56 protein-coding genes and 2 pseudogenes (1 of these 58 running past the window's edge) are annotated in these 55,471 nt (G+C 64.5%); 21 read left to right on the top strand and 37 right to left on the bottom strand.

Going from position 1 to position 55,471, the window contains the following annotated elements; all coding sequences use genetic code 11:
* The 4 genes from gshB to QCE49_RS00825 form a co-directional block, all read right to left on the bottom strand.
* Window positions 1–796 carry the 5' portion of a glutathione synthase gene (gene gshB / locus QCE49_RS00840; RefSeq protein ID WP_008351790.1) on the bottom strand. Its footprint begins 161 nt before the window's first position, so only the first 796 of its 957 coding nucleotides appear in the window; the start codon lies at window positions 794–796; the stop codon falls past the left edge of the window.
* A 52-nt stretch (window positions 797–848) separates the two neighbouring features.
* Window positions 849–2,138, bottom strand: coding sequence for a glutamate--cysteine ligase (gene gshA, locus QCE49_RS00835; RefSeq protein WP_033536547.1), 1,290 nt, complete (start codon window positions 2,136–2,138; stop codon window positions 849–851).
* Window positions 2,139–2,413: 275 nt separating this feature from the next.
* On the bottom strand, window positions 2,414–3,874 hold the full coding sequence (locus QCE49_RS00830; RefSeq protein ID WP_034470490.1) for an ammonium transporter: 1,461 nt from the start codon (window positions 3,872–3,874) through the stop codon (window positions 2,414–2,416).
* A gap of 31 nt (window positions 3,875–3,905) precedes the next feature.
* Entirely contained in the window at window positions 3,906–4,244 is a 339-nt protein-coding gene (locus QCE49_RS00825; protein WP_008351794.1) for a P-II family nitrogen regulator, read from the bottom strand.
* A 392-nt stretch (window positions 4,245–4,636) separates the two neighbouring features.
* On the opposite strand from QCE49_RS00825, the gene QCE49_RS00820 reads away from it, so the two are divergent.
* Both QCE49_RS00820 and QCE49_RS00815 read left to right on the top strand, forming a co-directional pair.
* Window positions 4,637–4,900 (top strand): accessory factor UbiK family protein, encoded by a 264-nt coding sequence (locus QCE49_RS00820; RefSeq protein WP_008351796.1) that lies wholly within the window; start codon window positions 4,637–4,639, stop codon window positions 4,898–4,900.
* Between the two features lie 94 nt (window positions 4,901–4,994).
* Window positions 4,995–6,539: a YifB family Mg chelatase-like AAA ATPase gene (locus tag QCE49_RS00815; protein ID WP_008351797.1), complete on the top strand. Its 1,545-nt coding sequence runs from the start codon at window positions 4,995–4,997 to the stop codon at window positions 6,537–6,539.
* A gap of 380 nt (window positions 6,540–6,919) precedes the next feature.
* On the opposite strand, the gene QCE49_RS00810 is transcribed toward QCE49_RS00815, so the two are convergent.
* Window positions 6,920–7,522: a hypothetical protein gene (locus QCE49_RS00810; protein ID WP_250456624.1), complete on the bottom strand. Its 603-nt coding sequence runs from the start codon at window positions 7,520–7,522 to the stop codon at window positions 6,920–6,922.
* 138 nt (window positions 7,523–7,660) lie between these two features.
* Here QCE49_RS00810 and QCE49_RS00805 point away from each other — a divergent pair, with 138 nt between their 5' ends.
* Window positions 7,661–8,197, top strand: a complete 537-nt coding sequence (locus QCE49_RS00805; protein WP_008351800.1) for a peroxiredoxin — start codon at window positions 7,661–7,663, stop codon at window positions 8,195–8,197.
* Between the two features lie 50 nt (window positions 8,198–8,247).
* Here the strand turns inward: QCE49_RS00805 and QCE49_RS00800 are convergent, their stop codons facing one another.
* The 6 genes from QCE49_RS00800 to QCE49_RS00775 all read right to left on the bottom strand — a co-directional run bounded on the left by QCE49_RS00800 (window position 8,248) and on the right by QCE49_RS00775 (window position 15,503).
* Window positions 8,248–9,591 (bottom strand): sigma-54 dependent transcriptional regulator, encoded by a 1,344-nt coding sequence (locus QCE49_RS00800; protein ID WP_008351801.1) that lies wholly within the window; start codon window positions 9,589–9,591, stop codon window positions 8,248–8,250.
* A 20-nt stretch (window positions 9,592–9,611) separates the two neighbouring features.
* Window positions 9,612–11,606, bottom strand: coding sequence for an ATP-binding protein (locus QCE49_RS00795; RefSeq protein ID WP_175979752.1), 1,995 nt, complete (start codon window positions 11,604–11,606; stop codon window positions 9,612–9,614).
* Window positions 11,607–11,631: 25 nt separating this feature from the next.
* Complete coding sequence (locus QCE49_RS00790; RefSeq protein WP_008351804.1) at window positions 11,632–12,921, bottom strand: dicarboxylate/amino acid:cation symporter; 1,290 nt, start codon at window positions 12,919–12,921, stop codon at window positions 11,632–11,634.
* 408 nt (window positions 12,922–13,329) lie between these two features.
* On the bottom strand, window positions 13,330–14,331 hold the full coding sequence (gene lipA / locus QCE49_RS00785; protein WP_008351805.1) for a lipoyl synthase: 1,002 nt from the start codon (window positions 14,329–14,331) through the stop codon (window positions 13,330–13,332).
* Window positions 14,328–15,092, bottom strand: a complete 765-nt coding sequence (gene lipB / locus QCE49_RS00780; RefSeq protein ID WP_175979751.1) for a lipoyl(octanoyl) transferase LipB — start codon at window positions 15,090–15,092, stop codon at window positions 14,328–14,330. The genes lipA and lipB overlap by 4 nt, the downstream gene beginning before the upstream one ends.
* A gap of 84 nt (window positions 15,093–15,176) precedes the next feature.
* Window positions 15,177–15,503 carry a DUF2917 domain-containing protein gene (locus tag QCE49_RS00775; RefSeq protein ID WP_033536549.1) on the bottom strand — a complete coding sequence of 109 codons (327 nt, stop codon included), beginning with the start codon at window positions 15,501–15,503 and terminating at the stop codon, window positions 15,177–15,179.
* 123 nt (window positions 15,504–15,626) lie between these two features.
* On the opposite strand from QCE49_RS00775, the gene QCE49_RS00770 reads away from it, so the two are divergent.
* A complete protein-coding gene (locus QCE49_RS00770) occupies window positions 15,627–16,580 on the top strand; it encodes a transcriptional regulator GcvA (RefSeq protein ID WP_008351810.1) in 954 nt (317 codons plus the stop codon).
* Here QCE49_RS00770 and QCE49_RS00765 read toward each other — a convergent pair.
* From QCE49_RS00765 to QCE49_RS00755, 3 genes are read right to left on the bottom strand one after another with little or no spacing between them, the layout of a single operon-like run.
* Window positions 16,564–16,872, bottom strand: coding sequence for a DUF493 family protein (locus QCE49_RS00765; protein WP_034470775.1), 309 nt, complete (start codon window positions 16,870–16,872; stop codon window positions 16,564–16,566). The two genes, QCE49_RS00770 and QCE49_RS00765, sit on opposite strands and share 17 nt — an antisense overlap.
* Before the next feature lie 11 nt (window positions 16,873–16,883).
* Window positions 16,884–17,795, bottom strand: a complete 912-nt coding sequence (locus QCE49_RS00760) for a D-amino acid aminotransferase (protein ID WP_008351813.1) — start codon at window positions 17,793–17,795, stop codon at window positions 16,884–16,886.
* A 10-nt stretch (window positions 17,796–17,805) separates the two neighbouring features.
* Window positions 17,806–19,008 (bottom strand): D-alanyl-D-alanine carboxypeptidase family protein, encoded by a 1,203-nt coding sequence (locus QCE49_RS00755; RefSeq protein ID WP_033536586.1) that lies wholly within the window; start codon window positions 19,006–19,008, stop codon window positions 17,806–17,808.
* A gap of 33 nt (window positions 19,009–19,041) precedes the next feature.
* Between QCE49_RS00755 and QCE49_RS00750 the strand changes: the two genes are divergently transcribed.
* A complete protein-coding gene (locus tag QCE49_RS00750; protein WP_144403732.1) occupies window positions 19,042–19,365 on the top strand; it encodes a hypothetical protein in 324 nt (107 codons plus the stop codon).
* 12 nt (window positions 19,366–19,377) lie between these two features.
* Here the strand turns inward: QCE49_RS00750 and QCE49_RS00745 are convergent, their stop codons facing one another.
* The 7 genes from QCE49_RS00745 to QCE49_RS00715 are packed head-to-tail and all read right to left on the bottom strand — an operon-like array spanning window position 19,378 to window position 25,237.
* A complete protein-coding gene (locus QCE49_RS00745; protein ID WP_250456625.1) occupies window positions 19,378–20,004 on the bottom strand; it encodes an alpha/beta hydrolase in 627 nt (208 codons plus the stop codon).
* Complete coding sequence (locus tag QCE49_RS00740) at window positions 20,001–20,330, bottom strand: ferredoxin (RefSeq protein WP_250456626.1); 330 nt, start codon at window positions 20,328–20,330, stop codon at window positions 20,001–20,003. Before QCE49_RS00740 ends, QCE49_RS00745 begins: the two co-directional genes overlap by 4 nt.
* A 58-nt stretch (window positions 20,331–20,388) precedes the next feature.
* The gene (locus tag QCE49_RS00735) at window positions 20,389–21,561 is read right to left on the bottom strand and encodes a VanZ family protein (protein ID WP_250456627.1); all 1,173 of its coding nucleotides are present in this window, start codon (window positions 21,559–21,561) and stop codon (window positions 20,389–20,391) included.
* A 34-nt stretch (window positions 21,562–21,595) separates the two neighbouring features.
* Window positions 21,596–22,222: an ABC-type transport auxiliary lipoprotein family protein gene (locus QCE49_RS00730; RefSeq protein ID WP_250456628.1), complete on the bottom strand. Its 627-nt coding sequence runs from the start codon at window positions 22,220–22,222 to the stop codon at window positions 21,596–21,598.
* Between the two features lie 13 nt (window positions 22,223–22,235).
* Window positions 22,236–23,195 (bottom strand): MlaD family protein, encoded by a 960-nt coding sequence (locus tag QCE49_RS00725; protein WP_175979746.1) that lies wholly within the window; start codon window positions 23,193–23,195, stop codon window positions 22,236–22,238.
* Window positions 23,196–23,225: 30 nt separating this feature from the next.
* The gene (locus QCE49_RS00720) at window positions 23,226–24,104 is read right to left on the bottom strand and encodes an ABC transporter ATP-binding protein (protein ID WP_008351823.1); all 879 of its coding nucleotides are present in this window, start codon (window positions 24,102–24,104) and stop codon (window positions 23,226–23,228) included.
* A 5-nt stretch (window positions 24,105–24,109) separates the two neighbouring features.
* Entirely contained in the window at window positions 24,110–25,237 is a 1,128-nt protein-coding gene (locus QCE49_RS00715; RefSeq protein ID WP_250456629.1) for an ABC transporter permease, read from the bottom strand.
* A 183-nt stretch (window positions 25,238–25,420) separates the two neighbouring features.
* On the opposite strand from QCE49_RS00715, the gene QCE49_RS00710 reads away from it, so the two are divergent.
* The 5 genes from QCE49_RS00710 to QCE49_RS00690 are packed head-to-tail and all read left to right on the top strand — an operon-like array spanning window position 25,421 to window position 27,926.
* A complete protein-coding gene (locus QCE49_RS00710) occupies window positions 25,421–25,612 on the top strand; it encodes a hypothetical protein (protein ID WP_008351825.1) in 192 nt (63 codons plus the stop codon).
* Window positions 25,569–25,886, top strand: a complete 318-nt coding sequence (locus tag QCE49_RS00705) for a type II toxin-antitoxin system RelE/ParE family toxin (protein WP_309779193.1) — start codon at window positions 25,569–25,571, stop codon at window positions 25,884–25,886. Before QCE49_RS00710 ends, QCE49_RS00705 begins: the two co-directional genes overlap by 44 nt.
* 51 nt (window positions 25,887–25,937) lie before the next feature.
* Window positions 25,938–26,834, top strand: a complete 897-nt coding sequence (locus QCE49_RS00700) for a biotin--[acetyl-CoA-carboxylase] ligase (RefSeq protein ID WP_034470465.1) — start codon at window positions 25,938–25,940, stop codon at window positions 26,832–26,834.
* Window positions 26,831–27,652, top strand: coding sequence for a type III pantothenate kinase (locus QCE49_RS00695; RefSeq protein ID WP_008351830.1), 822 nt, complete (start codon window positions 26,831–26,833; stop codon window positions 27,650–27,652). Before QCE49_RS00700 ends, QCE49_RS00695 begins: the two co-directional genes overlap by 4 nt.
* A gap of 34 nt (window positions 27,653–27,686) precedes the next feature.
* On the top strand, window positions 27,687–27,926 hold the full coding sequence (locus QCE49_RS00690; RefSeq protein ID WP_008351832.1) for a hypothetical protein: 240 nt from the start codon (window positions 27,687–27,689) through the stop codon (window positions 27,924–27,926).
* A gap of 15 nt (window positions 27,927–27,941) precedes the next feature.
* On the opposite strand, the gene rfaE2 is transcribed toward QCE49_RS00690, so the two are convergent.
* From rfaE2 to QCE49_RS00655, 7 genes are all read right to left on the bottom strand, one after another.
* Window positions 27,942–28,424 (bottom strand): D-glycero-beta-D-manno-heptose 1-phosphate adenylyltransferase, encoded by a 483-nt coding sequence (gene rfaE2 / locus QCE49_RS00685; RefSeq protein WP_034470462.1) that lies wholly within the window; start codon window positions 28,422–28,424, stop codon window positions 27,942–27,944.
* Between the two features lie 119 nt (window positions 28,425–28,543).
* Window positions 28,544–29,419 carry an acyl-ACP desaturase gene (locus QCE49_RS00680; protein WP_033536551.1) on the bottom strand — a complete coding sequence of 292 codons (876 nt, stop codon included), beginning with the start codon at window positions 29,417–29,419 and terminating at the stop codon, window positions 28,544–28,546.
* 395 nt (window positions 29,420–29,814) lie between these two features.
* Complete coding sequence (locus QCE49_RS00675) at window positions 29,815–30,816, bottom strand: MerR family transcriptional regulator (protein ID WP_239294312.1); 1,002 nt, start codon at window positions 30,814–30,816, stop codon at window positions 29,815–29,817.
* A gap of 238 nt (window positions 30,817–31,054) precedes the next feature.
* Complete coding sequence (locus QCE49_RS00670; RefSeq protein ID WP_250456630.1) at window positions 31,055–31,825, bottom strand: PhaM family polyhydroxyalkanoate granule multifunctional regulatory protein; 771 nt, start codon at window positions 31,823–31,825, stop codon at window positions 31,055–31,057.
* 36 nt (window positions 31,826–31,861) lie between these two features.
* Complete coding sequence (locus QCE49_RS00665) at window positions 31,862–32,689, bottom strand: enoyl-CoA hydratase/isomerase family protein (protein WP_008351843.1); 828 nt, start codon at window positions 32,687–32,689, stop codon at window positions 31,862–31,864.
* Between the two features lie 18 nt (window positions 32,690–32,707).
* A complete protein-coding gene (locus tag QCE49_RS00660) occupies window positions 32,708–33,886 on the bottom strand; it encodes an ABC transporter substrate-binding protein (protein WP_250456631.1) in 1,179 nt (392 codons plus the stop codon).
* A gap of 99 nt (window positions 33,887–33,985) precedes the next feature.
* A complete protein-coding gene (locus tag QCE49_RS00655; RefSeq protein ID WP_175979741.1) occupies window positions 33,986–34,972 on the bottom strand; it encodes a fumarylacetoacetate hydrolase family protein in 987 nt (328 codons plus the stop codon).
* 109 nt (window positions 34,973–35,081) lie between these two features.
* Between QCE49_RS00655 and QCE49_RS00650 the strand changes: the two genes are divergently transcribed.
* The 7 genes from QCE49_RS00650 (at window position 35,082) to QCE49_RS00620 (ending at window position 42,809) form a co-directional block, all read left to right on the top strand.
* Entirely contained in the window at window positions 35,082–35,894 is an 813-nt protein-coding gene (locus QCE49_RS00650) for an IclR family transcriptional regulator (RefSeq protein WP_250456632.1), read from the top strand.
* A gap of 98 nt (window positions 35,895–35,992) precedes the next feature.
* Complete coding sequence (locus QCE49_RS00645; protein WP_250456633.1) at window positions 35,993–37,195, top strand: DUF3108 domain-containing protein; 1,203 nt, start codon at window positions 35,993–35,995, stop codon at window positions 37,193–37,195.
* 55 nt (window positions 37,196–37,250) lie between these two features.
* Complete coding sequence (locus QCE49_RS00640) at window positions 37,251–38,039, top strand: alpha/beta fold hydrolase (protein ID WP_034470453.1); 789 nt, start codon at window positions 37,251–37,253, stop codon at window positions 38,037–38,039.
* 137 nt (window positions 38,040–38,176) lie between these two features.
* Window positions 38,177–38,434, top strand: coding sequence for a DUF3567 domain-containing protein (locus tag QCE49_RS00635; RefSeq protein ID WP_008351849.1), 258 nt, complete (start codon window positions 38,177–38,179; stop codon window positions 38,432–38,434).
* 222 nt (window positions 38,435–38,656) lie between these two features.
* Entirely contained in the window at window positions 38,657–39,718 is a 1,062-nt protein-coding gene (locus QCE49_RS00630; protein WP_008351850.1) for a homocysteine S-methyltransferase family protein, read from the top strand.
* Window positions 39,715–42,456 carry a methionine synthase gene (metH, locus tag QCE49_RS00625; protein WP_275445841.1) on the top strand — a complete coding sequence of 914 codons (2,742 nt, stop codon included), beginning with the start codon at window positions 39,715–39,717 and terminating at the stop codon, window positions 42,454–42,456. Before QCE49_RS00630 ends, metH begins: the two co-directional genes overlap by 4 nt.
* Window positions 42,457–42,602: 146 nt before the next feature.
* A complete protein-coding gene (locus QCE49_RS00620) occupies window positions 42,603–42,809 on the top strand; it encodes a hypothetical protein (RefSeq protein WP_008351852.1) in 207 nt (68 codons plus the stop codon).
* A 103-nt stretch (window positions 42,810–42,912) separates the two neighbouring features.
* Here QCE49_RS00620 and QCE49_RS00615 read toward each other — a convergent pair whose 3' ends face one another.
* Window positions 42,913–43,239: a DUF1840 domain-containing protein gene (locus QCE49_RS00615; protein WP_008351853.1), complete on the bottom strand. Its 327-nt coding sequence runs from the start codon at window positions 43,237–43,239 to the stop codon at window positions 42,913–42,915.
* A gap of 259 nt (window positions 43,240–43,498) precedes the next feature.
* Between QCE49_RS00615 and argS the strand changes: the two are divergent.
* From argS to QCE49_RS00595, 4 genes and pseudogenes are all read left to right on the top strand, one after another.
* Window positions 43,499–45,283, top strand: a pseudogene (gene argS, locus QCE49_RS00610) (arginine--tRNA ligase).
* A gap of 129 nt (window positions 45,284–45,412) precedes the next feature.
* Complete coding sequence (locus tag QCE49_RS00605) at window positions 45,413–46,174, top strand: SPOR domain-containing protein (RefSeq protein WP_008351857.1); 762 nt, start codon at window positions 45,413–45,415, stop codon at window positions 46,172–46,174.
* A gap of 124 nt (window positions 46,175–46,298) precedes the next feature.
* Window positions 46,299–46,946, top strand: a complete 648-nt coding sequence (locus QCE49_RS00600; protein ID WP_034470441.1) for a thiol:disulfide interchange protein DsbA/DsbL — start codon at window positions 46,299–46,301, stop codon at window positions 46,944–46,946.
* Between the two features lie 15 nt (window positions 46,947–46,961).
* A complete protein-coding gene (locus QCE49_RS00595; RefSeq protein ID WP_250438901.1) occupies window positions 46,962–47,735 on the top strand; it encodes an SDR family oxidoreductase in 774 nt (257 codons plus the stop codon).
* A 62-nt stretch (window positions 47,736–47,797) separates the two neighbouring features.
* On the opposite strand, the gene QCE49_RS00590 is transcribed toward QCE49_RS00595, so the two are convergent.
* From QCE49_RS00590 to QCE49_RS00555, 8 genes and pseudogenes are all read right to left on the bottom strand, one after another.
* A complete protein-coding gene (locus QCE49_RS00590; RefSeq protein ID WP_034470435.1) occupies window positions 47,798–49,117 on the bottom strand; it encodes a DUF3443 domain-containing protein in 1,320 nt (439 codons plus the stop codon).
* A 17-nt stretch (window positions 49,118–49,134) separates the two neighbouring features.
* The gene (locus QCE49_RS00585; RefSeq protein WP_239294313.1) at window positions 49,135–49,668 is read right to left on the bottom strand and encodes a DUF2844 domain-containing protein; all 534 of its coding nucleotides are present in this window, start codon (window positions 49,666–49,668) and stop codon (window positions 49,135–49,137) included.
* Between the two features lie 256 nt (window positions 49,669–49,924).
* A complete protein-coding gene (cheZ, locus tag QCE49_RS00580; protein ID WP_008351868.1) occupies window positions 49,925–50,641 on the bottom strand; it encodes a protein phosphatase CheZ in 717 nt (238 codons plus the stop codon).
* A 2-nt stretch (window positions 50,642–50,643) separates the two neighbouring features.
* Entirely contained in the window at window positions 50,644–51,039 is a 396-nt protein-coding gene (cheY, locus tag QCE49_RS00575; RefSeq protein WP_008351870.1) for a chemotaxis response regulator CheY, read from the bottom strand.
* 49 nt (window positions 51,040–51,088) lie between these two features.
* Window positions 51,089–52,180 carry a chemotaxis response regulator protein-glutamate methylesterase gene (locus QCE49_RS00570; RefSeq protein WP_008351872.1) on the bottom strand — a complete coding sequence of 364 codons (1,092 nt, stop codon included), beginning with the start codon at window positions 52,178–52,180 and terminating at the stop codon, window positions 51,089–51,091.
* Window positions 52,177–52,902, bottom strand: a complete 726-nt coding sequence (cheD, locus tag QCE49_RS00565; RefSeq protein WP_033536555.1) for a chemoreceptor glutamine deamidase CheD — start codon at window positions 52,900–52,902, stop codon at window positions 52,177–52,179. Before cheD ends, QCE49_RS00570 begins: the two co-directional genes overlap by 4 nt.
* Window positions 52,899–53,822, bottom strand: a complete 924-nt coding sequence (locus tag QCE49_RS00560) for a CheR family methyltransferase (protein ID WP_033536589.1) — start codon at window positions 53,820–53,822, stop codon at window positions 52,899–52,901. Before QCE49_RS00560 ends, cheD begins: the two co-directional genes overlap by 4 nt.
* A 138-nt stretch (window positions 53,823–53,960) precedes the next feature.
* Window positions 53,961–55,370 (bottom strand): annotated as a pseudogene (locus QCE49_RS00555) (methyl-accepting chemotaxis protein); the annotation flags it as partial.
* Window positions 55,371–55,471 lie beyond the last annotated feature (101 nt).

Raw genomic sequence — 55,471 nt, 5'->3', positions numbered from 1 at the left:
GCACCGGCCCGAGCGTCTCGGCGATTTCGCGATCGCGCGCCGACAGCGGCTGCGCGCGCCCGAGCCCGCCCGCCGCAAGATTGCCGCGCACTTCGCTGCCCTGCGGAACGCGCGCCAGCGAATACGGCACCGGCTGACCGCCGATGACGAGAATGCGCTTGTCGCCATCCTTGATTTCGGGGATGAACTTCTGCGCCATCACCGTGCGCGCGCCGTCCTCGGACAACATCTCGACAATCGAGCCGAGATTCATCCCGTCCGCCTTCACGCGGAACACGCCCATGCCGCCCATGCCGTCGAGCGGCTTCAGGATCACGTCGCCGTGCTCGGCGTGGAAAGCGCGCAGGCGCGCGGCATCGCGCGTGACGAGCGTCGGCGTGACGAACTGCGGCCATTCCGCGATGGCGAGCTTCTCGGAATGATCGCGGATCGCCTGCGGCTTGTTGAAGATGCGCGCGCCGTTGCGCTCGGCGATCTCCAGCAGCCACGTCGCGTTCACGTATTCCAGATCGAACGGCGGATCCTTGCGCATCAGCACGGCGTCGAAATGCGTGAGCGGCAGATGCTCGGCCTGCTCGGCGGCATACCACGGCCAGCGGTCACTGTTGGCCTCGTCGCCGACGATCGCGATGCGCCGCGCGCTCGCCTCGACCTTCGTTCCGGTCCACGCAAGATGCTGCGGCTCGCACGCATAGAGCACGTGGCCGCGCCGCGCGGCTTCGGCCATCATCGCGTAGGTCGTGTCCTTGTAGATCTTGAAGCGATCGAGCGGGTCGGCGATAAAGAGGATGTTCATGACGATTTGCTAGTTCGGTGCGCGGCCTGCGAGCTTACCGCAAGCCGCGAACTCACACCTGAATGGCTTCAGGATCGGTCTTTTCGAGCTCGACCGATGCCGCCAGCAGCGCCAGCCGCGCCACCACGCCGTACATGTAGAAGCGGTTCGGCGGCGCGGCGCCGGGCTTCGCGTGCGTGTCGGGCAACGCCGTGTGCTCGAAGCCGAGCGGCACGAAATGCATGCCCGGCGCGTTGAGGTTCTGATCGCGCTCGCGCGAATCGTGCACGCGGTAAAACCCGCCGACGACATACCGGTCGATCATGTACACGACCGGCTCCGCGACCGCATTTTCCACGCGCTCGAACGTATGCACGCCTTCCTGCACGATCACGTCGTGAACTTGCAGGCCTTCCTTGGCGTCGTTCATCTTCGTGCGTTCGCGCTTGGTCAGCGCGGCGACTTCGCTCGCGTCGTGGACGGTCATCACGCCCTTTCCGTACGTGCCGGCATCCGCCTTGATGACGACATACGGACGCTCGCTGATGCCGTACTCGCGATACTTCTTCGCGATCTTCTTGAGCACGCCGTCGATGGCTTCCGCGAGCGCTTGTTCGCCCGTGCGCGCTTCGTAATCGACGCCTTCCACATGCGCGAAGTACGGATTCACCATCCACGGATCGATCTCGACGAGCTTCGAGAACTTCTTAGCGACGTCGTCATAGCAGGAGAAATGGGTCGACTTGCGGCGCACCGCCCAGCCGGCGTGCAGCGGCGGCAGCAGATACTGCTCGTGCAGATTTTCCAGCACGGGCGGAATGCCGGCCGAAAGATCGTTGTTGAGCAGGATCGAGCAGGGATCGAAGTTCTTCAGGCCGAGGCGCCGCGGCGTGCGTTCGAGCGGCTCCAGCACGATTTTCTGGCCATCGGCGAGCGCGATGGTCACAGGACCGTGGATATTCTCGTCCAGCGTGCCGAAGCGGATGTTGAGCCCCGCTTGCCGCATGATGAGCGCGAGGCGCGCGACGTTCTCGAGATAGAACGCGTTGCGCGTATGGCGCTCGGGAATGACGAGCAGATTCTTCGCGTCCGGGCAGATTTTTTCGATGGACGCCATCGCTGCCTGCACCGCGAGCGGCAACACTTCCTGCGGCAGATTGTTGAAACCGCCGGGAAAGAGATTGGTGTCGACGGGCGCGAGCTTGAACCCCGCGTTGCGCAGATCGACGGAACAGTAGAACGGCGGCGTGTGCTCCTGCCATTCGAGCCGGAACCAGCGCTCGATGGCGGGCATGGCCTCGAGGATTTTCCGCTCGAGATCGAGCAGCGGGCCACTTAACGCCGTAACAAGGTGCGGAACCATGTATTACTCGCGGAAGAAGACAAAAGATTGTAGAGCAATTGCTTTGCCTAAATGGGTATCAACCGCCAATTGACAAGGTTTTGCGGCCCGCGCCGCGCCGCTTCCACGCACTTTTCCGCCTGTCGCTTCAATAGGTTTGGCCGCCGCCTTCGACGAAACCCGGACGGAAATGGCGCACCAAAAAAAATGCCCGCCATAAGGCGGGCGAAGTCGCTGCGCTCGTTCCTTGCTCGCAGCCTACGCGCTCTCGCGGCGCGCCGGTTGCGGCGTAAGACTTACTCGACGTGCTCGCCGTGCAGCGTGACGTCGAGACCTTCGCGTTCCTGTTCTTCCGTGACGCGCAGGCCCATGGTCATGTCGATGATCTTCAGCAAAACGAAGCTGACGACGCCGCTGTAGACGAGCGTGACGAGCACGCCCTTCGCCTGCACGAGCACGCTGCCGTCGAAGCCGCCGATGTCCTTCACCGCGAACACGCCCGTCAGCAGCGCGCCGATGATCCCGCCCACGCCGTGCACGCCGAACGCGTCGAGCGAGTCGTCGTAGTTGAACTTGTGCTTGAGCCACGTCGCCGACCAGAAGCAGACCACGCCCGCGACAATGCCGATCACGATCGCGCCCGTCACGCCGACGAAGCCCGACGCCGGCGTCACGGCCACCAGACCCGCAACCGCGCCCGAGATGATGCCGAGCACCGACGGCTTGCCCTTCGTGATCCACTCCGCGAACATCCAGCCGAATGCGGCGAACGCGGTGGCGATCTGCGTCGTGAGCATCGCGAAACCGGCACGGCCGTCAGCCGCCACTGCCGAACCCGCGTTGAAGCCGAACCAGCCCACCCACAGCATCGATGCGCCGATCAGCGAGAGCACGAGGTTGTGCGGCGCCATCACTTCGCGGCCATAGCCGACGCGCTTGCCGAGCACGAGACAGCACATCAGACCCGCGATACCGGCGTTGATGTGAACCACCGTGCCGCCCGCGAAGTCGAGCACGCCAGCCGATGCGAGCCAGCCGGTAGGTTCCCAGACCATGTGCGCGATCGGCGAGTAGACGATCAGCGACCACAGCGCCATGAACACGAGCATCGCCGAGAACTTCATGCGATCCGCGAACGCGCCGGTAATGAGCGCCGGGGTGATGATCGCGAACGTCAGCTGGAATGCGAAATAGACCGACTCGGGGATCGTCACGGCCAGATGGCTGACGGTAAGCGTCGTCGCCTTGTCGCCCTTGATGTAGGCCATGCCGTGCAGAAACACGCGCGAGAAGCCGCCGAGGAACGAGCCGCCCGGCGTGAACGCGATGCTGTAGCCGACGACCGTCCAGAGGATCGTCACGAGACAGCAGATCGCGAAGCTCTGCATGACCGTCGCGAGCACGTTCTTCTTGCGGACCATGCCCGCGTAGAAGAGCGCGAGGCCGGGAATCGTCATGAACAGCACGAGCGCCACGGAAGTCAGCATCCACGCGGTGTCGCCGGAGCTGATCTTCGACGAATCGACCATGACCGGCTCGGTCGGTGCGGCCGGCGCGGCATCGGACGCGGCGGATGCGGCTTCTGCCGCCGATGCCGCCTGAGCCGACGACGCCATCGCCGTGTTGGCGCTTTCGGGCGCGCTTGCAGCGGGTGCCGAGGCTGCGGCCGGAGCGGACGCATCCTGGGCGAGAGCGGTGCCGACATTCGCGCCGATCAGCGCGCCCGCCACCAACAGTGACATCAAAAAGTTACGCATTCTTCTGGTTCCTCTTATCGCCAATTTCTTGTTAGAGCGCGTCGGCGCCGGTCTCGCCGGTGCGGATGCGGATCACCTGTTCGATTGAGGTGACGAAGATCTTTCCGTCACCGATTTTTCCCGTGCGTGCGGCGCGTTCGACGGCTTCGATCGCCTGATCGACGATGTCGTCCGAGACGGCCGCCTCGATCTTCACTTTCGGCAGAAAGTCGACGACGTACTCCGCGCCCCGATACAGCTCGGTGTGCCCCTTCTGTCGGCCAAAGCCTTTCACCTCGGTCACGGTGATGCCCGAGACGCCGATGGCCGAGAGCGCTTCACGCGCTTCGTCCAGCTTGAACGGCTTGATGATTGCGGTAATGAGCTTCATGTATCCCTCGCTGTGGTGTGCTGATCCTTCGATGCCGTCCATTGAAGCGTGCAGAAGAGTCGCGCCACTTATGCAACTCGTATGCCATGCGAGCATCCATGCGGCTTTGCGCGATTTCGCGAAACAATCGCACGAAGGGTCGGCCGAACGGCTAACGCGGGCCGCGCGTGCTGGCGTCGGGGTAGGTTCATTGCTAGAGTGGTCCAGAGGTCCCGCAAAAAGGGGCATGGGCGGACAACGCGAGCGCGCGGCGGCGCTAAAATCGCGGCGCCTCAAAGGTGCTTCGACGCGCGTTCGCGCATTCGGCGGCGCGCACCAATATCGAACATTCGATAATTCGGGGCACTGACCTAACAATGAATGCACTTTTTTTGTGCAAGAAGGGAGAAACGATGAAGCAGCCCAACGACGTTTTCAACGATTTGCAGCAGAAGATGAGCGATCTCTTCAAGAATTCGCCCGCGAAAGACGTCGAACGGAATATGAAGGCGATGCTCTCGCAAGGCTTTTCGAAGCTCGATCTCGTGACGCGCGAGGAATTCGACACGCAGACGCAAGTGCTCGTCCGCACGCGCGCTCGTCTCGAAGAACTCGAAAAGCGCGTCGCGCAGCTGGAGCAGCGTCTCGCGGGCGGAAACACGGCCGCGCAAGACTGAGGCGCCAGCACTGCCTATCGCGTACCTCGGCTAGCGAGCCGTGAGTTTCTAGTTTTATTGCCGGCGCGGTCCATGCGCCGTTTCAGGTGAAATCATGTCGCTTGCCGTGGTACGCAGCCGCGCGCCCGCTCCTGGGCGCGCGCCCGAAGTCGTCGTCGAAGTCCATCTCGCCAACGGGTTGCCGTCGTTTTCCATCGTCGGTCTGCCCGATCTCGAAGTCCGCGAAAGCCGCGAGCGCGTGCGCGCCGCGCTGCAGAACTGCGGCTTCGATTTCCCCGTCCGCAGAATCACCGTCAATCTCGCACCCGCCGATCTTCCGAAGGAAAGCGGCCGCTTCGATCTGCCGATCGCGCTCGGCATTCTGGCCGCGAGCGGACAGATTCCGGCCGCAGCGCTCGAACATCGCGAGTTCGCGGGCGAGCTTTCGCTGACCGGCGCGCTGCGTCCGATGCGCGGCGCGTTCGCAATGGTCTGCGGCGCGGCGCGCCACTATGCATCGATGCGCGATGCAGCCCCGCCAATCCCCGAAATCTACGTGCCGCTCGCAAGCGCGGCGGAAGCGGCGCTCGTGCCGGGCATCGAGGTCTTCGGCGCGGCGGACTTGCCCACGCTCTGCGCGCATCTGAACGATGTCCCCGACGCCCGTCTGCGACCCGTGCAAGCCGCTCCGCTTCCCTCGACAGCCGCGCCGTCCGCGGATCTCGCCGATGTCATCGGCCATCCCGCCGCCCGCCGCGCGCTCGAAGTGGCGGCTGCGGGCGGTCATCATCTGCTGATGGTCGGTCCGCCCGGCGCGGGCAAGTCGATGCTCGCCGCGCGCCTGGCCGGCCTGCTCCCGCCGATGAACGACGACGAAGCGCTCACCTCCGCCGCGATCCTTTCGGCGAGTTCGCTCGGCTTTACGCCCGAGCAGTGGCGGCGACGGCCGTTCCGCGCGCCGCATCATTCGGCGAGCGCGGCGGCGCTCGTCGGCGGGCGCAATCCGCCGCAGCCGGGCGAGATCACGCTCGCGCATCTCGGCGTCCTGTTTCTCGACGAGCTGCCCGAATTCGACCGAAAAGTGCTGGAAACCCTGCGTGAGCCGCTCGAAGTCGGCCAGATCACGATTTCGCGCGCCGCACAGCAGGCGGAATTTCCGGCGGCCTGCCAGCTCGTCGCCGCGATGAATCCATGTCCGTGCGGCTGGCGCGGCGACCCGAGCGCGCGCTGCCGCTGCTCGCCCGATGTCGCCGCGCGTTATCTGCGCAAGCTGTCGGGTCCGCTGATGGATCGCATCGACATTCAGATCGAGTTGCCGGCGCTCTCGCCCGCGGAACTGTCGGCGCGCGGCACCGAGCGCGGCGAGTCGAGCGCCGTCGTCGCGGCGCGGGTCGCGGCGGCCCGCGACATACAGACGCAGCGTCAGGGCAAGATCAACCGCGATCTCGACGGCCGCGAAGCCGACGCCGTCTGCCGCCCCGATTCCGCCGGCGAAGCCTTGCTGCGCGCTGCGGGCGAGCGCTTCGGCTGGTCCGCGCGCGCGTACTACCGCGTGCTGAAGGTCGTGCGGACGATCGCGGATCTCGCCGGCGCCGATATACCCGACGCGTCCCATGTCGCGGAAGCCGTTCAGTACCGCCGGGCGCTGTCGATCGCCTGAAGCCAGCGCGGACGCGGGGTGGTCCGCGCGATGCTAAGCGGAAAATTACTTGTCAAGACTTGACTTATGCACACTGAAGCGATCCGCGGCGGTCCTTCGTCTGATCAAACCCCGGTTTTGGCCACATTTCACAGACCATTGATTTTATTGAATTATTTAACTTGCCGCGAACGAAGGCAAACTAACGTAAACCGCATGAGTCGGGCTTTTGAGCGCTACCACACACTGTTTTCCACAAAGTTATCCACAGACATTGTGGATAGCGCAAAAAGTCCATATGAATCCGAGAATTAGCGCGTAAACTTCTGAAGGAACTTCGGCTATTTCCGACACACTAAGACACTTCTTAAGTTAGTGCCTGCAGAATTCGAGGCCTTCCTCTAAAACAGTTTGAAGGACGAAAAGAACTGCTCGGCCTGCTCGGTCGGCGTCGTCTTGTCTGACACGATCGCCAGTTGATAGACGTGCGCGCCGCGTGCCACGAAGCGCGCGTGAATCGTCCGCGACTCGCGCTTGTCCCCCCCTTCGCCCTTCACCTCGATCTCGCTGCCTAACACGCGTCCGCCCGCCGCGAGGTCGATCTGCGTCGCACGCGCCTCGGGCTTCGCATTCACGTTGCGCGCGAGACCTTGCTGGAGGAAATCGAGTGTCGCGCGCTGCAATTGCGGATCGGCGCTCGGCAGCACGACCGTGCCGACGGCGAACACGGCGTCGCCGGCTTCTGCGGTCTGCATACGCATCGTCATCGACCGGCCTGCGATGTCGATCTTGCGCTCCTCGGAACGCGGCTTCGCGGGCAGCGTCACTTCGTAGCCGTCGTCGTTGTTCGTCACGGTGCGCCAGTCATATGAGGGCGTGCACGCGAGCAATGCGCCGCATGTGACAGTTGCGCACATCAGCTTGTTGGCGGAAGCAATATTCGGAAGAAAGCGCGCGGCCGCGCGCCGCAAACGGACAGGAAACACGGGGAAAACTCGTTTCATGAGGAATCGCTGCGTGAAAACCATCATTATCGCGCTGCGATGCCGGGCTTATCGGCGCGTCACGAACGCATCCCGAAATTGGCGCTAAAATACGCAGCAGTCTCCGTTCCGTTCGCCGGAGCGCCATCCGAGGTTCCCATGTCCCAAGCCACGCAAGAAACATCCACGCGCGCGAAGAGTCCGCTGCGTTACATCGTGATGGCGCTCGTCGCGGGCGTGATCGCCTGCACCGGGTATTTCGCCTTCGGCGGCCAGCAGAAAGTGCCGGACGCGACCTTCACGCTGCTTTCGGGACAGAAGATTTCGACGTCGGGCGATCTGAAGGGCAAGGTCTATCTCGTCAATTTTTGGGCGACGAGCTGCGAGACATGCATGAAGGAAATGCCGCAGATGATCGACACGTACAACAAATTCAAGGGCCGCGGCCTGGAGTTCGTCGCGGTCGCGATGAACTACGACGCGCCGATGTACGTCAACAACTACGCGCAGACGCGCAAGTTGCCGTTCAAGGTCGCGATGGACGACGGCAGCGCCGCCAAGCAGTTCGGCAACGTGCAACTGACGCCGACGACCTTTGTCATCGACAAGAACGGGAAGATTTTGAAGCGCTATGTCGGCGAGCCGACGTTCGCGGAACTGGATCAACTGCTCGACAAGGCGCTCGGTTCGGCCTGAACGCCTTTACGCGAAACGCGCAGCCCGCTGGCGACAACCAGCGGGCTTTTTTATCGCTCGGACGAATCGCCTTTCACGACGATTCCGTATCGCTTGATCTTCTCGTACAGCGTCGCCTTGCCGAGCTGCAGCCGATCCGCCGCCACCGCGACCGCGCCGCCGCACTGCTCCAGCGCCTGCCCGATCACCGCGCGCTCGAACTGCTCGGTGCGTTCCTTGAGCGATTGCGTCGATGTGTCGAGCGCCGCCGCCGCACCGCTGTCGTCGAGAATGCCGAGCACCATGCGATCCGCCGCGTTGCGCAACTCGCGCACGTTGCCCGGCCAGTCGCGCTGCATCAGTTCGGCGCGCTGACGATCCGTGATGAGCGGCGCGGGCCGCTCGTAGCGCACGGCCGCATCGAGCAGAAAATGCTCGAAGAGCGGCACGATATCTTCGCGGCGCTCGTTGAGCGGCGGCAGCGTGATCGTCACCACGTTCAGCCGATACAGCAAGTCGCGTCGGAACGTGCCATCGGCGACGAGTTCGTTCATGTCGCCCTTCGCCGCCGCGACGACGCGCAGATTCGCGCGCACCGGCTGATTCGAGCCGAGCCGCTCCAGCACGCCGTCCTGCAATACGCGCAGCAGTTTCACTTGCAATGACAGCGGCATGCTCTCGATTTCATCGAGAAAGAGCGTGCCGCCCGACGCGTGTTCCAGCTTGCCGATACGCCGCTTCTGCGCGCCCGTAAATGCGCCTGCCTCGTAGCCGAACATCTCCGATTCGAACATCTGCTCCGGCAGCGCGCCGCAATTCACCGCGATGAACGGCTTGTCGCGACGCGGCGACATGTCGTGCAGGCTGCGCGCGATGAGTTCCTTGCCCGCGCCCGTATCGCCGTTGATGAGCACGGACGCATCCGTCGGCGCGATGTTCGCGATCAGCCGGCGCACCTGCTCGATCGCGAGACTGCGCCCGATGATGCGGCTCTGCCCCGCGCCCGCCAGCTCGCGCCGCAGCGCCTGATTCTCGAGCACGAGCGTGCGGCGCTCCAGCGCGCGGCGCACCGCTTCGATCAGGCGCTCGGACGCGAACGGCTTTTCGATGAAGTCGTAGGCGCCGTCGCGCATCGCCTGCACGGCCATGGAGATGTCGCCGTGGCCGGTGACGAGAATTACCGGCACTTCGGGCGCACGCTCGCGGCATTGCGCGAGCAGATCGAGGCCGCTCGCGCCGGGCAAGCGGATATCGCTCACGATCACGCCGGGGAAACTCGCGTCGATCGCGCGCGCGGCGGATTCGACGCTGCCGTGCCCGATCACGTCGAAGCCCGCGAGTTGCAGGCTCTGCACGCTCGCGCGGCGCACGAGTTCGTCGTCCTCGATGAAGATCACCTGCAAACCGGTGGTCATGTGTTGCTCCAACTGTGTTTTCAAGCGCGCCGCAAAGTCAGCACGAACTCCGCGCCGTGCGAATGATCGGCGTCCGCCTGCGTGCCGCCTTCGGGACCGTCCGCGACGATCGGCGCCTCGCGATTGCGCGCGACGAGCGTGCCGCCGTAATCGCGCGCGATCGCCGATGAAATCGCAAGCCCGAGGCCCAGTCCCTGCCCCATTTCCTTCGTCGTGAAGAACGGCTCGAAGAGTTTCGGCAGCGCATCGACGGGAATGCCGGGACCATTGTCGCGCACGATGAGCTCGATCGTATCCGCGTGGCCATTCAGTTCGATGACGATGCGCGGCCTGTCGCACGACGCGACCGCATCGAGCGCGTTGCCGATCAGGTTGATGAGCACCTGCTCCAGCCGCAAGTCCTCGCAACGCACGAAGATCGGCGCGCTGCCTTCGGCGAGTTCCGGCGCGATATCGATGACGACGTTCTTCATGCGCGGACGCAGCATCGAGAACACTTGGCGCAGCGCCCGCGCGACGTCGGCGCGCGCATTCTTCGGCCGCGCCTTCGTGACGAACAACTTCAGCTGATTCGTGATGTTGCCCATGCGCTCGGTCAGCGACGCGATCGCTTCGAGATTCTCGCGCGCCGCCGCTTGATCGCCGCGATCGATCAGCACGCGAGTGTTGTCGGAAAAACTGCGCAACGCGGCGAGCGGCTGATTCAGTTCATGCGTGATGCCCGCCGCCATCTGGCCGAGCGCGGCGAGCTTGCTCGCCTGAATGAGCTCGTCGTGCGCGGCGCGCAGATCCTGTTCGGCGCGCGTGCGCTCGTTCACTTCCTTCGTGAGTTGCGCGTTCGCTTCCGATAAATCCGCCGTGCGCTCCGCGACGCGTTGATTCAATTCGGCATACGCGGTCTGCAACATCTCCCGGCTGCGGATCATCTCGCGCACGCGCGCGCGCCGCATGCGCCAGTAGAACGCGAGCAGGCACAGCGAGACGAATACGAGCGCGGTGACGATGACCGCGATCTGCGCGCCGCTCTCGACGGGATCGAGCGCGGCCATCGTGATCAGTTGCCAGTCGGGTTCGCCGATGGAGCGATGCGTCGCGAGAAACGCCGGCGCATGGTGTCCGTCTCGCCCGCCGCCGCCGACGCGCACGATCTGCGCGCCGCCTTCGAGCGTCTTTACGATAGTCATCGGCAGCGGCGTGATCGCCTGTTGCGCGTATTGGCGCGTCGCATAGACGGACGCCTCGACGTTCTGCGGCAGCGGCCGCACCGTGTGATATTTCCACGCGGGCACGGACGAGAGAAAGATGACGCCGTGATCGTCGGTGACGATGAGCGGCTCGGATGCATCCGCGCCTTGCAGCCATTCGAGATTCAGCTTCACGACCGCGACGCCGATGATCTCTTTCGTGCCCTCGCGATAGACCGGTTGCGAGATGTAGTAGCCGGGCTCGGTCGAGATCGTCCCGATGCCGAAGAAACGGCCGGTGCTGCCCTTCATCGCGTCGATGAAATATGGCCGGAAGTTGTAGTCCACGCCGACGAAACTGTCCGTCGCGTTCCAGTTGCTCGCGGCAACCGCGATGCCGTTTGCGCGGATCAGATACGTGACGGTGGCGTGCGAGCGCGCGTTGAGGTCCTCGAGATAACGGTTCGCGCGCTCGACGTTCGCACGATCCGGATGATCGAGCGCGTCCTGCACGACCGGATGCCGCGACAGCAGATAAGGCAGATATTCGTAGCGGTCGAGCGTGCTCTTGAGCGTGTTCGTCGTGCGATCGACGCGCGCGGCGGCGTTGAGCCTCAACTCGTCGATGCCGCTTTGCCACGCGAGATGCCACGTGAGCGCGCAGCACGCCACGAGCGCGGCGAAAAGCGCGAAGAACACGACGATGCGGCGCGACACGTGAGCAGATTCCCGCGAAAGAGGATCTGCCATTGTGTCATAGGCTTGTGGCGAATCAGGCGCCGGAAACGACTGCGGCGAAGCACTCGCGGACTGAGGCTTCGCCGCTTGCATGATCGCTTCCGGCTTCAGTGCGGATTCAGACCGACTTCGCTTCTTCGGCGTCGGTCACGTCGACATCGCGCGACAACGCCGCCTTCAGCTTGCTGCGATCCAGCTCCTTCTCCCATGCCGACACGACGACCGTCGCCACGCCGTTACCGACGATGTTCGTCAGCGCGCGGCATTCCGACATGAAGCGGTCGATGCCGAGAATCAGCACCATGCCCGCGAGCGGAATCGTCGGCACGACGGCGAGCGTCGCGGCCAGTGTGATGAAGCCTGCGCCGGTCACGCCGGAAGCGCCCTTCGACGTGAGCATCGTCACGGCGAGCAGCGTCAGTTGCTGGCCCCACGAGAGATCGGTGTTGGTCGCCTGCGCGATGAACAGCACGGCCATCGTCATGTAGATGTTGGTGCCGTCGAGGTTGAACGAGTAGCCTGTCGGCACGACGAGACCCACGACCGAACGCGAGCAGCCGAGCTTTTCGAGCTTGAGCATCAGTTGCGGCAGCGCGGCTTCCGACGACGACGTGCCGAGCACGATCAGCATTTCTTCCTTGATGTACGCGATGAACTTCAGGATGTTGAAGCCCACCATGCGCGCGATCGCACCGAGCACCACGACGACGAAGACGATCGACGTCAGATAGAACGTGCCGATGAGCTTGAGCATCGGCAGCAGCGAACCGATGCCGTACTTGCCGATGGTAAACGCCATCGCGCCGAACGCACCGATCGGCGCGAGCTTCGTGATGATGCCGACCATGCCGAACAGGATGCTCGACAGACCTTCGATGAACGTCGTCACGACCTTGCCGCGCTCGCCGATATGCGCGAGCACCGCGCCGAACAGGAGCGCGATCAGCAGGATCTGGAGGATTTCGCCCTGCGCGAACGCCGACACCAGCGTGTCCGGGATGATGTGCAGGAAGAAATCGACCGTGCTCTGGCCGTGCGCCTTCGTCGCGAAGGAATCGACGGCCTTGTGGTCGAGCGTCGAAGGATCGACGTTGAAGCCGACGCCCGGCCGCAGGAGGTGCGTCGCGGCGAGACCGAGGATCAGCGCGAACGTCGACACGACTTCGAAGTACAGCAGCGCCTTGCCGCCGACGCGGCCGACCTTCTTCATGTCTTCCATGCCGGCGATGCCGGTCACGACGGTACAGAAGATGATCGGGCCGATGACCATCTTGATGAGTTTGATGAACCCGTCGCCGAGCGGCTTCATGTCGGTGGCGAGCGAGGGATAGAAGTGCCCGAGCGCGATGCCGATGATGATCGCGACGATCACCTGCACGTACAGGACTTTATGGATGGGTTTTTTCACGATGTTTCCAGGCGATAACAAGCAGTTGGCGGAAGTACGGCCAGCGGCGAGCGTTGACGCGGGGCGGGCGTGTGTGGGCACGTCTGAACGCGTCGATGGGCGATAGCCGCTTCGTCGACGGATCAGGGACGTTTGGATGCGAGAGGGGTCATCGGCTTGTCTCCTTGACTTTTATGGGCGGCTCATGGGCCGTGCCGTTTGTATCGCAAGGGCAATGCCAGGTTTAAGTTCCGCTTAAGCCGATGATTCTATGGGAGTTTTCTGAGCGGCTGGCGGCTTCGAATCCGGGATTCCGGAAATCCGGAATGCGGGCGTCCGGGGTTCTGGACGGTTAGCGCCTCGATTACGAGAAACAAAAAACCCACCGTCTCCGGTGGGCTTTCTCTCAGCGCAAGGGCGAAACCGGCGTCAAACCACGCCCGCCCCATGCGCCTGCACATCCGCGTGATAGCTCGAGCGCACCATCGCGCCGACCGCCGCGTGCGTGAAGCCCATCTTGTACGCCTCTTCCTCGTACATCTTGAAGGTATCCGGATGCACGTACGCCCGCACCGGCAGATGATGCTCCGAAGGCTGCAGATACTGCCCGATAGTCAGCATGTCGACGTCGTGGGCGCGCAGGTCGCGCATCACCTGCAGAATTTCCTCTTCCGTTTCACCGAGACCCACCATCAGGCCCGATTTCGTCGCGACTTCCGGATGCAGCGCCTTGAAGTCCTTCAGCAACTTCAGCGAATGGTGATAATCCGAACCCGGGCGCGCTTCCTTGTAGAGACGCGGCACCGTTTCGAGGTTGTGGTTCATCACATCGGGCGGCGCGGCGGTCAGAATGCCGATCGCGCGATCCAGACGCCCGCGGAAGTCCGGCGTCAGAATTTCGATGCGCGTTTCCGGCGAATGCTCGCGAACCTGCCTGATGCACTCGACGAAGTGCGCGGCGCCGCCATCGCGCAGATCGTCGCGATCGACGGACGTGATCACCACGTATTTCAGCTTCAGCGCGCCGATGGTGCGCGCGAGATTCAGCGGCTCGTCGGCGTCCAGCGGATCGGGGCGGCCGTGTCCGACATCGCAGAACGGGCAGCGGCGCGTGCACTTGTCGCCCATGATCATGAACGTCGCGGTGCCCTTGCCGAAGCATTCGCCGATGTTCGGGCAGCTCGCTTCCTCGCAAACCGTATGAAGACTGTGCTCGCGCAGGATCTTCTTGATCTCGTTGAAGCGCGAGTTGCCTGTCGCGGTGCGTACGCGAATCCACTCCGGCTTCTTCAGCTTCTCGATCGGAATGACCTTGATCGGAATGCGCGATGTCTTCGCCTGTGCCTTCTGCTTTGCAGTGGCGTCGTAAGCGGTGGGCGACGAAGCAGAAGCGGCGGTGTCGCCAGCCAGGTTTGCGGTTGCGTCAGTCATTCGGTCGATCCGGTTGTTGCAGCGGCAATTGCGGGGAGGCCGCCGATTTGAAGTGCCAGCCGTTCGGCCAGCACGAGAGCTACGTCGCGCCAGTCGGCCGCGACGCCGAGCGTCGCCATGTCGACCGTTTCGAGCCCCGCGTAGCCGCACGGGTTGATTGCGAGGAACGGCTGCAAGTCCATTCGCACATTGAGGCTCACGCCGTGATAACTGCAGCCGTTGCGAATCTTGAGTCCGAGCGCGGCGATCTTCGCGCCTTCATGCGCCTGCGTACGATCGTTCGCGCCTTGAGGATGCCGCGCCACGTAAATGCCCGGCGCGCCGGCCTTGCGGTCGGTCGCGAGATTATACGTCGCGAGGGTTTCGATCACGGCCTCTTCGATGCGCCGCACCAGCTCGCGCACCATGAGCTTGCGGCGGCGCAGGTCGATCAGCAGATAAGCGACGATCTGCCCCGGCCCGTGATATGTGATCTGTCCGCCCCGATCCACCTTGACGAGCGGAATGCCGCTTTCGGCGAGCAGCAGATGCGCCGGATCGCCCGCGAGACCGAGCGTGAAGACGGGCGGATGCTCGACGAGCCAGATTTCGTCCTGTGTTTCGGGCGTGCGAGCGTCGGTGAAGGTGCGCATCGCGTCGAAGCTCTGGCTGTACGGTTCGAGACCGCGCCAGCGCAACGCGACCGGAAAGTCACCGGAACTGAGCACGGTGGCGGGCGCGTCGTGGATTGCTTGTGGGATGGCGAGCGGTGTAGCGGACATGGTGCCGGTAGTTTACCGAAATAGCCCCATGCCCGCCGATGGTGAATTCGCATGCCTTCGATGGCAAATGCGAATACTTGAGGGTCAGACGGTTCTCCATCCGGAGCGCAACCGCTGCGCGAGACGCTCGATGCGCGTCGAAACCCAGTGCATCGCGCGTTCGTCGCAGCGCGGCAGGATCGTGAAGACGACATAGGCCGGACGGTCGCCCTCGACGGAAAGCCAGAGCCGCTCGCGCTCGCGCAGCTTGAGATTGTCGCCGGGCACGAGCCAGTAATCCTCGATGTCGTTGCTTCGCGTCGCCCAGACGGGACTGCCGTGGACCATGAGACGCGTGCCGCGCGCAATTCTCATCGGCACGGTTTCGCCGGGCTTGATTTCGAAGGTGACGCTTGTTGATATTTCTCGCATGATCCACTCCGCCAAGGGAACGTTTCGATGACTACAATCCTAGGCGTGACAAGGCATCAGGCAAAACGATCAATTTTCACTGCTATGTGAGCTGTATTGACAACGACACCGCCGACAATCCATATGGACCTCCGCCAGCTTCCCGCCCTGAACGCGCTGCGCGCCTTCGAAGCCGCCGCCCGTCACGAGAGCTTTTCCCGCGCCGCCGACGAGCTTTTCGTCACGCACGGCGCGGTCAGTCATCAGATTCGCGCGCTGGAGTCGGAGCTCGGCGTGTCGCTGTTCGCGCGCGACGGCAAACGCGTGCGTCTCACCGATCGCGGCCGGCAGTACGCGGCGGAAGTGCGCTCGGCGCTCGTCGCGCTGGCGGAATCGACGCGCCGCATCCGCTCCGGCGATCGCGACCGGCGGCTGATCGTATCGACGATTCCGTCGTTTTCCGCCCGCTGGCTGACGCCGCGCGTCGGCAGATTCATCGAGCAGCATCCGGATATCGATCTCGAACTGCTGACGACCGCCTCGCTCATCGATTTCAACCGCGACGACGCGGACGTGGCGCTGCGTTTCGGCTACGGCAAGTACGCGGGTCTGCACACCGAGGAATTGCTCGACGAGGTTTTTTTCCCGGCGTGCTCACCGAACTTTCGCGGCGGCGCGCTGCCCCGCGTGCCGCGCGATCTGGAAAAGCTGCCGCTTCTGCGCTCGGACGACGAGCTCTGGCGTCCGTGGTTCGACGCCGCGGGACTCACCGATCTGCCCGAACCGAAGCGCGGCGTCTTGTATGAGGATTCGTCGAATTTGCTGCAGGCGGCGATCGACGGTCAGGGCATCGCGCTCGTGCGCCGTTCGCTCGCGATGCAGGAAATCATCGCGGGACGGCTCGTGCGGCTTTTCAATGTCGAAGGGCCGAGTCCGTGGAAGTATTACTTCGTGTGCCCGACCGCGCTGCTTCAGACGAAGCGCGTCCACGCGTTCAGGGAGTGGGTTTTCGAGGAAGCGGAGCAGTTCAGGCTGCTCTACGAGCGCACGCCGGCGGTGTGCGATGCGCCCGCGGGCAAGATCAAAGCACTACCTTGACCATCGGATGGCCGGTGAGCGCGCGATAGATATCGTCGAGATGCGCGCGATTCTGCGCGCGCACGGTGCAGGTGAGACCGGTGTAGTTGCCGCCCGAAGACGGGCGCGACTCCACACGCGACGCGTCGAAATCCTTGTCGAAAGCCTTGAGCACATCGACGATCGTGTCGTGGAATTCCGGATGCGTCTTGCCCATCACCTTGATCGGGAAATCGCAGGGAAAATCGAACAGCTCGTCGGCGCTGTGCTTGGCGCTGTCGGTCGGATCGGTGGCTTGTGGCTTGTCAGTCATGACTTTCTCCTTCACTTGCCGCGCTTGGCCTCTTCGGCGAACTCGCGCGCTTTGGCCCGCTGGTAGGCGTCGTACAGTGCAGCATAGACCGGACCGGGGCGGCCGTCGCCGACGCTCTTGCCGTCGAGCGTCGTGACCGGCATGACTTCTTTCGTCGCCGAGCTGATCATGACTTCGTCCGCCGAACGCAATTCTGCTTCGGTGATGTCGCGCTCCTCGAACGCGATACCCGCCTCGCGCGCCAGTTCCTCGATGAGCCCGTAGCGGATGCCTTCGAGAATGCGCGGTCCGCGCGGCGCGCCCAGCAGCGTGCCGCCCTTCACGATCCACACATTTGAGGACGAACCCTCGGTAAGCAAGCCGTCGCGCAACTGAATGGTTTCGAGCGCGTCGTTTTCGGCGGCGTGCTGCGCCATCAGCACGTTGCCGAGCAACGACACCGATTTGATGTCGCAATGCAGCCAGCGTTTGTCTTCGGCGGTGACGGCGACCGCGCCACGCGCGCGATCCGCCGCGCTCGGGAACACGAGCTGGCCGAGCATGACGAACACGGTCGGCACGATGCCCGCCGGGAACGCGTGCCCGCGCCGTTTGGCGACGCCGCGCGTCACCTGGATGTAGACGAGCGCATCGCCCGCGCCGGCGTTCTCCGCGATGACGCGATCGATCAGCGCGCGCCAGCCGGCGTCATCGAACGGATTGCCGATGCGAATCTTGCCGAGACTGCGATCGAGCCGCGCCAGATGCTGCTTCAGGCGGAACGGCAGACGCGCGCCGTCGGCTTGCGCGTAGAGCGGCACGACTTCGTACACGCCGTCGCCGAAGATGAAACCGCGATCGAGCACGGGAATGCGCGCTTCGGAAAGCGGTCCCCACTCGCCGTTCAGATAGACCGTCGGATCGAATGCTTCGGCTTGGCTCATCACAGGCTCCTTACTTACGCTTTTGCCACCAGAGCAGCGCCGAATCCCACAGGCGGCCGAAGATGCCCGCTTCCGGCACATCCTGCAACGCGACGAGCGGGAACTGCGCGACTTCCTTGCCATCGGCCATCATCTTGACGCTGCCGATCTGCTGGCCCTTCTTGATCGGCGCGACGATCAGATTGTCGTGCGTGACCGTCGGCTTGACCTTCTCGCCCAGGCCCTTCGGCACGGTGATGTACTGATCCGTCGTGACGCCCGCCTGCACGTTGTCGGCCGCGCCCTTGTACACGCGCGGCGAATCGATCACCTGATTCGCCTTGTACAGACGCAGCGCGTCGTACGCGGTGTAGCCGTAGTTCAGCATCTTCAGGCTGTCCTGCACGCGGTTGTGTTCTTTCGGCTCGCCCATCATCACGGCGACGAGGCGGCGGCTCGCGTCGGGCACGCCGACGAGCGAACGCTTCGCGGTCGCGATCAGGCAGTAGCCGGCGGCCTTCGTGTGGCCGGTCTTGAGGCCGTCGACGGTCGGATCGAGCCACAGCAGGCGATTGCGGTTCGGCTGCTTGATCTTGTTGTACGTGAAGTCCTTCACCGAGAAGATGCTGTAGTACTCGGGGAAGTCGCGGATCAGGCGCGTCGACAGCACGGCGAGATCGCCCGCGGTCGTGTAGTGCTGCGGGTCGGGCATGCCGTTCACATCGGCGAAATTCGTGTGCGTCATGCCGATGCGCTTCGCCGCCGCGTTCATCAGCGTGACGAAGTTGCCTTCGCTGCCGCCGACGAGTTCCGCGAGCGCGATGGCCGCGTCGTTGCCCGACTGCACGATCATGCCGTACACGAGATCGTGCACGGTGACGGGCTTGTTCGCCTCGATGAACATGCGCGACTCGTCGGTGCGCACGCGGCGCACTGCCTCGCTCGGCATGACGGTCTGATCCATGTTGATCTTCTTCGACTTCAACGCATCGAAGACGAGATACGCGGTCATCAGCTTGGTGAGCGATGCCGGCTCGACGCGCTCATCGGGATTGCCCGAGGCGAGCACCTGATTGCTGGTGGCGTCGACGAGCACCCACGAACGGGCCGTCACGTCGGGCGGCGGAACCTGGGCGAAAGCGCTCGCCGCCGCCAGCACGGCGGGCAGAACGAAAACGGCTTTTGCGGAAACGGAAACGGAAGGAAAAGACAGGCCGGAAGGGACAAAGCGCATAGGATCGATCGGCGGAAAAAGCACGCTGCGACGATGACGATCGAGGATCGGATGATCGGCGAAGCACGGGTTGAACAGGCTGACCGTCGCTGTCGGTCGGGCATTTCGCCAGGACAGCGGCACGCGCGGCGCCGCGGCGAAAAGCGCTCGTTCGACAGACGGACGCAAAAACGGTTCTCAGAAGCCGGGGTTTCGACGGCCGCGATACGTCGAATGCAACGTCGCGCGGCCGGAATCCGTGAAAAAATTCTGCGCCATTATACGCGCGGGCCGCTTCCGTTTTCCTTGGAATCTGCGCGGTTGCCGCTCGTTTTAACGTTTTTCAGGCTGCGCTTAGCCGCTTTTGCCGATCGATGACGAGCGATGCGCTCAACGCCACGCGTCGACGATCACGCGCTTCAGGATATGCAGCTTGCGATGGAAGAAATGCTCGCCGCCCGGAATCACGACGACGGGCAGCTCCTGCGGCCGCGCCCAGTCGTAGACGGATTGAATCGGCACGGTGTCGTCGACTTCGCCGTGGATCACGAGCGTCGTGTCGGGCACGGCCGCGACTTCCCAGCGGCTCGCCGCCGTGCCGACGAACACCATGCGCTCGATGTCCTTGCCGGCATCACGCATGCGCTTCGCGACGTGCGACAGCACGAAGGTGCCGAACGAAAAGCCCGCGAGCACGATCGGCACGTCCGCCTGACCCGGCTGCGCGCGCATGTGATCGATCAGCGCGAGCAGATCGTCCTGTTCGCCGATGCCGTTGTCATGCTCGCCGCCCGTCTGCCCGACGCCGCGAAAGTTCGAGCGATACGTCGTGTAGCCGAGCTGGACGAACGTGCGCGCGAGCGTCTGCGCGACCTTGTTGTCCATCGTGCCGCCGAAAAGCGGATGCGGATGCGCGACGAGCGCGATGCCGCGCGGCGCGCTGTCGGTCTTGTCGAGCGCGCATTCGATCTTGCCGACCGGACCGTCGATGAGAAACTTTTCGGTTTGCGCGTTCATGCGGGTTGATCGATCAGAAGACGTTCGACGATTCTGCCGTTGGCGAGATGCGAATCGACGATCTCGTCGATGTCGGTTTCATCGACATACGTGTACCAGGTGCCTTCCGGATACACGACCACGACCGGCCCGAGTTCGCAGCGGTCGAGGCAGCCGGCCTTGTTGATCCGCACGTTGCCTTCGCCCGCGAGACCCAGTTTTTTCACGCGCTTTTTAGCGTATTCCTGCATGGCCTGCGCGTTGCAGTTCGCGCAGCTTGGACGCGCCGCATCGGCTTCGCGCTGGTTCAGGCAGAAGAACACGTGGTACTTGTAGAAGGAATCCATGAGCGGGTGCGATGAGAGTGTCGGTCGATTATAGCCAGCGATGTTCGTGCCCGCCGTATCAGGCCGAGCGCCCCGCCTTGCGCGCGCGCCGCCGCGCGAGCCACGCGCGCTCCGCCGCCGAAGCGAGCCAGCCGAGCGCCGCGTACGGCCACACCCACGCGAGCCAGTGCGCAAGCCCGTTGAAATGCAGATAGCGGCCCTGCCGCCAGTCGGCGAGCACGATGTCGAAATACGGATTCACCGGCAGCAGATTGATGAGCGCGAGCGAGATCACGAGCGCCCCGCCCGCGAGCGCCGCGCGCAAGCCGCGCGGCAACGCGACCGACAGCACGCCCGCGATCGTCGCGATGGCGATGCCTTCCAGGGCGCCGTCCGTCGCCCAGTCGAAGGTCAGGCCCGCGCGCGATTGCAGAAAGCTTGCGCCCGCTTTCGCGAAGATCGTCATCGCGATCAGGCCGAGCATCAGGCGGATGCGTGGCGCGCGCTGCCGCGTGAGCAGCGTCGCGAGCACGAGCGCGGCGAACAGGCTCGTCGATGTGATCAGCGCTTCCCAGGCGTCGTCCGGCAGAAGCGCGCCGAGCCGGTCCGGCCAGCTTTCGATGTCCCACGCGGCGGGCGTCCACGCGAGAATCGCGTCCTGCATCGCCGGGTCGAGCTCGTCCCACAGCACGCGCGGAAGATCGCCGCCGCCGAAGAGATACGGCGCGGGGAACATCGCCGCGAACGGCCAGAGCGCCGTCAGCCCGAGCACATACGCCGCGTCGCGCTCGAACCACGTAAAGCGGATGCGCCGCAACAGGCCGCGATCGAGCAGCGCGCTCGTCGTGGGCGCGATCAGCATGCCGCCGACGAGCGCGCCGAACGCGTTCGCGGCGAGATCGAGGTTCGAGGCGACGCGCGTCGGCAGATACGTCTGGATCGCTTCCATCGCGCCGGAGAGCAGCGCGCCGCCGATGAGCGCCGCGCCGACCGCGAATGTGCCGCGCAGACGCGGATAGAGCGCGAGCACGATCAGCGCGCCGAGCGGCATGTAGCCGAGCACGTTGGTCACGACATCGAAAACGGTCAGATATTGCGGCAGCGGATCGGTGAGATACGCGAACGGGCTCAATCCGAGCGAGCGCCAGCCGGAAAACGGATAAAGCGAACCGTAGACGACGAGCGCCGCATACGCGGCGAGCGCCTGCCGGGAGAACGCCGACGGGCGACGCTGCCATTGCTTGATCGTCATGAGCCGCCCGGACGCTTCGATGCTGGGCGGAAGATCATCGTGACGCGGAGAGCGGCTGCGCGGCGAGCCACGCGGAAAGTTGCGCGATCACATCGTCCGATGCAGCCGCGAGCGCCCGCGCGCCGCCGGGGGCATCGGCGCTCGGCGCGGGCGCGCTCGCGGCGAAGCTGCGCTGGCCGACGACGCGGCCTTGCTGCGTGAGCGTCGCGCGCACCGACACGAGGCCGCGGCTTTGCTCGGGCGCATCGAAGACCTGTTCGAAGCTCGTCAGCTCGACTTCGAGCAGCGGCACGGCGCGCACCGGATCGGCGCCCGACAGAACCGGGCCGCGCGCCGCGAGCGCATCGCGCAGGCGTTGCGTCAGCAACTGCGCGGGCGGCATCGTCCAGTGGCTGTTCGAATAGTTGCCGGTGCGCTGTGCATCGACATAGCTCAGCCGATACGCGAACGAATCGGTTTCGAGACTGCGCGGCGCGCCCACCGCGAGCACTTTGACCGGCGGCATCGGCGCGGCGCTGGCGCTTGCGTTGGCAGCCGGTATCGCGCCGAGGTCGTAATGCGCGTTCGGCATCGCGGTCGACGTCGATCCGCAACCTGCGAGCAACGCGGCGCAGCCGAGCGCGAACGCCGCGACCGCTCCTTTCATGTCGATGTCCGTCATATCTTTTCCCCGATCAATGCGCCGCTTTCGCCGGCCACGCGAAGCCCGGCTCGCCCGGTCCCGGCTCCTTCTGCGGCGCGCCGAAGAGCACGCTGCGCGGATTGGTGCTGAACGCGTCGGCGGCGCGATCGACGGAACGCGCCGCCGCGCTCACGTCGTCGCTGAACGAATAGAAGCGCGGCAACGCCTCGAAACCGACGCGCGCCGTGATGAAACGCAGCGATTCGTTCATGTCCGCGAGCGCCGCGCCCGCGTCTTCGGCGGCCTTGCCCGCCTTGTTCAAGTTGGACACGAGCGGGCCGTCCGGACGATTCAGGTTCTGCACGAGCTGATGCGTCGAGGCGAGCGTCGTGTTGATCTGCCTGAGCGTCTGCGGCAACTGCGCCGTCGCGGGCTGCACCTGGCTCGCAAGCGTCGCGATGCCGTCGGCGGCGGTTTGCAGGCTCTTCGTCGTCGCCATGAGCTGATTGCGCACGTCGTCGGAGAGGAACTTGTCGGCGTCGTCGGAAAGGCGCTCGAACTTCTTCAGGATGATGTCGCCGCGCTGCTGCAACTGCTCGAAGAGACCGGGACGCATCGGCACTTCGGCGACGTGCTGCGGCGACGAAGCCAGCGCGGCCGTATCGGTGCCGGTGTCGTCGAGCTGCACGAACGCGATGCCCGTCACGCCCTGAAAGCCGAGCGTCGCGTACGTGGAATGCGTCATCGGCGCGTTCTTGTCGACGACAATGCGGATGCGGATCTGCCCCGGATGCGACTTGTCGAAGCTGATCGACTGCACCTTGCCGACGCCCAGGCCGCGATAGCGCACGGCCGCGTCCGTGAAGAGGCCGGTCACGTTGGTGCGCGCGATCAGATCGTACGGCACGCGCACGGTGCGATCGACGTTGAAGAAGAACACGGCGAACGCGATGGCCAGCACGAGCACGATCGTGAAAAGCCCGGTCCAGAACGCGTGTGATTTGTTTTCCATCGGCAGGTTCCTTTGGCGCTCGCTTCGCGCTTACTTGTTCACGGCGATCGGCGCATCTTCGAGCGCGGCCGGCGGCAGCTTCGCGCGGCGCTCGGACGGCAATGCCTGCAACGCGCGGCGGCCGCGTCGCCCCAGAAAGTACTCGCGGATGAACGGATGATCCACCGCGCACGCCTCTTCCACCGGCGCCGCGACGAGCACGCGATGATCCGCCAGCACCGCGACGCGCGTGGACAGCGCGACCATGGTGTCGAGATCGTGCGTGACCATCACGACCGTCAGACCGAGCGCGCGATGCAGCGTCGCGATCAGATCGACGAATTCGTCCGATGCCTTCGGATCGAGACCGGCCGTGGGTTCGTCGAGGAACAGCAGTTCGGGCTCGAGCGCGATCGCCCGCGCGATGCCGACGCGCTTCACCATTCCGCCCGACAACGCGGACGGCATCTTGCTCGCGTGCTTGCACGACAGGCCGACCATTTCGAGCTTCAGCATCACGAATTCGCGGATCAGGTCTTCGGGAATCTTGCCGAGTTCGCGAAACGGCTGCGCGATGTTGTCATATACCGTCAGCGACGAAAACAGCGCGCCTTGCTGAAACATCATGCCGGAGCGCGTGCGCAGCATCTTCGCGGTTTCGTCGTCCATTTGCGCCCATTCCTCGCCGAGCACGCGAATGGTGCCCGATGTCGGCGACTCGAGGCCGAGAATCTGCCGCACGAGCGTGGTCTTGCCCGAGCCCGAACCGCCGAGCAACGCGACGATCTCGCCGCGCCGCACATCCAGATTCAGATGCTCGTGAATCACCGTGCGCCCGTAGCGCTTGGTGAGATCGCGCACTTCGATCACCGGTTCCGCGATGACGGGCGGCGGCTGATGACGAACGGCGGTGGCGAGCGTGGTCGACATGGCGGTCAGAGTCCGACGTTCTGGAACAGGATCGCGAAGACGGCGTCCGCGAGAATGACGATGGTGATCGACGTCACCACGGACGTCGTCGTGCCTTCGCCGAGACTCTGCGAATTCGCCTTGATGCGAAAGCCGAAGTGACACGCGGCGAGCGCAATCAGCATGCCGAACACGACGCCCTTGCCGAGCCCGATCCACAGATTCGCGATCGGCACGACCGACGGCAGCGAGCGAATGAAGAAGTTCATGTCGATGGACAGCACGAGCTTCGCCGCGAGCGCGCCGCCCGTCAGCGCGATGATGTTGGTCCACATGACGAGCAGCGGCATTGCGATGCCGAGCGCGATCACGCGCGGCAGCACGAGGCGCAGGCTATGCGGAATGCCCATGACCTGCATCGCGTCGAGTTCTTCGGTGACGCGCATCACGCCGATCTGCGCGGTGATCGCCGAACCCGAGCGGCCCGCGACGAGAATCGCGGAAAGCACCGGCCCGAGCTCGCGGATCACGGAAAGCCCGAGAATATTGACGATGTACTGGTTCGCCCCGAACGCCTGCAACTGCTGCGCGGACAAGTAGCTCAACACGATGCCGATCAGGAACGCGACGAGCGCGGTGATCGCGAGCGCCTGCGCGCCGGCGCTGTAGATGTTCGCGGAGATTTCCGTCCACGGAATGCGCTGCGGGCGCCGCACCAGCCTGATGAGATCGAGCACGAAGGCGCCGAACATCGCGAGGCCGCCGTACAGGTGATCGAAGAAACCGAAGATGAGCTGGCCGAGCCGCGTGACCGGATCGACGCGATCGACGGCTTCGGGTTCCTCGCGTTCGGCGTCGAGCAGCGCGACGCGCTCGAAGATTTCGCGCTGCGTGTCGGACAGCGCGATGGTCGCGGGCATCTTGCGTCCCCACACGCGCCAGAGCGCCTGGCCGCCGACGTGATCGAGCCGCTCGACGGAAAGCAGATCCCACTGGCTGATCGCCTCGCGCCCGATGGCGCGCAGACGCCGCGTGACGCCGCTCTTCGCGCGATCGCGAGCGAGCGCGAGCGCGGTCCACTGGCCCGATAGCCGGACCACCTTGCCCTGCAGACCGGCTTCCACTCTTAGGCGCGGCGGCGTGTCGAAGTCCAAGGATCGATGGCGCGATGAGACGCGGTTAAAGGGGAGAGGACATTGTAGCGAAGAGTGTCCGGGGGGACGCGGGGATGGTGGCAGGCGGGTTTCGGCTGGAAGGCGCAAGGATCGGAATTTCCGTGTTGCGGTGCACTTGAGTCGCTGACCTATCATGGTTTCGAGAACTCCGGTGCAACCGCAATGGACAAACGACTCGATCCGCTTATTTCCGAACTCGATTCGCTCGAAGAGGCTGAACTGTATGACGCCTGGTTCCGCGCGGAGGTAGAAGCGTCACTTGCGGACCCGGAGCCGTCGATTCCCAACGATCAAGTATTCGCGGAAATGGATGCGCTCGTGGCGGCCAAGCGAAAGGCACGGAATGCTCGTTGATTGGCGGCCGCGCGCACGGAGACAACTCAGGGAAATCTACGAATACATTGAAGAGCGTGATCCGCAAGCGGCCGACAATCTACTTTCGATGAACAGGGAAGCAGTCCGGACGTTAGCGGATGTTCCATACATCTATCGTCACGGAAGGGTCTCGAATACCAGAGAGATGGTGGTTCATCCGAATTACTTGGTGGTTTACCGTGCGACGGACCGCGTCACCGTACTGGACTCGCTGCATGCACGGCGGCGGTATCCGAGCGACAAGACGCGCTGAAGCGGAGTTTCACGGGCTTCGAACACGCATCCCACGGCTACAATACCCGCCATGACCCCCTCTCCTATCGCTCCCTTCGCCCCCGACGCGCCCTGGCGCATCGACCGCTCGCGGCTTGCGACGCTTGCCGAGCGGCCCGCTCGCGACTGGACCATCGACATCGTCGACGAAACGGGCTCCACCAACGCCGACGTTTTGGAGCAGTTGCGCGCCTCGCGACGCGACGGCACGCCTGCACCCGTCGTCCGCGTCGCGTACTCGCAATCCGCCGGTCGCGGGCGGCGCGGGCGCGCGTGGCTCGCCGAACCGGGCAATGCGCTGCTGATGTCGGTCGGCTGCGTGCTGCGGCGGCCGATCGAAGGGCTGTCGGGTCTGAGTCTCGCCATCGGCACCGCCGTCCTCGATGCGCTCGCGCGCCTGCCGCTCACGCCATCCGCGCGTCCTGCGCTGAAATGGCCGAACGACGTCCTGCTCGACGACGGCAAGCTCGCCGGAATTCTCATCGAAACCGCGTGGAACACGCCTGACGCGACCGCGGTCGTGATCGGCATCGGCATGAATCTGCACGGCGCGGAACAACTCGCCGCGCAGGTCGACGAAGCCAACCGGCTCGCCGCGCAATCCGCGCCCGGCGCCGCGCCGGCAGCGCTCGCGCGGGCATGGCCCGACGCCAATCTCACCGACACTCTCGCCGCGCTCCTCAACGCGCTCGACGCAGCGCTGCCGCGCTTCGAAGCCGAGGGCTTCAGGCCGTTCCGCCAGCGCTGGCTCGACGCGCACGCGTGGGCCGGACGTGAAGTCGCGCTGATCGACCAGGGCATGGAAGTGACGCGCGGCATCGCATCGGGCGTCGACGAGGGCGGCCAGTTGCTGATCGACGCGCCCGAAGGCCCGCGCGCCGTCACGACCGGCGAACTCACGCTGCGCCTTGCGAAGGAACGTCCGTGAACGCGTCGGGAACCGAGGCGCCGTATCTGCTCATCGATGCGGGTAACAGCCGCATCAAATGGTCGCTCGTCGATGAAGCCGGCGCGTCGCTCGCGAACGGCGCATTCGAGCACGCGCATCACTCGACCGTCGCCGACGACGCCGCGCTCGACGATTGGTCCGAACTTCCCGCGCCGGCGAGCGCGTGGATTTCGAACGTCGCGGGCATGCCGGTACAGAACCGCATCCAGCGCCTGCTCGACGCGCGCTGGCCGACGCTGCCGCGCACCGTCGTCCGCGCGCGCGCCGAGCAGTGCGGCGTGATCAACACCTATGCCGATCCGGCCCGACTCGGCAGCGACCGCTGGGCCGGCATGATCGCAGCGCGCGCGGCGTATCCGGGCGAGCATCTGCTGGTCGCGACCTTCGGCACGGCGACGACGCTCGAAGCACTGCGCGCCGACGGCGTGTTCACCGGCGGCCTCATCGCGCCCGGCTGGTCGCTGATGATGGAATCGCTCGGCAGCCATACGGCACAATTGCCGACGCTCGACGCGGCATCGGCGCGTGAGGCGCTGAGTCAGACGCGCAGTCTTTTCGCCACCGACACCGCCGCCGCGCTATCCGCCGGATGCCTGCTCGCGCAGGCGAGCCTGATTGAGCGTGCGTGGCGCGACCTCAAGGCCGACTGGCGCGCCGACGTCCGGCTCGTGCTCGGCGGCGGCGCGGCAAATGAAATCGCGGGCGCGCTCGACGTGCCGCACACCCGACACGATTCCCTCGTGCTGTCCGGCCTCGCGCTCATCGCGCGCGACGCGACGGCGCGCCACTCATCCTGACTTTTCTGATTTGATTGACGGACGGAGCCCAAGAATGCTGCGCTGGCTGATCGCCCTTCTGATTCTCGCCAACTTGCTGATGTTCGCGGTCATGCGCGGCATGTTCGGCCCGCTTCCCGCGGCCGGCGTGCGCGAACCGCATCACTTATTGCAGCAGGTTCATCCCGAGGCGCTCGCGACGCGCCCGCTGAGTCCCGAAGAAGCGTTCGATCAGCCGCGCGTCGGCGGACCGGCGCCTGCCGCCAACGTGCAGACCGCGCCGCTCGGGCAGTGATCGCGCGCGTGCGAATCAGCTCTGCGCGCGGACTTTCTTGAGGAGCGCGGTCGTCGATCGATCGTGCTCGAACGCGATGGCGAGCGCCTTGCCGCCCCAGCCGCGCACGAGTGCCGATTCGGCCAGCTTGTCCATGTCGTAGTCGCCGCCCTTCACGAGCACGTCGGGGTGCACGGCTTCGATCAATTGCAGCGGCGTCGTTTCCTCGAACTTCACGACCCAGTCGACGCTCTCCAGCGCGGCGAGCAGCGCCATGCGGTCATCTTCCCGATTGATCGGGCGATCGTCGCCCTTGCCTAGCGTGCGTACCGACGCATCGCTGTTCACGCCGACGATGAGCGTCGCGCCGAGCGCTTTGGCATCAGCGAGATAGGTCACATGGCCGCGATGAAGGATGTCGAAGACGCCGTTGGTGAAAACGACGGGACCGGCGAGCGTCGGACGGCGCGCGGCGAGCGCTTCGCGCGTGATGATCTTGCGTTCGAAAATAGCGGGCATGACGGCGCTCGTTGCGATGTGCTGAAAGCGCGCATTGTGCCACGGCGCTTCGCACGGGAAAAATGCAAAACGGCTCGCCGGTGCTGACCGGCGAGCCGTCCGTTCATCGAAGCCGAAACTCAGGCCGGCTGTTCAGCCCCGCCGCCCGGCGCGGCCTGAAGGCGCTGCGTCACTTCCTTGCGATAGCGATTCAGTTCCTGCGCGGTCACGAACGAACGCTCGAACAGAATCGACAGGTTGTGCAGAATGCGCTCGACGACCTTCTTCTCCCAACTGTCGTCGAAGCGGATCTGGTCGTCCAGCCAGCGCTCGAGCCATTCGGGATCGGGCAAACGCGACTGCACGGTGTCGCGCGGGAAGAGCGCCTGATTCACATGCAGGTTGGTCGGATGCAGCGGCTTTTCCGTACGGCGCGCGGACGCCATGAGCACGCCGATCTTCGCGAACGCCGCACGCGCGGTGTCGCCGGCGTTGACGAGCGCCTTCTTCATGTAACGCAGATACGCGCCGCCGTGACGGGCTTCGTCGCGCGAAATGGTTTCATAAATGTGCTTGATGACGGGTTCCGTGTGCCACTCGGCCGCGCGGCGATACCAGTGATTCAGGCGGATTTCGCCGCAGAAATGCAGCATCAGCGTTTCGAGCGGCGGCGCCGGATCGAACTCGAAGCGCACCGCGTGCAGCTCTTCTTCGCTCGGCACCATGTCGGGCTTGAAGCGCCGCAGATACTCCATCAGCACCAGCGAATGCTTCTGCTCCTCGAAAAACCACACGCTCATGAACGCGGAGAAATCGCTGTCGTGGTGGTTGTCACGCAGGAACATTTCGGTTGCGGGAAGAGCGGACCATTCGGTGATCGCGTTCATCTTGATGGTTTTGGCCTGCTCGTCGGTGAGCAGGGAAGCATCGAATTTGTCCCAGGGAATGTCCTTCTCCATATCCCAGCGGACGGATTCCAGCGATTTATAAAGTTCCGGATAAAGCATGGTGTTCATAGTCCACCCCTGATGCCACTTATGCGACGTTATATCTGTATTGACTTTCGGCCGGAACGTGCAGACATGCCTTGCACGCGCGCAGCCAAGCTTTCAATTTTACGCGGGATTCGGTCGGCCGAAGACGAAATGCGACAACGAAGCGCGACATTCGGCGCTGCGGCAACGCGTCGCGTCCCGCGTAAACACTGCACTCCCCGTGCAAATGTTGCTGTTGTGCGTCTTGTTCTACCGTGGGTGAGGAGCCAAACCTGTGCCTGAGGTATGTTCAAGTGGCGCCGAACTGCCGCCGGAACCGCGCCGGCCGCGCAGTATGACGTGCGCGCATGACAACGATGCGATGCGCGCTTGATGCGGATTTCCGCGCCAATGCCCGACGTTTCGGGCGTCGTCGATCATAGCACGGTGGATTGACGCCAATCCGCGACGGTCTCATCGATCGGGGTCAACCCCGCGATGTGATGCACGCCGTCGTCGAACTTGCGGCGCAGCGCCGGGCTGCTGCCGCCAACCCAGATGCGGACGTGCGGCGGCAGCAGGTTGCGCAGGTCGGTCAGCCCGTTCGAAATGGACTGCGCCGGCAGCACCGCCGTGAACGACAGCGCGACGATATCGATCTTGTGCACCGACACGGCATCGACGATATCGTGCAGCGGCGTCTGCAATCCCAGTTGCACGCATTCGCACTCGGATAGCGTGAACATCGCCTCGGCCATCAGGATGCCGAGGCCGTGACCTTCGCCGGAAAGCGTCGTGAGCAGCACGCGCGGACGGCCGTTGCGCCCGCGCACGGCATCCGAGAGCGGACGTATCAGCGTGCGCAGCGTCGACTGGATCGCCTCGCTGAACAGATGTTCGTGATAGACCTGCAACGTGCCCGCCGCCCACGCATTGCCGATGCGCGCCGACAGCGGCGCCGCGACATCCAGCACGAAGCGTTCGAGGCCGTCGCGCGTTGCGCGCTTCAGCAGGCCGAAGCGGAAATCGTCATAAGCGCCCGCGCGCAGCAGCGAGATCAGATGGTCGAGCTCGGCGTCCGGCGCGTCCTGGCCGACGCCCGAGCTTTCGGCCAGTTGCTGCAGCGCGTCGATGGATTGCCCGAGCACTTTGCTCGGCCGATGTCCCGCGTCGAGCAATCGCTTCACGAGCCGCAGCTTCGTCACCTGTTCCTGCGGATACAGCCGCTCCCCGCCGGAAGTGCGCATCGGCTGCGGAAATCCATACCGGCGCTCCCAGACACGCAAAGTGTCCTTCGTCAGACCAATCTCCTGAGCGATCGCGCCGATGCCTATGCCGGTCGCGCCCGCCGTTGCGGCGCTTGGCGGCACGGGTTCCGGACGCTCGGGGCCATCGGAGATCGAATCCGAATCGAAATCTTGTTCTGATGAGTTTGTCATGGACAGATCGGTTCGAACGAAATATCGCATTCGATGCAGGTTGCGTGCCCAACGCCGATGGATGGACAAAGATTCCGCACCGTCAAGCTTTCATCATAGACAAAATCGAAATGTGCGTCGGTGCTGAGATGCGTTTCGGCTACGGAAATGTGCGCGTCGAGGGGAATTGGCGAGCGCGGCGGCGCTATGCGCGCCGCCGGTCGTAGTGAGGGAAGTGAGCGCGCCGGAACGCGCGTAGTCAGCCGGGTTTCTTGCGCGGCGCCGTCTTGCGCGCGGCCGCCTTCTTCGCGGCCGCCGCGTCGGGCCTTTCATCGGCGTCGTTGGCGGGCTGCTCCGCGGCGCTCTCACCAGCGGCGGCCGGCTGCGCGCCCGCGGCGCCCATCGGGTGGAGCGGGCCGCTCATGCCGGGCTGAATCATCGCGAGATGCGCAAGCTGATTGAACTGCGATTGCAGCACGTTCCACCAGCCGGTCGGATCGAAGCCGGGCGGCGGCGCTGAAGTCTGCCCCGAAGCGTCTTCGCCTTCAGCCGATGCCTCGCTCGCGGGCGCGGCGCCCGACGCTTCCTGCTTCGGGGCATCGGTCTTCGCCGCGCCGCCCATCGGCCATCCGGCTGACGCGGCCTTCGCATTCTCCGCCGCCGCGGTGTGCGCGCTCTCGACGGACGTCTGAGCGAACGCGCCGAACGCGCGCAGCGTCGCGAGCGTCGCGCGCTGCACTTCGAGCGCCTGAATCGCCGATTGCAGCATGTTGAGATTGAGCTTCAGCCAGTGCTCGACGGCGCGCATGTCGGTCACGCGCTTGTCGAGTTCTTCGATGTTGGTGAGCGGAGCGAGCATGTCGGACATCATCGAGAGGGAGGGGCCCATGCCCTGCCCGCCGCCGGGCATCGCGGCGGCGAACGGATTCAGGCGCATCAGTTCCCACATCTTGCCCATCATGTCGGCCTGGCCGAATCCGGGAAAACCGGGAATCGTGTAGGGCGGCGTGCCGCCGGCGTTATCGGTCATTCGACTCTCCTTGTTTTCGTGTGAGGTTCGCGCGGTTCAGAACGGCGCGCCGCCCGGGAAATCCGGCGCGCGCCGTTCGCGCAGCGAGCGCATGCCTTCGTGCACGTCCGGCCCCGCGAAGCCCATGAATTCGAGCGCGAGCGACGTATCGAAAGTCGGCCCCGCCGAGCGCAGCCAGTTGTTGAGCGCGTACTTGGTCCAGCGAATCGCGGTCTGCGAACCTTGCGCCAGACGGTTCGCCACTTCGATTGCCTTCGGCATGAGTTCGTTCTCGTCGACGGCGAGCGACACCAGCCCGATGCGTTCCGCCTCCTCGCCGCTCACCGGCTCGCACAGCAGCAGATAGTACTTGGCCTTCGCCATGCCGCACAGCAGCGGCCAGACGATCGCCGCGTGATCGCCCGCCGCGACGCCGAGCCGCGTATGCCCATCGATGATGCGCGCCGACTTCGACGCGATCGAAATATCGGCGAGCAAGCCCGCGACCAGCCCCGCGCCGACCGCCGGACCGTGCATCGCGGAGACGATCGGCTTGCCGCAGTTGATCACGTTATAGACGAGATCGCGCGCCTCGCGCCACACGCGCGCGCGCACGTCGAAATCGTTCGCCATCTCTTCGACGAGCCCGAGATCGCCGCCCGCCGAAAAGCCCTTGCCTTCGCCGCGAATGAGCGCGACGCGCGTGTCCGGATCGCGATCGATGTCGCGCCAGATATCCGCGAGCTCGCGATGCATGTTGGCGTCGGCGGTGGACAGGCCGCTCTTGTTCGCGCCCGCGCCGGGCATGACGACCTCGAGCACGCCATGCGGATGGCGGCGCAGTTCGAGCGACTTATAGCCCGAATACATGGATAGATCGCTCATGGTCTCGTCGATTGAAGGTTAGCGCGGCTGATAGACCCACTTGCCGTCGCGGATCTCGACCATCACGCGCGCGCGCTGATCGAGGCCGATGTGATCGTTGGGCGACATGTTGACCTGCCCGTTGGTGTCGGAGAAATTCTTCGTGCCTTCGAGCGCATCGCGCAGCGCGGCGCGAAACGCCGGCGTGCCGGGCGCGCCCGCTTTCATCGCGATAGGCACCGCGCGATTGAGCAGCATGCCCGCGTCCCACGCATACGAGCCGAACGCCGACACGGTGCCCGCGCCCTGCTTCGCCTCGTACAGTTTGATGTATTCGAGTGCGAGCCGCTTGGCCGGATGGTCGTCGGGCAACTGCGCGGCGACGAGCACCGGGCTCGCGGGCAGGAACGTGCCGTTGCAATCCGCGCCGCACACGCGCAGGAAGTCGCGGTTGCCGACGCCGTGATTGTGATAGACCTTGCCTTTGAAGCCGCGCTGCGCGAGCGTTTTCGGCGGCAGCGCGGCGGGCGTGCCGGCCGCGCCGACGACCACCGCATCGGGCTTGGCCGCGAGAATCTTCAGGATCTGCCCGGTCACGCTCGGATCGGTGCGATTGAAGCGTTCATTCGCGACCACTTCGATCTTGTGCAGCTGCGCGAACTTCGCGACTTCGGCGTAGAAGGTCTCGCCGAGCGCGTCCGCCTGGCCGATGTACGCAAGCGTCTTCACGCCATGATTGCTCGCATGCGCGATGATCGCGGAGGCCATCATCGCGTCGGTTTGCGGCGTCTTGAAGACCCAGCGGCGCTTGTCGTCGACAGGCTCGATGATCGTCGCCGACGACGCCAGCGAGATCATCGGCGTTTGGCCTTGCGCGACGACATCGATCATCGCGAGCGAGTTCGGCGTGATCGACGAACCGATGATCGCATCGACCTGATCCTCGCTGATGAGCTTCTTCGTGCTTTGCACGGCCTGCGTGGTGTCGGAGGCGTCGTCGAGCACGATGTAGTCGACGGGCTTGCCACCCATTTCCTTCGGCAAGAGCGCGACGGTATCGCGCGCGGGAATGCCGAGCGACGCGGCCGGCCCCGTAAGCGACAGCACGAGACCGATCTTCACGTGCTGCGCCGTCTGCGCGAATGCCGCCGTTGCCACCGTCGCGGCGGCGAGCGCGAATGCCGCGCCCGCCAGAAATTTCCACTTGCCTGCCGCCATCGAAGTCTCCTTTTTTTTTGATCGTTCTTGTGCTGCCCGAAGAGCAGCCCGGCAAAGTGTAAGGCGAGGCTTGGGCGCGCCGCATCGGGCGAAACCCGTTCAATGCTCCGGTTGCACGACCGCCTGATCGATTGCGCCGAAGATCGACTTGCCTTCTTCGTCGAACATTTCGATCTTCACGCTGTCGCCAAATTTCATGAACTCTGTCTGCGGCGCGCCGTGCTCGATCGTCTCCAGACAGCGCTTCTCGGCGATGCAGCAGTAGCCGCGCTTCGTGTCCTTGTTCGAGATCGTGCCCGAGCCGACGATCGAGCCCGCGCGCAGATTGCGCGTCTTCGCCGCGTGCGCGATGAGCTGGCCGAAGTGGAACACCATGTCGGTGCCGCAGTCCGGCTGACCGACTTTCCTGCCGTTCCAGTGCACGATCATCGGGCGATGCACGCGCCCTTCGCGCCACGCGTCGCCGAGTTCGTCGGGCGTCACGGCAACCGGCGAGAACGCGGTCGCGGGCTTGCTCTGGAAAAAGCCGAAGCCCTTCGCAAGTTCGGCGGGAATGAGATTGCGCAGCGACACGTCGTTGACGAGCATCAGCAGGCGCACGCTGCGAAGCGCTTCGTCGGGCATCGCGGCCATGTGTACGTCGGACGTGATGACGGCGACTTCCGCTTCGAAGTCGATGCCATACGATTCCGTCGCGCACACGATGTCGTCCGTCGGGCCGATGAAGTCGTCGCTGCCGCCTTGATACATCAGCGGATCGGTCCAGAATTCGGGCGGCATTTCCGCTTTGCGCGCCTTTCGCACGAGCTCCACGTGATTCACGTACGAGGAGCCGTCCGCCCACTGGAACGCGCGCGGCAACGGCGCCATGCAGGCTTTCGGATCGAACGAAAAGCTGTTGCGCGCGCGGCCGGCGTTCAGCGCTTCGTAGACTTCCATGAGTTGCGGCGCGTAAAAGGTCCAGTCGTCGAGCGCGCGTTGCAGCGTCGAGACGATTCCATCGGCGATTGCGGCCGTGCGCAGGTCGCGCGAGACGACGATCAGCTGGCCGTCGCGCGTGCCGTCCTTCAAGGTTGCAAGTTTCATGGAGCAGTGCCGGGTGAGCGTGGTGACGCGGGTGACGTTAAAGGAAATGTATTTTACGATGGTGAATCCGCCGCCGGCACTCGGCCGAACGGCATAGGCCTTTTCGCACATGCAATCCACCTCTCTCACCGACGACGAAGACACCAGCGACGCCGCCGAAGAAAAAACGCGCTCCGGCATTCAGTCGATCGAAGTCGGCTTCCGGCTGCTCGACGTCCTCACCAACGAGCCGCGCGCGATGATGCTGCGCGATCTCGCCCAACGCGCGGGCATGAGCCCGGCAAAGGCGCATCGTTATCTGGTGAGTTTTTTGCGGCTCGGCGTCGCATCGCAGGATCCGGTTTCCGGGCGCTACGAACTCGGCGGTTTCGCGTTGCAAATGGGCCTCGCGCGGCTTGCGCGCGTCGATGGCGTGCGGCTGGCGCGCATCGCGCTCGCGGAACTGCGCGACCGGCTGGATCAGACGGTCGGCATCGCGGTGTGGGGCAATCAGGGGCCGACCGTCGTGCACTGGATGGAATCGAGCCATCCGGCGAAGGCATCGCTCAAGCTGGGCGACGTGATGCCGCTGCTTTCATCCGCGACGGGTCTGCTTTTCGCCGCGTATCTGCCGCGCAGCAAGACGCAGCCGATGCTCGATCGCGAGCTCGCCGCAATGAAGCAGACGATGGCCGATGTCGAGCCGCTTCTCACCGAGGTGCGCGAGCACGGCGCGGCGCGCGTCGAAGGCATGCTGCTGCCGACGATCCACGCGTTCTGCACGCCGGTCTTCGATTCGACGGGCGAACTCGCGCTCGGTCTCATCGCGCTCGGGCACGAAGGCACGTTCGACACGCGCTGGGGCGGCGAAATCGACTCTGCCTTGCGCGAGTGCGCACGGGGCCTGTCGTACGAATTGGGGCACAAGGCGAGCGAGCGCTGAAAATGTCCGTCGAAGGGGCCAGGAACATCGTTTCCCTCGCGCATGTCTTATGCCTTTCGCCCGATCGTCCGTAACACGCGCTTTTCACGCTTTCCACGATGTCACTGTTTCAATTCCGCCGTCCTCGCCCCGCGTCCGGCGAGCCGCCCGATGCCGCTATCGAATCCGCCGCGCCCCGCCGCTGGGGACGCTGGGTGCTGGCCGTGCTCGTCGTTGCGGGCCTGCATCTGAGCGCGATGCGGTGGATCGAGCACAACCGTCAGCCGGCGAACGCGCCGCCCGAAACGCCGCCCGTGCAGGTGGAATTGCTGACGCCCAAGCCGATCGCGCCGCCCGCGCCGACGCCGCCCGCGCCGCCGAAACCGGCCGCGTCTCCGGAACCCGTCGCGCCTCCGAAGCCCGCCGCGCCTGCGCCGAAGCCTTCGCCCGCTCCGGTGTCGAGCGCTGCGACGCCAGAGCCCGACGCGCCCGCAGCCGCTTCCGCTCCCGCGCAAACGCCGCAGGCTCAAGCGCCGTCGCCCGCTTCGCAGACCGCGCCGCAATCCAACGCTGCATCCGGCGACAAGTTCAGCGTCCCGCCCACGGGCGATTTACGTTACGACACGCTCGTGAACGGCATGATGAATCAGACCGGCACGATCCACTGGAGCAACGACGGCCAGCATTACGAAATGATCGTCTCGATCCCGCTGCCTTTCGTCGGTCCGTATGTGTATTCGAGCAAAGGCCATATCGACGGCTTCGGCATCGCGCCGGAACAGTATTCGGAACAGCGCGGCCGCCGTGCCGCCGATATCGCCATCTTCAATCGCGAAACGAAGCAGATCGTCTACACGAAAACGCCGCAAAGCCAGCCGCTCGCGGACGGCGCGCAGGACCGCTTCAGCGTCGTCATGCAGTTGGCGAGCCTCGTGCGCGGCGCGCCGGACAAGTACAAGCCGGGCGTCACGCGGCAATTCAGCGTCGCGGATAACGACAGCAACGAAATCTGGCCGATAGAAACCGTCGGCGACGAAACCGTGGAGGCGCGCGGCGGCTTTACGACGGCGCGCCACTTCACGCGCCTGCCGCGCAAGGAAGGCGACCGCCGCAAGCTCGATATCTGGCTCGCGCCGTCGATCGGCTGGCTGCCCGTGCGGATTCTGCAAACCGAGCCGAACGGAATGCAAATCGAACTGCTCTGGGCAGGCAAGCTCGCCGCGCCGCCGGCGGCGGCACAGGATGTCACCTCGGGCACGCAAGCTGCGTCTGATGAATCCGCGCCCGCCATGCCGAGCACGCCCGCCGCGGACAAACCGTAACGGGGCCGTCACACTCCGTCATGTCAGGCACGAGCGCATTCTTTACGGAGCCGATATGCAGTTGACGATCAATCGCATCGATACACGCTATGTTCTCGACAACGAAGGCGGCGGTCCCTGGCTCGTCTTCATCCATCAGCTCGCCGGCGATCTTTCGATCTGGGATCAGATGGCCGGCTACTTCCGCGACGACTTCACCGTGTTGCGCTACGACCTGCGCGGACACGGCGAAACGACCGTGTCGCCGGATTCGTTCACGATCGACGATCTCGCCGACGATCTCGCGCAACTGCTCGACAAACTCGGCGCGCCTTCGGCGCATGTGGTCGGGCTGTCGATAGGCGGCATGGTCGCGCAGAAATTCGCGATCAACCATGCCGACAAAGTGGATTCGCTGACGGTCGTGGGCGCGCCCGCCTTTATTCCCGAGGACGCGCGTCCGACATTCGCGCAACGTGCAGCATCCGTGCGCGAACACGGGACAGCGAGTATCGTGGAAGCCACGCTCGAACGCTGGCTCACGCCGGAGTTCCGCAAGGCGCACCCTGAAGTGACCGAGCCGATCGCGGACACGATCGCGCGCACGCCCGTCGAGGGTTTCGCGCGCGCGGCGGAGGCGATCAGCCGTTTCGATGCGCGAGACAAACTGGCTTCCGTGAAGCAGCGCACGCTCGTCGTCGCGGGTGAAAAGGATGTTGGCACGCCGCATGCTGCTTCAAAGGTTGTCGCAGACACGGTGCCGGGCGCACGCTTCGAATTACTTAACGCCGCGCACCTTACACCGGTGGAGGAATCGCAGCGCTTCTCCGCTTTATTGGGGAACTTCTTGCGCGGTTCGAGTTGATTCTTCCTGTTTTTGTTGCAAAAGAAAGCCTCGATACAACCGGCATCACGTCGAGGCCACCCCTTGAATTCCAACCCAATCGCTCCAACTACGATTCAGGATTGCCACGGAGCAAACAAGGAATAAGGAGTGTCGCCATGCAAATGATCTACAACAGCCCCAACTATTGCGTCGTCGAATTTCCGCCGCAAGACAACCACCTCGCCATGAAGGCGGGCGGCTACGAGATCGTCGACAAGAACACGCAGCGGGAGATCTTCATTGACGGCGCGCTCGCGGCGAAGTTTCGCGAGCACGTGCAACAGTTGATCGCTGAAGAGCCGTCGCTCGAGGATGTCGATGAATTCCTCGGCCAGTTCGATATCTTGATGAATCAACCCGTCGTGCTTCACTGATGCATGCACGCGCGCGTGCGGCGCCATGCCGCTCGCGCCCGCCGCCGCCCGGACCAGCGGCACAGGCGACACTCGCCACTTCCCAAAGACCCCGCCCGCGCCAGGCGGGGTTCTTTTTTTGCCCGCCCGGAATCGCGCACGCGCCCGCCCATCGGGAGCGACCGTTGCGCGCTGCGGCTACAATGTCAGGCTATTTCACATTTGGTGCAGGCCTCGTCCGTCATGACCCAGAACGCCATTCCGAAAGCCCCCGCGCGCGCCTATACGCGCGGCGCCGCGCTGCCCGCGCTGCTGCAAAAGCGCATCCTGATTCTCGACGGCGCGATGGGCACGATGATCCAGCGCTACAAGCTCGACGAAGCCGCGTATCGCGGCGAGCGCTTCAAGGACTACGGCCGCGACATCAAGGGCAATAACGAACTGCTGTCGATCACGCAGCCGCAGGTGATCCGCGAGATTCATGAGCAGTATCTGGCTGCGGGCGCGGACATCCTCGAAACGAACACGTTCGGCGCGACGCGTGTCGCCCAGGCCGATTACGGCATGGAAGACCTCGCCGCCGAGATGAACATCGAGTCGGCGAAGCTTGCGCGCGAAGCCTGCGACAAATACTCGACGCCCGACAAGCCGCGTTTCGTCGCGGGCGCGATCGGACCGACGCCGAAGACCGCGAGCATTTCGCCCGACGTGAACGATCCGGGCGCGCGCAACGTGACCTTCGACGAACTGCGCGACGCGTACTACGAGCAGGCGAAGGCGCTGCTCGATGCGGGCTGCGATCTGTTCCTCGTCGAAACGATCTTCGACACGCTCAATGCAAAGGCCGCGCTGTTCGCGCTCGATCAACTGTTCGAGGACACCGGCGAACTCGTGCCGATCATGATCTCCGGCACCGTCACCGATGCATCGGGCCGCATTCTCTCCGGGCAAACGGTCGAGGCGTTCTGGAACTCGCTGCGTCACGCGAAGCCGCTCACGTTCGGCCTGAACTGCGCGCTCGGCGCGGCGCTGATGCGTCCGTACATCGCCGAGCTGGCGAAGCTGTGCGATACCTACGTGTCCTGCTACCCGAACGCGGGCCTGCCGAATCCGATGAGCGACACCGGCTTCGACGAGACGCCGGACGTAACGTCCGGATTGCTGAAGGAATTCGCGTCCGCCGGGCTCGTCAACGTCGCGGGCGGCTGCTGCGGCACGACGCCGGAGCACATCGCGGAAATCGCGAAGGCGCTCGCCGAAGTGAAGCCGCGCGCTTTCCCCTCGCAATACCGCGACGCCGCCTGAATCAGAGAAGAGAACAAGACATGACCGATCACACGATGCGTCTTTCCGGCCTCGAGCCGTTCAACGTCACCGACGGCTCGCTTTTCATCAACGTCGGCGAGCGCACGAACGTGACCGGCTCGAAGGCGTTCGCGCGCATGATCCTGAACGGCCAGTTCGACGAAGCGCTCGCCGTCGCGCGCCAGCAGGTCGAGAACGGCGCGCAGGTCATCGACATCAACATGGACGAAGCGATGCTCGATTCGAAAGCCGCGATGGTGCGCTTCCTGAATCTGATCGCGTCGGAGCCGGATATCGCGCGCGTGCCGATCATGATCGACTCGTCGAAGTGGGACGTGATCGAAGCGGGCCTGAAATGCGTGCAAGGCAAGGCGATCGTCAATTCGATCTCGCTGAAGGAAGGCAAGGAGCAGTTCGTTCATCATGCGAAGCTGATTCGCCGCTACGGCGCGGCATCGGTGGTGATGGCCTTCGACGAGCAAGGCCAGGCCGACACGTTTCAGCGCAAGACGGAAATCTGCAAACGCTCTTACGACATTCTCGTGAACGAAGTCGGCTTCGAGCCCGAAGACATCATCTTCGATCCGAACATCTTCGCAATCGCGACGGGCATCGAAGAGCACAACAACTACGCGGTCGATTTCATCGAAGCGACGCGCTGGATCAAGCAGAACCTGCCGCACGCGAAAGTGAGCGGCGGCGTGTCGAACGTGTCGTTCTCGTTTCGCGGCAACGATCCGGTGCGCGAGGCGATTCATACCGTGTTTCTGTATCACGCGATTCAGGCTGGCATGGACATGGGCATCGTCAACGCGGGCCAGCTCGGCGTGTATGCCGATCTCGACGCCGAGTTGCGCGAGCGCGTGGAAGACGTCGTGCTGAATCGTCGTGAGGACGGCACCGACCGTCTGCTCGAAATCGCGGACAAGTTCAAGACCGGCGCCGCGAAGAAGGAAGAAAACCTCGAATGGCGCAATCAGCCGGTCGAGGCGCGTCTGTCGCATGCGCTCGTGCACGGCATCACGAACTTCATCGTCGAAGATACGGAAGAAGTGCGGCAGAAGATCGACAAGGCCGGCGGTCGTCCGATCAACGTGATCGAAGGCCCGCTGATGGACGGCATGAACATCGTCGGCGACCTGTTCGGCGCGGGCAAGATGTTCCTGCCGCAAGTCGTGAAGTCGGCGCGCGTGATGAAGCAGGCGGTCGCGCACCTGATCCCGTTCATCGAAGAAGAGAAGAAGCGTCTCGCCGATGCCGGCGCGGACGTGCGGCCGAAGGGCAAGATCGTCATCGCGACCGTGAAGGGCGATGTGCACGACATCGGCAAGAACATCGTGTCGGTCGTGCTCCAGTGCAACAACTTCGAAGTGGTCAACATGGGCGTGATGGTGCCCTGCGCGACCATCCTGCAGAAGGCGAAGGAAGAAGGCGCGGACATCATCGGGCTGTCGGGACTGATCACGCCGAGCCTCGAAGAGATGGCTTATGTCGCGTCCGAAATGCAGCGCGACGAATACTTCCGCGGCAAGCAGACGCCGCTGCTCATCGGCGGCGCGACGACTTCGCGCGTGCATACCGCCGTGAAGATCGCGCCGCATTACGAAGGGCCGGTCGTGTACGTGCCGGATGCGTCGCGTTCGGTGTCGGTGGCGTCGAGCCTGTTGTCGGACGAAGGCGCGGCGAAGTATCTCGACGAACTCAAGAGCGACTACGAGCGCATCCGCACGCAGCACGCGAACCGCAAAGCGCAGCCGATGGTCACGTACGACGAAGCGCGCGCCAACAAGACGAAGATCGACTGGAGCGCCTACGCGCCGAAGAAGCCGAGCTTCATCGGGCGGCGCGTGTTCAAGAACTACGACCTCGCGGAACTGGCGAATTACATCGACTGGGGTCCGTTCTTTCAGACGTGGGATCTCGCCGGTCCCTATCCCGCGATTCTCAATGACGAGATCGTCGGCGAGTCGGCGCGGCGCGTGTTCTCCGACGGCAAGTCGATGCTCTCGCGCCTCATTCAGGGCCGCTGGCTGACGGCGAACGGCGTCATCACGCTTTTACCCGCCAACACCGTGAACGACGACGACATCGAGATCTACACGGACGAATCGCGCTCGCAAGTGGCGATGACGTGGCGCAATCTGCGTCAACAAAGCGTGCGTCCGGTCGTCGATGGCGTGATGCGCCCGAACCGCTCGCTCGCCGATTTCATCGCGCCGAAGGATTCGGGCGTGAAGGACTACATCGGCATGTTCGCGGTGACGGCGGGCATCGGCGTCGATAAAAAGGAACAACAGTTCGAAGCCGATCACGACGACTACAGCGCGATCATGCTGAAGGCGCTCGCCGACCGTTTCGCGGAAGCCTTCGCCGAAGCGCTCCATGCGCGCGTGCGCCGCGAATTGTGGGGCTACGCCGCGAACGAGACGCTCGACAACGATGCGCTGATCGCGGAGAAGTATGTCGGCATTCGTCCGGCGCCGGGTTATCCGGCGTGCCCGGATCACCTCGTCAAGCGCGACATGTTCGAAGTGCTTCAGGCGAACGAGATCGGCATGAGCGTGACCGAATCGCTCGCGATGCTGCCGGCCGCGAGCGTCTCGGGCTTCTATATCGCGCATCCGGACAGCACGTACTTTTCGGTGGGCAAGATCGGCGACGATCAGCTCGCGAGCTACGCCGAACGCATGGCGATCTCGACCTCCGACGCGGAACGCGCGCTCGCGCCGTTGCGCTAAGGCATCGTGAAAACGACATATCGCGCAAGTGATAGCCGGAATATGCACGGAACAGGCGGGAAATTTTTGAATTCCGTAGACTTGTCAGCGCGATAAGCCGTCGACATGACGGCCAACGCATTCTTTTCGTCAACGGAGAAAGTCGCATGAAGAAGATGACGTCCGCCGTAACCGTAGCGATCACCGCGGCTTTGCTCGCCGCGTCGAGTACCGCCGCTTTCGCGCAGGCGAGCAGCACCGAGGCTTCGTCGTACTCGCCGCCGCAAACCGAGCACAAGAAGAAACCGAAGAAGCCGAAGAAGCAACATCCGCCCGCGAAACCCGCCGGGCCGGAAGGCGGCCAGTCGCAGTAACACGCCGCAGCGCGACTGAAGCCGTCAGACGTTTCGTCGGAAGAAAAAAACCCGCATCGGAAACGATGCGGGTTTTTCTTTGTGTCGCTGCGAATCGCGCGCCTCAGACGCCCCAGAGAATGTCCTTGTCGTGCTTTTGCGCTAGGCGAAGCATGTCGAGGAAAGGAAACGCGCGCTGCGCGAGCCCGATGGGAAGCTCGTGCGGCTCATGTCCTTCTTCGCCTTCATGAAAACGGCCGTCGTGCTCGGCGCGCTCTCTCTTGTCGGTGACGACCGCCGCTTCGAGCTTCTGAATGGCGGCGGGAATTTCATCGTGCGTGATGACGCCCCGCGCCGTGAGCTGCTTGCCGATGATGCCGAGCAAGTACTCCGCGAGGTTCTCGAGCATGATGACATCCGGTGCGGCCGGGGATTTGAATGTGATCAGCATGGCATGGTCCTTTTGTTTATGTTGGGTCATAGGCGGTTTGCAAACGAAACGCGCAGACGAGCCGGTCTCCCTGACAACATGACGACACCCTGATTCGACATATTAGCACCTGCTAAAATCCCCACTTTATGTGGTGGCCGGTTCCGTTCGCCTGCCAACACCACATGCGGGGCCAACGCGTCGCGAAGACGTCCTTCCGAGCCGGCATGCACGCCGGAACGCGCCCCGTCAGCCCTCGCTCCACTGGATCACATTCAGCATGCTGCCCGCACATAAACACACTCTCGAAACGCTCATCACCGACGCGGTCAAGCAGGTCGCGCAAGCCACGCAAGGCGCCAGCGAAGCGGCCTTCGTCACGCCCACGATCGTCCTCGAACGACCGAAGGTCGCGGCGCACGGCGACGTGGCGTCGAATGTCGCGATGCAACTCGCCAAGCCGCTGCGCGCGAATCCGCGTCAGCTCGCGCAGCAGATCGTCGATGCGGTGCTCGGCCTGCCGGCCGCGAAGGGTCTCGTCGAGAGCGCCGAAGTGGCGGGTCCGGGCTTCATCAATCTGCGTCTTTCGGCGACGGCCAAGCAAGACGTGATCCCGGCCGTGCTCGGCGAAGCCGCCGCGTTCGGCCGTTCGACGCGCGACGCCGGCAGGCACGTGCTCGTCGAATTCGTATCGGCGAACCCGACGGGCCCGCTGCATGTCGGCCACGGCCGTCAGGCGGCGCTCGGCGATGCGCTCTCGAACCTGCTCGAAACGCAGGGCTACGACGTGCATCGCGAGTTCTACTACAACGACGCGGGCGTGCAGATCGGCAATCTCGCCACGTCCACGCAACTGCGCGCGCGCGGCCTCAAGCCGGGCGACGAGCAGTGGCCGGAAGCGGCGTACAACGGCGAGTACATCGCCGATATCGCGCGCGACTACATGGCGGGCGAAACCGTCGCGGCGAAGGACGGCGAACCGGTGAAGGGCAAAGGCGACGTCGAGGACCTCGAAGCCATCCGTCATTTCGCGGTCGCGTATCTGCGTCACGAGCAGGACATGGATCTCACCGCGTTCGGCGTGAAGTTCGACCAGTTCTATCTGGAGTCGTCGCTGTACAAGGAAGGCCGTGTCGAGAAGACGGTCGCGGCGCTCGTCGATGCCGGCAAGACGTACGAGCAGGACGGCGCGCTGTGGCTGCGCACCACCGACGACGGCGACGACAAGGACCGCGTCATGAAAAAGTCCGACGGCACGTACACGTACTTCGTGCCGGACGTGGCGTATCACGTGACCAAGTGGGAACGCGGCTACACGAAGGTCATCAACATCCAGGGCTCGGACCATCACGGCACGATCGCGCGCGTGCGCGCCGGCTTGCAGGGACTCGGCATCGGCATTCCGAAGGGCTATCCCGACTACGTGCTGCACAAGATGGTCACCGTCATGCGCGACGGCCAGGAAGTGAAAATCTCCAAACGCGCGGGCAGCTACGTGACGGTGCGCGATCTGATCGAATGGTCGGGCGGACTCACGCCGGGCCACGAAACCGCGCCCGATCAGATCGACGAGGACACCATCCGCCGCGGCCGCGATGCCGTGCGCTTCTTCCTCATTTCGCGCAAGGCCGACACCGAATTCGTGTTCGACATCGACCTCGCGCTCAAGCAGAACGACGAGAATCCGGTCTATTACGTGCAATACGCGCACGCGCGCATTTGCACGATCCTGAACGACTGGAAGGAGAAGTTCGGCGGCGATATTTCGAAGGCAGCGCAGGCCGATCTCTCGCCGCTGTCGAGCGACCGCGCAATGGCGCTGCTCAACAAGCTCGCCGAATTCCCCGAAATGCTCGCGCACGCCGCCGACGACCTCACGCCGCACGCCGGCGCGTTCTAACTGCGAGCTCTCGCTGGCGAATTTCACTCGATCTACAATGCGGAGCGCGTGCTCGTGGACGACGAAAAGGAACGCACCGCGCGCATCGCGCTGCTCGCGGCGACGCGTCAGGTTCTCGAAAACGGTCTCGCGACCATCGGCGTTTCCGCTCCTCAAAAGATGTGACCCTTCTGCCGCGCACGCACGAATTCAGAATTTTCGGCGTGCGCAAGCAGATGCCTGGCGCGGGCTTGTCTTGAGCCGCCGCTATAATCGTCGCCCAACCAGAAGACTTTCTCGCAGGTGATTCATACGATGGCAAAACCACGCCGCACATCGAAGCAGTCGAAGCAAACGGGGGGAACGTTTATCGGTATCGTGCTGGGCCTGATCGTCGGCCTCGCGATTGCCGTAATCGTCGCGCTGTACATCACGCGTGCGCCCACGCCATTCGTGGCGAAGGTCGCGCCGCCGCCGTCCGAGGCCAACTCCGCGCCTGCCGCCGCGCAACCGTACGATCCGAATCGTCCGCTGCAAGGCAAGACGCCGGGCCAGGCGGTGCCGCAAGCCGCGCAGCCCACGCCGCCCAACACCGCGCCGGGCCAGACCAACAATCAGACGCAGTCGTCGGGCATGCTCGACGAGCCGCAGATCGTCGAAGTACCGCCGTCGGGCGCAACGGCATCGGCGCCGAAGACCGCGAGCACAGCGCCCGCGAAGAAGCCCGAAGCCGCACCGGGCGCGCCCGCCGCGACGAGCAACGCGAACGCCACGCCGCCGAAGGGCGGCTCGGCGCCCACGACGGCGAAGACCACGCCGCCCGCGCCCGGCGAGCCGAACACGGGCTACTTCCTGCAAGTCGGCGCGTACAAGACGCAGGCGGATGCCGAACAGCAGCGCGCGCGTCTCGGCTTCCAGGGCTTCGAATCGAAGGTCACGCAGCGCGATGCAGGCGGCGTCACGTACTATCGCGTGCGGATCGGGCCGTTCGCGAAGTTCGAGGACATGAACACCGCGCGCCAGCGTCTGTCCGATGCGGGCGTCGATACCGCCGTCATCCGTTTCTCGAAGCAATAACGAAGCAATAACGCAGCAAACGAAGTCGAAGCGCCGCGACGCTTAAGCGTGGCTTAAGCGTCGTATGTCCCACTTATGGGCCTGCTTTTGTTCCGTCGCGTTTCCATTGCGTATCTCTTCAATCATGAAAAAAATCTTTAGCGCGTTGGCTCTCTCCCTCGGCATCGCAGCCGCATCCCTGAGCGTCGCGAATTCCGCGATGGCCGCGCCCACCGCCGGCAAGGATTACACCGTGCTGCAGGCGGCTCAGCCGATCGCCGCGCCTGCGGGCAAGGTCGAGGTCATCGAGTTCTTCTGGTACGGCTGCCCGCATTGCAACGAGTTCGAGCCGTACATCGAGGCATGGGCGAAGAAGCAAGGTCCGGACGTCGTGTTCAAGCGCGTGCCGGTGGCATTCCGCGACGACTTCATTCCGCACTCGAAGATGTATCACGCGCTCGACGCGCTCGGCGTCGCGGAAAAGGTCACGCCGGCCGTGTTCAACGAAATCCACGTGAAGAAGAACTATCTGCTGACGCCGCAGGCGCAGGCGGACTTCCTCAAGACGCAGGGCGTCGATCCGAAGAAGTACATGGACGCGTATAACTCGTTCTCGACGCAAAGCGCCGTGCAGCGCGACGCCAAGCTCCTGCAGGACTACAAGATCGACGGCGTGCCGACGGTCGTCGTGCAGGGCAAGTACGAAACCGGCCCGGCGATGACCAACAGCCTGCCGGGGACGACGCAGGTCATGGACTTCCTCGTCCAGCAAGTCCGCGACAAGAAGCTGTAAGCACCGACGCTCCGCATGACCGCAGTTCGTTTGAAGGTCTTTATCACCGGGGCGTCGAGCGGCATCGGCCTTGCAATGGCCGAAGAGTATGTGAAGCGCGGGGCCATCCTCGGCCTCGTCGCCCGCCGCGCCGATTCCCTCGCCGCATTCGCGGCCCGTCATCCGCAAAGCTCCATCTCGATCTATCCCGCCGATGTGCGCGACCCCGACGCGCTCGCCGATGCCGCGCGCCGCTTCATCGCGGAGCACGGCACGGCGGATGTCGTCATCGCGAACGCGGGCATGAGCCGGGGCGCGCTGACGGGCCACGGCGATCTCGACACCTTCCGTGCCGTGATGGACGTGAACTATTTCGGCATGGTCGCGACGTTCGAGCCGTTCGTCGCGTCGATGACGGCCGCGCGGCGCGGCACGCTCGTCGGCATTGCAAGCGTCGCGGGCGTGCGCGGGCTGCCCGGCGGCGGCGCGTACAGCGCGTCGAAATCGGCGGTGGCGAAATATCTGGAATCGTTGCGCGTGGAGATGCGCCCGCTCGGCGTGGCCGTCGTCACGATCGCGCCGGGCTACGTGCGCTCGGAGATGACCGCGCACAATCCGTATCGCATGCCGTTCCTGATGGACGCCGACCGCTTCGCCGCGAAAGCCGCCGACGCGATCGAACGCAAGGTGCGCTACGCGACGTTTCCATGGCAGATGCGCGTCGCGGGCATGCTGATGCACGTCCTGCCGCGCTGGCTCTACGACGCGCTCGCCGAACGCGCGCCACGCAAACCACGCGCGGACGAATGACGTAAAAAAAACCGGCTGCGCGCAAACGCAGCCGGTTTTTTATCGGGCGAACGTCCGAACGGTCAGAACGCGACGTAGGCCGAGCTGTTCGGCAACTGGTATCCGACGTAGACATGCCGGCCGAAGAAGAACGGCAAGCCGAAGTCGAAGAAGTTCGACATGCCCAACTGACCGCCGAGACTGTTGAAGGCGAACTTGTTCTTGCCTTGCGTCAGCGTGCTCGCGTTGGCGAGCAGGAACGGCACGGTGGCGCTGTTGCCTTCGCTGCCTTTGATCGTGGTCGACAGCGACTGCGTCGCGCTCGGGCAATAGAACGCCGACGATCCGTTGCACAGCGGAAAACTATCCTGGAAGAAGTTGCCGTTCGACCCGGTGTCGAAGAACGTCTTGTACGTCTTGCCCTTGTACGTGCCGGTCAGATCGCCATAGGGATCGGTGCCGTACTTCGTCACGTTGCTGATCCCGTTGTTGCTCTGCGTGCCGATGCCGAATATCAGCACGCCGGTCGCGGTGGCCGCGCCGTTATCGGCAACGGGCGGCAATTGCACGATCACGCCGTTGTTGTTGACCGCGAACTTGGTGACCGGATTCGTCACTTGCTGCGCCAGCGGCACCGCGACACCCGAGCAATTCGCGCCGTTGGTGCACGAGAAGTACATCGCGTTGAGCGCCGTGCTCGCGCAGCCGTCGCCGCAGTCGTAGGCCTGCGGGCCGATGCCGAGAATGCCGTTCGCGCCGATGTCGGCGGTCGAATTTTCGTCGCTGCCGGACGGACAGCCGTTGTCGCCGGTCGGCGCCGCGGATGCACTCAGATCGCCGATGATCTGAATCGGCACGCCCGACGCCACTTCCGTGCCCATCTTCACGTCGGCCGTGCGGACGGTGCCCCACGTGTAGCCGTCGGCGAAACCGGCGCATTCGGCGAGCTGCCCGCCGTTCGACGCGCGCGAGGTCGGCAGGCTGCCGAGCACGTTCTGCGCCGCCGATCCGAGAATGCGCAGGCCGAAGGACGCCGTGTCGACCTGAATGTTGTCGATCGTCTGACACACCGACGAGCCCGGCGCGCACACCGTCACCGATACGTTCGGAATGTTGACGAAGCCCGCGGCGCCGGAGTTGACGTTGATCGCCACCGCGTTCGTGCCGTTGGGCGCGATCGGCTGCGCGTTCGCGGTGCTGGTGGTCGAGCCGCCGCCGCTGGAACCGCCCGAGCCGCCGGAGCCGCCCGACGAACCGCCGCCGCTGCTGGAACTGGAGTCGTCGCCGCCGCCACCGCCGCAGGCCGCGAGCATGACGGAAAGGCAGAGCACGCCGAGCCAGCGGGCAAGGCCGCCGCGCCGGGACGAAGAGAGAGCGGGATGGCCGAGTGTCGTTCTATGCATACTGAGTCTCCCGTCGCTTACTGGATGTCGCTGGCGGACACGCCGGCAGGCAACGATTGCGGCAAATACGCGCTGCCCGCGAACGAGCCCATGTGACCGCCCGAATCCACGACGAGTCCGGAATCCTGCACGCTGACCGGCCCGCGGCCGCCGCGCGCGGCGCGTTGCGCCTTCAGGCCCTGCTGATACTGCGGGAAATAGCTGCCGAGCAGGCTGGCGAGATCCGGCATGCGGGGACCGTGCCACGCAATGCCGAACACGACGCCTTCCGTCGACAAATATTCGTTGATGACCGTTCCGCTCGCGAGCGTGGTCGTGCGAACGGTGTAGTTCGACGCCGATGTCGTCGATGCGCTCGATGCGCCGCTTGCGACGGCCGCACGCGCGACCGCGGCCGTGGATGATTCCGCCGTGGCGCCTTGCGGCGCTGCCATCGGCTGGCCGCCGAGCACGGCGTAGGCGGGCGCTGCCGCGCTCACGCCGAGCGCGCCGGCAACGATTGCCAACGCGCTCATGAGATGCCCATGACGGGATTGCTTCGGTGCCTTCACTGGGCCTCCTATCGGTTATCCGCCGGCCCCGCCACTTGATTCAGAGACCGGTGCTTGACGATTGAGTGACAGATGCGCCACCGCCTTTCGCCCCAAAATCGTGCGGGCGCGAACATCGTCAGTATGCCAGCCAGGTGGAACCGTCCTAACGTTCGCAAGCGCACGAAACAAAAAACGCGAAGCGCAATGGTATGCGCTTCGCGTCATCTCGCAACTTCGAGGCCGGCCTAAGTTACGAAGGCTTACAAAATCACCCTCAAAATCCCAGGCTGGCGAGCAGATCGTCCACTTGTGACTGATCCTGCACGACGTCGCTGCGTCCTTCGGGATTGATTTGCGGACCGTTCAGCAGGCTTTCCGGACTGCCGGTCGACACTGCCGACATCAGCGCCGCCGCCGATGCAGCGAACTGCTCGCGGCGTTCCGGCGCGATGTTCTCGAGCAAAACGCCCAGCAATTGCTGCTCGATCAGATACACGACGTCCGTAATCTTTTTGATGACCTGGCCGGTCAGATCCTGGAAATCCTGCGCGAGCATGATTTCGAGCAATTGGGCATTGGTCGCCTGCGTGCGCTCCGGCACGCTCTGCAGGAACGAGCGCGTCTGCGCGAGCAGTTCCCCCGCCTCGCCCTGCGCGAGCGGCGCGCCGTACCACTTCGCCCAGCGCGCGTCGAGCGCCTGCGCTTCGGTTTGCAGCGATTCCTGCATCGGCTTGGCAAGCTCGATCGCGTTGAGCGCGCGCTCGGCGGCCTGCTCGGTCATCGTCGCGACATATTTCAGGCGGTCGCGCGCGTCGGGCACGGCTTGCGCGGCGGCTTCGACCTGCTTGTCGAGGCCGAGCTCGCGCATCGAATCGCGCAGCGTGCGCGTCAGTTGGCCGATGCGCGCGAGAATGCGGTCGCTCGACGGATCGCCTTCGCTTTCGGCAACCGCGGCGACCGCGGCTGCGAGTTCAGTGGTCAGATCGTTCAAGATCAGCTCCCCGCTTTGGCCATCTTCTCGAGAATCTTGGTGAGCTTCTCGTCGAGCGTGGCGGCCGTGAAAGGCTTCACCACGTAACCGTTCGCGCCCGCTTGCGCCGCCGCGATGATGTTTTCCTTCTTCGACTCGGCCGTCACCATCAGCACCGGCAGATGCGAGAGCGTCGCGTCCGCGCGGATCTGCTGAAGCATCGACAGGCCGTCGAGGTTCGGCATGTTCCAGTCGGTGATCACGAAGTCGAAGCCGCCGCCGCGCAGACGCGCGAGGCCCGCCGCGCCGTCTTCGGCTTCGTCGACGTTGCCGTAGCCCAGCTCCTTGAGCAGGTTACGCACGATACGGCGCATCGTCGGAAAATCGTCGACGACGAGGATCTTCATGTTCTTGTCCATCATGACTCCAGTGTGTTCTCAATGCGGCGGCGCCGCTTAAATCCAAAGTTCAGACGCGCTGTACGCGTTCGCCCATCGAGGCAAGCCGCGCCATCACGCGCCGGCTCATTTCAGAGAGCGGCGCGATTTCGCTCGCACCGCCCATTGCAATCGCTTCGCGCGGCATGCCGAACACCACGCAACTCGCTTCGTCCTGCGCGAGCGTGTAAGCGCCCGCCTGCTGCATGTCCAGAAGACCGGCGGCGCCGTCGCGGCCCATGCCGGTCAGGATCACGCCGATCGCGTTCTTGCCCGCGTGCTGCGCCGCCGAACGGAACAGCACGTCGACCGAAGGCCGATGCCGGTTCACGGGCGGCGCATCCGACAGATGCGCGACATAGTTCGCACCGCTCCTCGCGAGCACCAGATGCGCGTGGCCGGGCGCGATGTACGCGTGGCCCGGCAACACGCGCTCGCCGTGCTCGGCTTCCTTCACGGTGATGCGGCACAGCCCGTTCAGGCGCTGCGCGAACGACTTCGTGAAGCCCGGCGGCATGTGCTGCGCGATGAGCACCGCGGGCGCATCGGGCGGCAGCGGCACGAGCACTTCGCGGATCGCTTCCGTTCCGCCCGTCGAAGCGCCGACGATCACGAGCTTTTCCGTCGACACGAGCGGATTGTTGAAATGCGGCGCGGGCTTGTGCGTCGCCGCGTTCGCCGGCGCGCTCGCCGCGTGCGTCGTCTGCTTCACGCGTGCCCGCGATGCGGCGCGCACCTTGTCGGCGAGCTTTTCCGCGTAATCGAGCATGCCGTCGCGGATGCCGACTTTCGGCTTCGTGACGAAATCGACCGCGCCGAGTTCCAGCGCGCGCAGCGTGATTTCGTTGCCGCGCTCGGTCAGCGACGACACCATCACGACCGGCATCGGTCGCAGGCGCATCAGCTTTTCCAGGAAGTCGAGGCCGTCCATGCGCGGCATTTCGACGTCGAGCGTGAGCACGTCCGGGTTATGCAGCTTGATGAGCTCGCGCGCGACGAGCGGATCGGGCGCGGTCGCGCAGACGTGCATGTCGGGCTGCGCGTTGATGATCTCGGTCATCAGGCTGCGCACGAGCGCCGAATCGTCGACGCACAGCACTTTGATCTTTGGCGCTGTGTTCATGCTTCCTCCACGGTCTTGAGACGCGACGTGAACAACTCGACGCGCGGGCGCTTCGCCGCCGATGCATTCGTCGTGAACGACTCCGCACGCGGTTTCGCGTTCGACTGAAACAGCTCGACGCGCGCACGCGCTTTCGCGAGCCGCTCCGCGCGCTCTTCCGGCGTGCGCTGCACGAGCGCCTGCTCGCGCTCGACGACCACCGGGTCATGCGCCGTCTTCAGCTTCTTGACCATCACCTGACCCGAGCGCGGCATGAACGCGACCTTGCGCGGATGCGCGCCCTGCAAGTCCTCGGCGACGATGCGAATCTTTTCCAGCGCGAGATAACGCCGCACGAACTCCGAATTGCGATCGCCGATGTTGATGGTCGTCATGCCCGCGAGCACCGCGCCGCCGCCGAACACCTTCGCTTCGAAGCGCTCGCGCCGTCCGCCGCGCTTGATGAGCTCGTTGATGAGCACTTCCATCGCGTACGCGCCGTAGCGCATCGAATCCGACGATGCGTGCGACGCGTCGGAACCGTCATCGGGCAACATGAAGTGATTCATGCCGCCGATGCCCGCCGTGCGATCGTGGATGCACGCCGCCACGCACGAACCCAGCACCGTGACGAGCACCATGTCTTCGCTCGTCATGTAGAACTCGTTCGGCAGGAGCTTCACGCCCTGCTTCTTGAAGTGATTGTCGAAATAGAGATTCGACGCCATTGGCAGACCGCTCATGCCGGCTCTCCCGCAAGCGCGCGCTTCGATCCGCTCGCAACCTTCGTATCGCGCGTGAGTTCGTACACGGTCTGGCCGCGCAGCCTGAACGCCTGCGACACATACGTGAAGTTTTCCGAATGCCCCGCGAAGAGCAGCGCGCCCGGCTTCATCAGCGGCTCGAAGCGCGTGAGCACCTGGCCCTGCGTCGGCTTGTCGAAGTAGATCATCACGTTGCGGCAGAAGATCGCGTCGAACGGGCCTTTCACGTCGTAGCGCGCTTCGGTCAGATTCACGCGGCCGAAGTTCACCATCGCGCGCAACTCGGGGCGCACTTTGACGAGACCCGCGTGCGCGCCCGTGCCCTTCAGGAAGAAGCGCTTGAGACGCTCGACGGGCAATGCCTTCACCTGATCGAGCGAATACACGCCCGCTTCGGCTTTCGCGAGCACTTGACTGTCGATGTCGCTCGCGAACACCGTGCACTGGCGCGCGGCGTGTTCGCCCAACGCTTCGACGAGCGTCATCGCGATGGAATACGGCTCCTCGCCGGTCGACGCCGCCGAGCACCACACCGAGAACGGCTGCTGCCGGCGCTTCACGAAGTCCGCGAGAATCGGAAAGTGATGCGACTCGCGGAAAAACGCCGTCAGGTTCGTGGTCAGCGCGTTGACGAACGCTTCCCATTCGGCGTTGTCGTCGTTGGTTTCGAGACGGTCGAGATACTGTTTGAACGTATCGATGCCGCAGGCGCGCAGCCGGCGCGCGAGGCGGCTGTACGCCATGTCGCGTTTGTGGTCCGACAGCGAGATGCCTGCGCGGCGATGAATCAGCTCGCGAATGCGGGCGAAATCCGCCGATGTGAATTCGAAATCGCGCTCGACTTCCGTGCCGCGCACATTGGCGGGCAAGTCGACGCGCGCGTTGCGCGTTGCCATCATGATGTTTCGTGCTTCCTTGACGTCGTCCCCGACGTCCGATGTGGCGTGTTCGTCGCGCTCGACCATGCGGACTCGCGCTTTTCCTGCGTGTCGATCGTGGTGCGCGATGCCTGCATGGCCGTTTTCGTTCCGGTCCGGTTAAAAGGTTTCCCAGTCGCCGTCGTCGGCGGTCGTCGCTTTCGCACGCGGTGCCGCAGCGGGCTTGGCAACGCTCGCCGGCTTGATCGCCGGCTTGACTGTTTCCTTGACTGCTTCCTTATTAACGGCCGCTTCCGGCGCAACTTTTGGCGTCTCGACAGCTTTCGCTTTCGCTGCAACCGAAGACGTCGACGGTTCGACGCGCGCCGCCGGCGCAAGACGCGCCACGGCCGTCGATGCGCTCGTGCGCGCCGGCGCTGCCGCCGCGCCTTGCACGCGCCATTGCGCGACCACGTCCTTCAGCTGACGCGTCTGCTCTTCGAGCGATGCCGCAGCGGCGGCCGCCTGCTCGACGAGCGCGGCGTTCTGCTGCGTCACGCTGTCCATCTGCGTGACGGCGCGATTGACCTGCTCGATGCCATCGGACTGTTCCTCCGACGCCGCGCTGATCTCGCCCATGATGTCGGTCACGCGGCGCACCGCCTGCACGATCTCGCTCATCGTCTGACCGGCGCGCGCGACGAGTTCCGTGCCGCTGTCGACCTTCGCGGCCGAATCGCCGATGAGCGCCTTGATTTCCTTCGCCGCCGCCGCGCTGCGTTGCGCGAGCGAGCGCACTTCGCCCGCCACGACCGCGAATCCCCGCCCTTCCTCGCCCGCGCGCGCCGCTTCCACGGCCGCGTTCAACGCGAGAATGTTGGTCTGGAACGCGATGCCTTCGATCACGCCGATGATGTCCACGACCTTGTTCGAGCTCGATGCAATGGCGTGCATCGTCTCGACGACCTGCTCGACGACTTCACCGCCGCGCGAAGCGATATCCGACGCGTTCACCGCGAGCTGGCTCGCCTGGCGCGCGTTGTCGGCGTTCTGCTTCACCGTGCTCGTGAGCTCTTCCATGCTCGACGCCGTTTCCTGCAGCGACGCCGCCTGCTCTTCCGTGCGCTGCGACAGATCCGTGTTGCCGCTCGCGATTTCATGCGCGCCGACATCGATCGATTCCGCGCCGCGATGTACCGCGCCGACCATCGTCGTCAGATTGCCGCGCATGCGCTCGATACCCGCGAACAGGCGGCCGATTTCGTTGCCGCTTTCGCTCTGCGCGGACCGCGTGAGATCGCCGCGCGAGATGCGGTCGAAGTGATCGACGGCCTCGTTGATCGGCTTCACGATCAGGCTGGAGAGCGCCATGCGCGTGCCGATCAGCATCAGCACCGCGAGCACGAGCACCGCGCCGATCGTCATGTTGAGCGCCGCGATATTCGACGACGTGCTCGCGCGCGAGCTTTCCGCGTGCGCCTGATGCGACGCGACCGCAGCCGTCACGGCCTGATCGAACGCGACGAACATCGGGCTGATCTTCGTGTCCGCGATCGCGTGATACGCGGCCAGGTCGTTCGCCCGGATCGCTCGGATTGTCGAGCGTGACGAGCACGCCGAGCTCGCTGGCGGCATCGACATCGACGGTGCGAATATCCACCGCGCAGCGCACGAACGCGGCGAGCTTCGGC

The sequence above is a fragment of the Caballeronia sp. LZ008 genome, from assembly GCF_031451435.1.
Lineage (GTDB): Bacteria > Pseudomonadota > Gammaproteobacteria > Burkholderiales > Burkholderiaceae > Caballeronia > Caballeronia zhejiangensis.
Note: the sequence above shows the minus strand (reverse complement) of the source record. Positions and strands in the feature narration are given on the sequence as shown.

Excerpts from the sequence above, each read along its gene's own strand:
- QCE49_RS00825 (WP_008351794.1), bottom strand. The coding sequence starts at position 4,244 with ATGAAGCTCATTACCGCAATCATCAAGCCGTTCAAGCTGGACGAAGCG.
- QCE49_RS00710 (WP_008351825.1), top strand. The coding sequence starts at position 25,421 with ATGGACAAACGACTCGATCCGCTTATTTCCGAACTCGATTCGCTCGAA.
- QCE49_RS00635 (WP_008351849.1), top strand. The coding sequence starts at position 38,177 with ATGCAAATGATCTACAACAGCCCCAACTATTGCGTCGTCGAATTTCCG.
- QCE49_RS00645 (WP_250456633.1), top strand. The coding sequence starts at position 35,993 with ATGTCACTGTTTCAATTCCGCCGTCCTCGCCCCGCGTCCGGCGAGCCG.
- QCE49_RS00655 (WP_175979741.1), bottom strand. The coding sequence starts at position 34,972 with ATGAAACTTGCAACCTTGAAGGACGGCACGCGCGACGGCCAGCTGATC.
- QCE49_RS00640 (WP_034470453.1), top strand. The coding sequence starts at position 37,251 with ATGCAGTTGACGATCAATCGCATCGATACACGCTATGTTCTCGACAAC.
- QCE49_RS00660 (WP_250456631.1), bottom strand. The coding sequence starts at position 33,886 with ATGGCGGCAGGCAAGTGGAAATTTCTGGCGGGCGCGGCATTCGCGCTC.
- QCE49_RS00675 (WP_239294312.1), bottom strand. The coding sequence starts at position 30,816 with ATGACAAACTCATCAGAACAAGATTTCGATTCGGATTCGATCTCCGAT.
- QCE49_RS00730 (WP_250456628.1), bottom strand. The coding sequence starts at position 22,222 with ATGACGGACATCGACATGAAAGGAGCGGTCGCGGCGTTCGCGCTCGGC.
- QCE49_RS00700 (WP_034470465.1), top strand. The coding sequence starts at position 25,938 with ATGACCCCCTCTCCTATCGCTCCCTTCGCCCCCGACGCGCCCTGGCGC.
- gshA (WP_033536547.1), bottom strand. The coding sequence starts at position 2,138 with ATGGTTCCGCACCTTGTTACGGCGTTAAGTGGCCCGCTGCTCGATCTC.
- QCE49_RS00665 (WP_008351843.1), bottom strand. The coding sequence starts at position 32,689 with ATGAGCGATCTATCCATGTATTCGGGCTATAAGTCGCTCGAACTGCGC.
- QCE49_RS00750 (WP_144403732.1), top strand. The coding sequence starts at position 19,042 with ATGACGATCGAGGATCGGATGATCGGCGAAGCACGGGTTGAACAGGCT.
- QCE49_RS00815 (WP_008351797.1), top strand. The coding sequence starts at position 4,995 with ATGTCGCTTGCCGTGGTACGCAGCCGCGCGCCCGCTCCTGGGCGCGCG.
- QCE49_RS00630 (WP_008351850.1), top strand. The coding sequence starts at position 38,657 with ATGACCCAGAACGCCATTCCGAAAGCCCCCGCGCGCGCCTATACGCGC.
- QCE49_RS00690 (WP_008351832.1), top strand. The coding sequence starts at position 27,687 with ATGCTGCGCTGGCTGATCGCCCTTCTGATTCTCGCCAACTTGCTGATG.
- QCE49_RS00615 (WP_008351853.1), bottom strand. The coding sequence starts at position 43,239 with ATGCTGATCACATTCAAATCCCCGGCCGCACCGGATGTCATCATGCTC.
- QCE49_RS00605 (WP_008351857.1), top strand. The coding sequence starts at position 45,413 with ATGGCAAAACCACGCCGCACATCGAAGCAGTCGAAGCAAACGGGGGGA.
- QCE49_RS00770 (WP_008351810.1), top strand. The coding sequence starts at position 15,627 with ATGGACCTCCGCCAGCTTCCCGCCCTGAACGCGCTGCGCGCCTTCGAA.
- QCE49_RS00805 (WP_008351800.1), top strand. The coding sequence starts at position 7,661 with ATGTCCCAAGCCACGCAAGAAACATCCACGCGCGCGAAGAGTCCGCTG.
- QCE49_RS00735 (WP_250456627.1), bottom strand. The coding sequence starts at position 21,561 with ATGACGATCAAGCAATGGCAGCGTCGCCCGTCGGCGTTCTCCCGGCAG.
- QCE49_RS00765 (WP_034470775.1), bottom strand. The coding sequence starts at position 16,872 with ATGACTGACAAGCCACAAGCCACCGATCCGACCGACAGCGCCAAGCAC.
- QCE49_RS00740 (WP_250456626.1), bottom strand. The coding sequence starts at position 20,330 with ATGGATTCCTTCTACAAGTACCACGTGTTCTTCTGCCTGAACCAGCGC.
- lipB (WP_175979751.1), bottom strand. The coding sequence starts at position 15,092 with ATGTCCGCTACACCGCTCGCCATCCCACAAGCAATCCACGACGCGCCC.
- lipA (WP_008351805.1), bottom strand. The coding sequence starts at position 14,331 with ATGACTGACGCAACCGCAAACCTGGCTGGCGACACCGCCGCTTCTGCT.
- QCE49_RS00680 (WP_033536551.1), bottom strand. The coding sequence starts at position 29,419 with ATGAACACCATGCTTTATCCGGAACTTTATAAATCGCTGGAATCCGTC.
- QCE49_RS00810 (WP_250456624.1), bottom strand. The coding sequence starts at position 7,522 with ATGAAACGAGTTTTCCCCGTGTTTCCTGTCCGTTTGCGGCGCGCGGCC.
- QCE49_RS00650 (WP_250456632.1), top strand. The coding sequence starts at position 35,082 with ATGCAATCCACCTCTCTCACCGACGACGAAGACACCAGCGACGCCGCC.
- QCE49_RS00620 (WP_008351852.1), top strand. The coding sequence starts at position 42,603 with ATGAAGAAGATGACGTCCGCCGTAACCGTAGCGATCACCGCGGCTTTG.
- QCE49_RS00725 (WP_175979746.1), bottom strand. The coding sequence starts at position 23,195 with ATGGAAAACAAATCACACGCGTTCTGGACCGGGCTTTTCACGATCGTG.
- QCE49_RS00570 (WP_008351872.1), bottom strand. The coding sequence starts at position 52,180 with ATGAACACAGCGCCAAAGATCAAAGTGCTGTGCGTCGACGATTCGGCG.
- rfaE2 (WP_034470462.1), bottom strand. The coding sequence starts at position 28,424 with ATGCCCGCTATTTTCGAACGCAAGATCATCACGCGCGAAGCGCTCGCC.
- QCE49_RS00775 (WP_033536549.1), bottom strand. The coding sequence starts at position 15,503 with ATGCGAGAAATATCAACAAGCGTCACCTTCGAAATCAAGCCCGGCGAA.
- QCE49_RS00760 (WP_008351813.1), bottom strand. The coding sequence starts at position 17,795 with ATGAGCCAAGCCGAAGCATTCGATCCGACGGTCTATCTGAACGGCGAG.
- QCE49_RS00745 (WP_250456625.1), bottom strand. The coding sequence starts at position 20,004 with ATGAACGCGCAAACCGAAAAGTTTCTCATCGACGGTCCGGTCGGCAAG.
- QCE49_RS00595 (WP_250438901.1), top strand. The coding sequence starts at position 46,962 with ATGACCGCAGTTCGTTTGAAGGTCTTTATCACCGGGGCGTCGAGCGGC.
- QCE49_RS00590 (WP_034470435.1), bottom strand. The coding sequence starts at position 49,117 with ATGCATAGAACGACACTCGGCCATCCCGCTCTCTCTTCGTCCCGGCGC.
- QCE49_RS00670 (WP_250456630.1), bottom strand. The coding sequence starts at position 31,825 with ATGACCGATAACGCCGGCGGCACGCCGCCCTACACGATTCCCGGTTTT.
- QCE49_RS00600 (WP_034470441.1), top strand. The coding sequence starts at position 46,299 with ATGAAAAAAATCTTTAGCGCGTTGGCTCTCTCCCTCGGCATCGCAGCC.
- QCE49_RS00830 (WP_034470490.1), bottom strand. The coding sequence starts at position 3,874 with ATGCGTAACTTTTTGATGTCACTGTTGGTGGCGGGCGCGCTGATCGGC.
- QCE49_RS00820 (WP_008351796.1), top strand. The coding sequence starts at position 4,637 with ATGAAGCAGCCCAACGACGTTTTCAACGATTTGCAGCAGAAGATGAGC.
- QCE49_RS00795 (WP_175979752.1), bottom strand. The coding sequence starts at position 11,606 with ATGCAAGCGGCGAAGCCTCAGTCCGCGAGTGCTTCGCCGCAGTCGTTT.
- QCE49_RS00800 (WP_008351801.1), bottom strand. The coding sequence starts at position 9,591 with ATGACCACCGGTTTGCAGGTGATCTTCATCGAGGACGACGAACTCGTG.
- QCE49_RS00755 (WP_033536586.1), bottom strand. The coding sequence starts at position 19,008 with ATGCGCTTTGTCCCTTCCGGCCTGTCTTTTCCTTCCGTTTCCGTTTCC.
- QCE49_RS00705 (WP_309779193.1), top strand. The coding sequence starts at position 25,569 with ATGCGCTCGTGGCGGCCAAGCGAAAGGCACGGAATGCTCGTTGATTGG.
- cheY (WP_008351870.1), bottom strand. The coding sequence starts at position 51,039 with ATGGACAAGAACATGAAGATCCTCGTCGTCGACGATTTTCCGACGATG.
- QCE49_RS00560 (WP_033536589.1), bottom strand. The coding sequence starts at position 53,822 with ATGATGGCAACGCGCAACGCGCGCGTCGACTTGCCCGCCAATGTGCGC.
- cheD (WP_033536555.1), bottom strand. The coding sequence starts at position 52,902 with ATGAGCGGTCTGCCAATGGCGTCGAATCTCTATTTCGACAATCACTTC.
- QCE49_RS00720 (WP_008351823.1), bottom strand. The coding sequence starts at position 24,104 with ATGTCGACCACGCTCGCCACCGCCGTTCGTCATCAGCCGCCGCCCGTC.